Source organism: Sphingomonas parva (ex Maeng et al. 2020) (genome assembly GCF_004564275.1).
GTDB classification, from domain to species: domain Bacteria; phylum Pseudomonadota; class Alphaproteobacteria; order Sphingomonadales; family Sphingomonadaceae; genus Allosphingosinicella; species Allosphingosinicella parva.
On the sequence record NZ_SPDV01000007.1, the window covers coordinates 56,160 to 113,830 of the forward strand.

General features: G+C 69.2%; 49 protein-coding genes and 1 riboswitch (2 of these 50 cut by a window edge). Of the genes, 20 read left to right on the forward strand and 29 right to left on the reverse strand.

Annotated features, from left to right (window positions below; all coding sequences use genetic code 11):
* The 4 genes from E2493_RS04310 to E2493_RS04325 form a co-directional block, all read right to left on the reverse strand.
* Positions 1-145, reverse strand: partial view of a GIN domain-containing protein gene (locus tag E2493_RS04310; RefSeq protein WP_135084078.1) — the 5' portion only. The gene continues 413 nt to the left of window position 1, outside the view; 145 of the gene's 558 nt are visible here — the first part of the coding sequence; its start codon is at positions 143-145; its stop codon lies beyond the left edge, outside the window.
* Positions 146-166: 21 nt separating this feature from the next.
* Positions 167-847, reverse strand: coding sequence for an ABC transporter ATP-binding protein (locus E2493_RS04315; RefSeq protein WP_135084080.1), 681 nt, complete (start codon positions 845-847; stop codon positions 167-169).
* A gap of 17 nt (positions 848-864) precedes the next feature.
* Positions 865-2,175 carry an efflux RND transporter periplasmic adaptor subunit gene (locus tag E2493_RS04320; RefSeq protein ID WP_135084354.1) on the reverse strand — a complete coding sequence of 437 codons (1,311 nt, stop codon included), beginning with the start codon at positions 2,173-2,175 and terminating at the stop codon, positions 865-867.
* A gap of 135 nt (positions 2,176-2,310) precedes the next feature.
* On the reverse strand, positions 2,311-2,493 hold the full coding sequence (locus tag E2493_RS04325) for a hypothetical protein (protein ID WP_135084082.1): 183 nt from the start codon (positions 2,491-2,493) through the stop codon (positions 2,311-2,313).
* Positions 2,494-2,718: 225 nt separating this feature from the next.
* On the opposite strand from E2493_RS04325, the gene E2493_RS04330 reads away from it, so the two are divergent.
* Together E2493_RS04330 and E2493_RS04335 are read left to right on the forward strand one after the other, a co-directional pair.
* Positions 2,719-4,119 carry a sigma-54-dependent transcriptional regulator gene (locus E2493_RS04330; protein WP_225421139.1) on the forward strand — a complete coding sequence of 467 codons (1,401 nt, stop codon included), beginning with the start codon at positions 2,719-2,721 and terminating at the stop codon, positions 4,117-4,119.
* Positions 4,120-4,196: 77 nt separating this feature from the next.
* The gene (locus tag E2493_RS04335) at positions 4,197-5,537 is read left to right on the forward strand and encodes a sensor histidine kinase (protein WP_135084086.1); all 1,341 of its coding nucleotides are present in this window, start codon (positions 4,197-4,199) and stop codon (positions 5,535-5,537) included.
* A 9-nt stretch (positions 5,538-5,546) separates the two neighbouring features.
* Here the strand turns inward: E2493_RS04335 and E2493_RS04340 are convergent, their stop codons facing one another.
* The 14 genes from E2493_RS04340 to ilvC all read right to left on the reverse strand — a co-directional run bounded on the left by E2493_RS04340 (position 5,547) and on the right by ilvC (position 27,081).
* Complete coding sequence (locus tag E2493_RS04340) at positions 5,547-6,023, reverse strand: RrF2 family transcriptional regulator (protein WP_135084088.1); 477 nt, start codon at positions 6,021-6,023, stop codon at positions 5,547-5,549.
* A 91-nt stretch (positions 6,024-6,114) separates the two neighbouring features.
* Positions 6,115-7,419: an HlyD family type I secretion periplasmic adaptor subunit gene (locus tag E2493_RS04345; protein ID WP_225421140.1), complete on the reverse strand. Its 1,305-nt coding sequence runs from the start codon at positions 7,417-7,419 to the stop codon at positions 6,115-6,117.
* 1 nt (position 7,420) lies between these two features.
* A complete protein-coding gene (locus tag E2493_RS04350; protein WP_225421141.1) occupies positions 7,421-9,148 on the reverse strand; it encodes a type I secretion system permease/ATPase in 1,728 nt (575 codons plus the stop codon).
* Positions 9,145-10,560, reverse strand: coding sequence for a TolC family protein (locus E2493_RS04355; protein WP_135084090.1), 1,416 nt, complete (start codon positions 10,558-10,560; stop codon positions 9,145-9,147). Before E2493_RS04355 ends, E2493_RS04350 begins: the two co-directional genes overlap by 4 nt.
* 96 nt (positions 10,561-10,656) lie before the next feature.
* Entirely contained in the window at positions 10,657-13,338 is a 2,682-nt protein-coding gene (gene ppc, locus E2493_RS04360; RefSeq protein ID WP_135084092.1) for a phosphoenolpyruvate carboxylase, read from the reverse strand.
* Between the two features lie 28 nt (positions 13,339-13,366).
* Entirely contained in the window at positions 13,367-14,818 is a 1,452-nt protein-coding gene (locus E2493_RS04365) for a glutamate synthase subunit beta (RefSeq protein WP_135084094.1), read from the reverse strand.
* Between the two features lie 13 nt (positions 14,819-14,831).
* Positions 14,832-19,448 (reverse strand): glutamate synthase large subunit, encoded by a 4,617-nt coding sequence (gene gltB / locus E2493_RS04370; RefSeq protein ID WP_404828292.1) that lies wholly within the window; start codon positions 19,446-19,448, stop codon positions 14,832-14,834.
* A gap of 2 nt (positions 19,449-19,450) precedes the next feature.
* Positions 19,451-20,014 (reverse strand): 3-isopropylmalate dehydratase small subunit, encoded by a 564-nt coding sequence (gene leuD / locus E2493_RS04375; RefSeq protein ID WP_135084099.1) that lies wholly within the window; start codon positions 20,012-20,014, stop codon positions 19,451-19,453.
* Positions 20,011-21,441, reverse strand: coding sequence for a 3-isopropylmalate dehydratase large subunit (leuC, locus tag E2493_RS04380; RefSeq protein WP_135084101.1), 1,431 nt, complete (start codon positions 21,439-21,441; stop codon positions 20,011-20,013). The genes leuD and leuC overlap by 4 nt, the downstream gene beginning before the upstream one ends.
* On the reverse strand, positions 21,438-22,538 hold the full coding sequence (gene leuB, locus E2493_RS04385; protein WP_135084103.1) for a 3-isopropylmalate dehydrogenase: 1,101 nt from the start codon (positions 22,536-22,538) through the stop codon (positions 21,438-21,440). Before leuB ends, leuC begins: the two co-directional genes overlap by 4 nt.
* Before the next feature lie 15 nt (positions 22,539-22,553).
* On the reverse strand, positions 22,554-24,134 hold the full coding sequence (locus E2493_RS04390) for a 2-isopropylmalate synthase (RefSeq protein ID WP_135084105.1): 1,581 nt from the start codon (positions 24,132-24,134) through the stop codon (positions 22,554-22,556).
* On the reverse strand, positions 24,131-24,379 hold the full coding sequence (locus E2493_RS21060; RefSeq protein ID WP_167737381.1) for an ACT domain-containing protein: 249 nt from the start codon (positions 24,377-24,379) through the stop codon (positions 24,131-24,133). The genes E2493_RS04390 and E2493_RS21060 overlap by 4 nt, the downstream gene beginning before the upstream one ends.
* Entirely contained in the window at positions 24,376-26,067 is a 1,692-nt protein-coding gene (gene ilvG, locus E2493_RS04400; protein WP_135084109.1) for an acetolactate synthase 2 catalytic subunit, read from the reverse strand. The genes E2493_RS21060 and ilvG overlap by 4 nt, the downstream gene beginning before the upstream one ends.
* Positions 26,068-26,070: 3 nt before the next feature.
* A complete protein-coding gene (ilvC, locus tag E2493_RS04405) occupies positions 26,071-27,081 on the reverse strand; it encodes a ketol-acid reductoisomerase (protein WP_135084111.1) in 1,011 nt (336 codons plus the stop codon).
* A gap of 379 nt (positions 27,082-27,460) precedes the next feature.
* Between ilvC and ilvD the strand changes: the two genes are divergently transcribed.
* Complete coding sequence (ilvD, locus tag E2493_RS04410) at positions 27,461-29,125, forward strand: dihydroxy-acid dehydratase (protein WP_135084113.1); 1,665 nt, start codon at positions 27,461-27,463, stop codon at positions 29,123-29,125.
* Between the two features lie 50 nt (positions 29,126-29,175).
* Here the strand turns inward: ilvD and E2493_RS04415 are convergent, their stop codons facing one another.
* On the reverse strand, positions 29,176-29,463 hold the full coding sequence (locus E2493_RS04415; protein ID WP_135084115.1) for a hypothetical protein: 288 nt from the start codon (positions 29,461-29,463) through the stop codon (positions 29,176-29,178).
* Between the two features lie 168 nt (positions 29,464-29,631).
* Here E2493_RS04415 and E2493_RS04420 point away from each other — a divergent pair, with 168 nt between their 5' ends.
* The gene (locus E2493_RS04420; protein WP_135084117.1) at positions 29,632-31,698 is read left to right on the forward strand and encodes a M13 family metallopeptidase; all 2,067 of its coding nucleotides are present in this window, start codon (positions 29,632-29,634) and stop codon (positions 31,696-31,698) included.
* 147 nt (positions 31,699-31,845) lie between these two features.
* Positions 31,846-32,025, forward strand: coding sequence for a hypothetical protein (locus E2493_RS04425; RefSeq protein ID WP_135084119.1), 180 nt, complete (start codon positions 31,846-31,848; stop codon positions 32,023-32,025).
* Between the two features lie 88 nt (positions 32,026-32,113).
* Here E2493_RS04425 and E2493_RS21065 read toward each other — a convergent pair whose 3' ends face one another.
* A complete protein-coding gene (locus E2493_RS21065) occupies positions 32,114-32,485 on the reverse strand; it encodes a UrcA family protein (RefSeq protein WP_167737382.1) in 372 nt (123 codons plus the stop codon).
* Between the two features lie 266 nt (positions 32,486-32,751).
* On the opposite strand from E2493_RS21065, the gene E2493_RS04435 reads away from it, so the two are divergent.
* Together E2493_RS04435 and E2493_RS04440 are read left to right on the forward strand one after the other, a co-directional pair.
* Complete coding sequence (locus tag E2493_RS04435) at positions 32,752-33,492, forward strand: hypothetical protein (RefSeq protein ID WP_135084123.1); 741 nt, start codon at positions 32,752-32,754, stop codon at positions 33,490-33,492.
* A gap of 73 nt (positions 33,493-33,565) precedes the next feature.
* Positions 33,566-34,054: a VTT domain-containing protein gene (locus E2493_RS04440; RefSeq protein ID WP_135084125.1), complete on the forward strand. Its 489-nt coding sequence runs from the start codon at positions 33,566-33,568 to the stop codon at positions 34,052-34,054.
* A gap of 10 nt (positions 34,055-34,064) precedes the next feature.
* On the opposite strand, the gene thrC is transcribed toward E2493_RS04440, so the two are convergent.
* The 5 genes from thrC to proB all read right to left on the reverse strand — a co-directional run bounded on the left by thrC (position 34,065) and on the right by proB (position 40,819).
* Positions 34,065-35,369 carry a threonine synthase gene (gene thrC, locus E2493_RS04445; RefSeq protein WP_135084127.1) on the reverse strand — a complete coding sequence of 435 codons (1,305 nt, stop codon included), beginning with the start codon at positions 35,367-35,369 and terminating at the stop codon, positions 34,065-34,067.
* Positions 35,366-36,307, reverse strand: coding sequence for a homoserine kinase (locus E2493_RS04450; RefSeq protein ID WP_135084129.1), 942 nt, complete (start codon positions 36,305-36,307; stop codon positions 35,366-35,368). The genes thrC and E2493_RS04450 overlap by 4 nt, the downstream gene beginning before the upstream one ends.
* 11 nt (positions 36,308-36,318) lie before the next feature.
* Positions 36,319-38,052: a homoserine dehydrogenase gene (locus E2493_RS04455; protein WP_135084132.1), complete on the reverse strand. Its 1,734-nt coding sequence runs from the start codon at positions 38,050-38,052 to the stop codon at positions 36,319-36,321.
* Between the two features lie 398 nt (positions 38,053-38,450).
* Positions 38,451-39,668, reverse strand: a complete 1,218-nt coding sequence (locus tag E2493_RS04460; RefSeq protein ID WP_225421142.1) for a glutamate-5-semialdehyde dehydrogenase — start codon at positions 39,666-39,668, stop codon at positions 38,451-38,453.
* A gap of 8 nt (positions 39,669-39,676) precedes the next feature.
* The gene (proB, locus tag E2493_RS04465; protein WP_225421143.1) at positions 39,677-40,819 is read right to left on the reverse strand and encodes a glutamate 5-kinase; all 1,143 of its coding nucleotides are present in this window, start codon (positions 40,817-40,819) and stop codon (positions 39,677-39,679) included.
* A gap of 134 nt (positions 40,820-40,953) precedes the next feature.
* On the opposite strand from proB, the gene E2493_RS04470 reads away from it, so the two are divergent.
* The 8 genes from E2493_RS04470 to E2493_RS04505 all read left to right on the forward strand — a co-directional run bounded on the left by E2493_RS04470 (position 40,954) and on the right by E2493_RS04505 (position 50,766).
* Positions 40,954-41,640 carry a GntR family transcriptional regulator gene (locus E2493_RS04470; protein ID WP_135084134.1) on the forward strand — a complete coding sequence of 229 codons (687 nt, stop codon included), beginning with the start codon at positions 40,954-40,956 and terminating at the stop codon, positions 41,638-41,640.
* A 115-nt stretch (positions 41,641-41,755) separates the two neighbouring features.
* Positions 41,756-41,864, forward strand: a riboswitch (SAM-I-IV-variant riboswitch).
* A gap of 30 nt (positions 41,865-41,894) precedes the next feature.
* Positions 41,895-42,947 carry a homoserine O-succinyltransferase MetX gene (metX, locus tag E2493_RS04475; protein WP_135084136.1) on the forward strand — a complete coding sequence of 351 codons (1,053 nt, stop codon included), beginning with the start codon at positions 41,895-41,897 and terminating at the stop codon, positions 42,945-42,947.
* Position 42,948: 1 nt separating this feature from the next.
* Complete coding sequence (locus tag E2493_RS04480; protein WP_135084138.1) at positions 42,949-44,094, forward strand: trans-sulfuration enzyme family protein; 1,146 nt, start codon at positions 42,949-42,951, stop codon at positions 44,092-44,094.
* A gap of 324 nt (positions 44,095-44,418) precedes the next feature.
* Positions 44,419-45,693, forward strand: a complete 1,275-nt coding sequence (locus tag E2493_RS04485) for a hypothetical protein (RefSeq protein ID WP_135084140.1) — start codon at positions 44,419-44,421, stop codon at positions 45,691-45,693.
* 466 nt (positions 45,694-46,159) lie between these two features.
* Complete coding sequence (gene acnA / locus E2493_RS04490; protein WP_135084142.1) at positions 46,160-48,838, forward strand: aconitate hydratase AcnA; 2,679 nt, start codon at positions 46,160-46,162, stop codon at positions 48,836-48,838.
* Between the two features lie 17 nt (positions 48,839-48,855).
* Positions 48,856-49,116, forward strand: coding sequence for a CBU_0592 family membrane protein (locus tag E2493_RS04495; RefSeq protein ID WP_450097532.1), 261 nt, complete (start codon positions 48,856-48,858; stop codon positions 49,114-49,116).
* Between the two features lie 71 nt (positions 49,117-49,187).
* Positions 49,188-50,222 (forward strand): aspartyl protease family protein, encoded by a 1,035-nt coding sequence (locus E2493_RS04500; RefSeq protein ID WP_135084146.1) that lies wholly within the window; start codon positions 49,188-49,190, stop codon positions 50,220-50,222.
* 10 nt (positions 50,223-50,232) lie between these two features.
* Positions 50,233-50,766 carry a hypothetical protein gene (locus E2493_RS04505; RefSeq protein ID WP_135084148.1) on the forward strand — a complete coding sequence of 178 codons (534 nt, stop codon included), beginning with the start codon at positions 50,233-50,235 and terminating at the stop codon, positions 50,764-50,766.
* 7 nt (positions 50,767-50,773) lie between these two features.
* Here the strand turns inward: E2493_RS04505 and E2493_RS04510 are convergent, their stop codons facing one another.
* Positions 50,774-51,277: an META domain-containing protein gene (locus E2493_RS04510; protein ID WP_135084150.1), complete on the reverse strand. Its 504-nt coding sequence runs from the start codon at positions 51,275-51,277 to the stop codon at positions 50,774-50,776.
* Between the two features lie 5 nt (positions 51,278-51,282).
* Positions 51,283-52,365 carry a DUF5700 domain-containing putative Zn-dependent protease gene (locus E2493_RS04515; protein WP_135084152.1) on the reverse strand — a complete coding sequence of 361 codons (1,083 nt, stop codon included), beginning with the start codon at positions 52,363-52,365 and terminating at the stop codon, positions 51,283-51,285.
* A 161-nt stretch (positions 52,366-52,526) separates the two neighbouring features.
* Here E2493_RS04515 and E2493_RS04520 point away from each other — a divergent pair, with 161 nt between their 5' ends.
* Entirely contained in the window at positions 52,527-53,414 is an 888-nt protein-coding gene (locus tag E2493_RS04520; protein ID WP_135084154.1) for an alpha/beta hydrolase, read from the forward strand.
* Positions 53,415-53,419: 5 nt separating this feature from the next.
* Here the strand turns inward: E2493_RS04520 and E2493_RS04525 are convergent, their stop codons facing one another.
* A complete protein-coding gene (locus tag E2493_RS04525) occupies positions 53,420-53,833 on the reverse strand; it encodes a DUF4345 domain-containing protein (RefSeq protein ID WP_135084156.1) in 414 nt (137 codons plus the stop codon).
* Between the two features lie 91 nt (positions 53,834-53,924).
* Here E2493_RS04525 and E2493_RS04530 point away from each other — a divergent pair, with 91 nt between their 5' ends.
* Positions 53,925-54,140 (forward strand): hypothetical protein, encoded by a 216-nt coding sequence (locus E2493_RS04530; protein WP_135084158.1) that lies wholly within the window; start codon positions 53,925-53,927, stop codon positions 54,138-54,140.
* A gap of 58 nt (positions 54,141-54,198) precedes the next feature.
* On the opposite strand, the gene E2493_RS04535 is transcribed toward E2493_RS04530, so the two are convergent.
* Positions 54,199-55,854: a S41 family peptidase gene (locus E2493_RS04535; RefSeq protein WP_135084160.1), complete on the reverse strand. Its 1,656-nt coding sequence runs from the start codon at positions 55,852-55,854 to the stop codon at positions 54,199-54,201.
* Between the two features lie 182 nt (positions 55,855-56,036).
* Between E2493_RS04535 and E2493_RS04540 the strand changes: the two genes are divergently transcribed.
* From E2493_RS04540 to E2493_RS04550, 3 genes are all read left to right on the forward strand, one after another.
* Positions 56,037-56,870, forward strand: a complete 834-nt coding sequence (locus tag E2493_RS04540) for an SDR family oxidoreductase (RefSeq protein ID WP_135084162.1) — start codon at positions 56,037-56,039, stop codon at positions 56,868-56,870.
* Positions 56,871-56,944: 74 nt separating this feature from the next.
* Positions 56,945-57,361, forward strand: a complete 417-nt coding sequence (locus E2493_RS04545) for a hypothetical protein (protein ID WP_135084164.1) — start codon at positions 56,945-56,947, stop codon at positions 57,359-57,361.
* A protein-coding gene (locus E2493_RS04550; protein WP_225421144.1) for a DUF962 domain-containing protein crosses the window boundary here: on the forward strand, positions 57,358-57,671 show its 5' portion. 70 nt of this gene lie beyond the right edge of the window; 314 of the gene's 384 nt are visible here — the first part of the coding sequence; its start codon is at positions 57,358-57,360; its stop codon lies off the right edge, out of view. The genes E2493_RS04545 and E2493_RS04550 overlap by 4 nt, the downstream gene beginning before the upstream one ends.

Sequence of the window (57,671 nt, forward strand, 5' to 3'; positions counted from 1 at the left end):
TCTGCGCCGCGCCGTGACGGATGCGCACCTCGCCGCCGCCGGTCAGCGCGACGGCGTCGAACCTGGCGACCGGTACGACCGTTTCGGCCGAGGCGGGCACTGCGACGGACAGGAACAGCAGGGCTGCGGCGGGCCGGATGCGCATCGTCTTCCTCCCTGGACCCGATCAGGCCGCGCGGCGCCGCTCGATCAGGATCTTCCCGTCGAGCATGTTGACGACGCGGCCGGCGTAATCGGCGTGCGACGGCGAATGGGTGACCATGACGATGGTCGAGCCCTCGCGGTTGAGCTGCTGCAGCATCTTCATGACCTCCTCGCCATGCTGGGTGTCGAGGTTGCCGGTCGGCTCGTCGGCGAGGATCAGCTTGGGGTTGCCGACCAACGCGCGGGCGACGGCGACGCGCTGCTGCTGGCCGCCCGAGAGCTGGCTCGGCCGGTGCCGTGCGCGGTGGGCGATGCCGACCTTGTCCATCACTTCCTCGACGCGGCGGCGGCGCTCGGCCGAGGCGACGTCGTGATAGAGAAGGGCGAGCTCGATGTTCTCGCGCACCGAGAGCTCGTCGACCAGATTGAAGCTCTGGAAGATGAAGCCGATGTTCTGCTTGCGGACGTCGGCGAGCTTCGCCTCCGGGAGGCCGGCAACCTCCTGGCCGTCGAACACGTAGGAGCCGCTGGACGGGCTATCGAGCATGCCGACGATGTTCAGCAGGGTCGATTTGCCGCAGCCCGAGGGGCCCATGATCGCGACGAACTCGCCGTCTGCGATCTCGAGGTTGATCGAATCGAGCGCCGTCGTCTCGACGGTGTCGGTGCGGTAGACCCGCGACAGTTCCCGCATGGTCAGCATAGCAAGTGGCTCCTCTCTTAGCTGTCGAGGTCCAGCCGATCGCGATCGGCGAAACCGGTGTAGGGCGAGGTGATGACGCGTTCTCCGGCGTCCAGGCCTTCGAGCACCTCGATGTAATCGGCATTGCGGCGGCCGAGGCGGACGTTGCGCTTGACCGCGCTGCCGCCGCCCGGGGCGACCACAAACACCCAGGCGCCGCCGGTCTCGTTGTAGAAGGCGCCGTTGGGGATCAGCAGGGCGGGCGTCGGATCGCCGAGCGTCAGTCGCACCTGCAGCGTCTGTCCGCGCTGCAGCTCCGGCGGCTCCTGACCGATGAAGTGAAGGTCAACCTCGAACGCGCCGTTGCGCACCTGCGGGTAGATCTTGGCGACCTTCGCCCTGTAGCTCTTGCCGCCGGTATCGACCGTCGCTGTCTGCCCCGCCTCGACCCGGCCGAGATAGAATTCGTCGACGCTGGCGACGAGCTTGTTGCGGCCGGCGCTGTCGATCTGGCCTAGGCGCTCGCCGCGGTTGAGCGACTGGCCGACCTGGATCGAGAAAGCGGTTAGCTGGCCGGAGACCGGCGCGCGCAGATTGAGCGCGTCGAGCGTGGCACGGGCGATATCGAGGCTGCCGCTCAACGAGGCGTTGGAGGCGCGCAGCTGGGCGAGCTGGCTGCCCTGCAGCCGCTGGTTGATGCCCTGCGCCCGGCGCAGCGCGTCGACCCGACGCTGGTTCGAGACATATTCGTCGCGGCTGTCCTGGAAGGTCTTGGCCGGGATGAAGCCTTTCTCCATCAGCGGCTTCTGCAGCTCGTACTGCCGGCGCGCCTTGTCGGCGGCGAGCTGCGCCTCGATGACCGCGCGTTCGTCCTGGATCTGGGTCTGGGCGAGCGCGAGCTCCTGGCTGCGCATCGAGTTGACCTCGCGAGACACGTCCGACTGGCGGGCGAGCAGGTTCAGCTGAAGATCGGAATTGGAGAGGACGGCGAGCAGCTGGCCCTGCTGGACCATGGCGCCGTCCTCGACCAGCACCTTCTCGACCCGGCCGCCTTCGACCGCGTCGAGATAGACGGTGAGCAGCGGCGTCACGCGGGCGCGGAGCGGCAGGAAGTCGTCGAAGCGGCCCTTCTCAACGGTCGAGACGGTCAGTCTGTCCGAGGCGACGTTCTGCGTGTTGGCGCTCGGGGCGAAGACGTAGAAGAGGATCGCCGCGAGCAGCACGGCAGCGGCTGCGATCGCGATCTTAGCGTTCTTCGGCAGGCCCTTGCGGACCACCACTTTGTCCATCGCACCCCCGGTCGGAGGACCGGCTGGCTTGTCGGTCGACTGCATCGATACCACGCTCATCTTCACCTCACGCTCCCGGCGCAGCAATCATCGTGCCAAAAGCCGACACCCGCCGGCGCGAGCCGCAGAATGGCGCCGGCGCCCTTCTCTGTCCGGAAACGGACAGAGACTGTACGGCGCCGGACAGGCTGCAGCTCACAGGCTGCTCGTCTCACAGAGCAGGGACACGCTGGCGGCGTCGTTCGCGCAGGCGGCGGTCGCCGCCTGGGCGAGGCGGTCTTGAGCGTGGAGCTCCACCGGCTCGAGAGCGGCGAACATCATCGTCACCGAAATCGCCATCCACACGGCGCTCCCCAAGATGGTCTCGAACTTCTGCATTGTCAGTCTCCCTGAAAGACCAATCCCCTGTCGAAGGGAGACGGAGCAGGAGGCGTGCCAAGCGGCAGAAATGGCGGATTTCCGCCGTTCCCGCAGACGATGCGAGTGACCGATTGTTCGTTATCGCACAGAAATGACCGCCCGCGGACGCTTCGTGTTCGCCGACGGACGCAAGTGGCACGATTATTGTTTGTCCGATTTCGTTCAGAGGATAGGAGTCGGAACGTGGTACGGGAGGGGAAGCCATTCGCGCGGTGCGTCGTGATCGACGACGATCCGGACATCCTGTTGTCCGCACGGCTGCTGCTGCGCGATCTTTTCCATGAGGTCGCGACCTTTCAGAGTCCAGAAGAGGCGTTGCCCTCGATCGACGGCGAGGGCGCCGACGCGATCCTGCTCGACGCCAATTTCGGCCGCGGCGCGACCAATGCGGCGGAAGGGTTCCACTGGCTGGGCGAGATCCTGAAGAAGGACCCCCAGGCGGTGGTGGTGATGATCACCGCCCATGGGGGCGTGAACATTGCCGTGGAGGCGATGAAGCGGGGCGCGACGGACTTCGTCTCCAAACCCTGGGCGAACGAGCGGCTGCTCGCCACCGTTCGGACGGCGGCGTCGCTGCGCAGCTCCCGGCAGGCCGTCGCGCGGGAGCGCAAGCGTGCCGTCGCCATCGCCGCGCCTGCCGCCGGGGCGGAGACCCCTTTGCTCGGCCACAGCGGCGCGATGCGCCGCGTCTTCTCGTTGATCGAGCGGGCCGGCCCGACCGAGGCGAACGTGCTGATCCTCGGCGAGAATGGCACCGGCAAGGAGCTCGTCGCGCGCGAGCTCCATCGCCGCTCGCGCCGCGCCGACAATGTCATGGTCTCGGTCGATCTCGGCGCGGTGGCCGAGAACCTGTTCGAATCCGAGCTGTTCGGCCATGTGAAGGGCGCCTTCACCGACGCCCGCGGCGACCGGGTGGGCCGGCTGCAGGCAGCGGACGGCGGCACCTTGTTCCTGGACGAAGTCGGCAACCTGCCGCTTCACCTCCAGCCCAAGCTGCTGACCGCGCTCGAGCAGCGCCAGGTGGTGCCGGTCGGCGCCAACCGGCCGGTGCCGATCGACGTCAGGGTCATCGCTGCGACCAACCTGCCGCCGGAGCGGCTGGCCGACGAGGGCCTGTTCAGGCCCGACCTGCTGTTCCGCCTGAACACGGTCGAGATCGAGCTGCCGCCGCTTCGCGAGCGCCGCGAGGACGTACCGGCGCTGATCGAGCATTATGTCGCGCTGTTCTCCAGGAAGTACGGCAAGCCGGTGCGGTTGCTTCCGCCCGACGTGATGGCGGCGCTCCAGGCCTATGACTGGCCGGGCAACGTCCGCGCGCTCCGCCACGCCGCCGAACGGGCGGTGATCCTGGCCGCCGACGAGGTCTTCACGGTCGAGGATTTCTCGCTTTCCCGCTCGCCGGCGCCGCGCGCCGCGGTCGCCGCGCCGCCAGCGCTCGGCGCCGACCTCAACCTAGAGCGCGCCGAAAAGCAGATGGTCGAGCAGGCGCTGAAGAAGCACGCCTACAACATCTCGCTCGCCGCCGCCGAGCTCGGCCTCACCCGCGCCTCGCTCTATCGCCGCATGGACAAGCATGGGCTGTAGAGTGGGAGAGAGCCGGCCGCCGATGCCCCCTCCCCTCCCCCGTAAAGGCGGAGGGAGTCCCACCGGCATGCGGCGCGATGGCGTTTAAGGCGCGCTTCCTCGCCGGGCTGGCATGGCGGGCCCTGCTCTTGCTCGCCACGGCCTTCGCCTTCGTGGCGACGATTGCCATGCCCGGATTCGGCGCGGCGCGGCTGCTCGCCGGCGGGCTTTGCGCCTGGGCATTGTGGGCGTTGTGGCGCTACATCCAGCGCACCAACCTGGAGCTCGCCCGCTACCTCGAGGCCGTGCGCCTCGGCGACCTTTCGCAGAGCTTTTCCCAGCGCACCGGCGGCAGCGGCTTCACCGAGGTCGGCGAGGCACTCGAACAGGGTATCCGGCGGCTGCGGGAGGAGAGGCACCGCCATTGGGACGCCAGCCGCTTCTACGAGGCGGTGCTCGACGATGCCCCCACCGCCCTGCTCACCGTCGATTCCGAAGGCCGGATCGAGCTGGCCAACAAGGCCGCCCGCCGCTTGTTCATCCGGCACCACGGAGTCCGGCTCGAGGATTTCGCCGCTTATGGCGAGACCTTTGCCCAAGCCCTGATCGACGACGCGATCGGCCGCCCGCGGCTGGTACCGCTGATGCTCGACGCGATGCCGCAGACCGCGATGCTCAGCGCCGCTCTGGTCCACCGTCTGGGCGGCACCGTACGAGTCATCGCCGTCCAGCCGATCCAGGGGGAGCTCAACGCCGTCGAGATCGCCGCCCAGTCGGACCTCGTGCGGGTGCTCACCCATGAGATCATGAACTCGATCACCCCCGTGACCTCTCTGGCCCGGACGGCCGCCGATCTGATCGCCGAGATCGATACAGGGAGCGATCCCGCGATTTCCGACGCGCGCGCCGCGGTCGAGACGCTGGCGCGCCGGGCCGACGGCGTGATGCACTTCGTGGAGAGCTACCGGCAGATCAGCCGCACTCCGGAAGTGCGCCGCAGGCTGTTCGCCGCGGCGCCCTGGGCGCGGGAGCTGGAGGCCCTGTTCCGCGCCGGCGACGTCTCGCAAGGCGTTCGCCTCAGCCTCTCGGTCTCGCCGGAGACGCTCAGCATCGACGTCGATCCGGACCTGATGTGCCAGGTGCTGATCAACCTGCTGCGCAACGCCGCCGAAGCCGCGCGCGGCCACAGCGACAGCCCGCACGTCGACCTTTCCTTCTCGCTCATCCCGGGCGGGCGGGTGCAGATCGAAGTCGGCGACAATGGACCGGGTGTCCCCGACAGCCTGGCGCAGGACGTCTTCCTGCCCTTCTTCACCACCAAGGCGAAAGGCACCGGCGTGGGGCTGAGCCTGGCGCGTCAGGTGGTGCTCGCCCACCGCGGATCGATCGGGCTCGATACCAGCCCGAGCGGCGGGGCGCTGTTCCGGATCATCGTCTGAGCAGCCGGCTCAGCCGGCCTCGCTCGCCATCGAAAGCGTCTCGTCCCGCTGCGCCGGATCGTCGGCGAACTGATCTGCGGGAATGGCGTCGGCAAGGGTGAGCCCGTCGAGGATCCGCGCCGTCTCGTCGCGGACCATCAGCATCACGCGATGCAGCCGGCATTTGTCCTCGGTCACGCAATTCTTGCACGGTTCATAAGCGAGGCGGCTGGCGCACGGCAGCAAGCCGAGCGAGCCGCGCGTGAGGCGGACGATTTCGCCATAGCTGATGTCGGAGGCTGGGCGGGCCAGCCAATAGCCGCCTTCTCGGCCGCGACGGCTGGCGACGAGCCCCTCGCGGATCATCTGCGAGAGCATCACCGTCAGGAACTTCGGCGGAATGTTCTGCGCCTCGGCAATCTCGCTGAGCTGCACCGGTCCGGCACCGGTCCGGTCTGCCAGGTGAAGCAAAGCGCGAATTGTATACCGCGTCCGTTGAGAAAGCATGAGACCTCATGAACCCTCACCGCGCGAATCGCAACCGCGCGGGTGTCCTTCCGGCCTCGCCTCTCTTTCCCTGCAGGCGCCTATCGGCAGCCTACTCGCGGAACGCGGTCTCGGTCAGGCGGGTGATCGGCGTCAGGATGTACTGGAGCACGGTGCGCTTGTCGCCGAGCAGGCTGACGTTCGAGACCATGCCCGTGCCGATCGGCAGCGATCGGCCGCTGCGATCCTTGAGCGCATTGGCCGTGGTGCGGACCTGGACGGTGTAGAAGGTCTCGCCGGTCCGCTCGTTCAGCACGGCATCGGGCGAGATCGCCACGACGACGCCGCTGAGCGACCCGTAAACCGAGGGATCGTAGGCGGTGATGTCCACCTTCGCCTTCTGGCCGATCTTGACGAAGGCGATGTCCTGCGGCCGCACGTGCGCCTCGACCAGCAGGCTCTCCTCGGAGGGGACGATCTCGACCAGCGGAGCACCGGGCGCCACGGCGGCGCCGACCGTCGTCACCAGCACGCGGTTGACCCGGCCGGGAAGCGGCGCCTTCACCGTGGTCCGCGCGACCCGCTCGGCCAGCGCCGGCAAGGTGGAGCGGCGGGCCGAGAGCTCGGCCTGGGCCGTGGCGAGCTCGTTGCCGGCGAGGGCGCGCCAATCCTGGCGCTGCTGGTTCAGCGCGGAGACCGCCTCGCTGACCGCGGCACGGGCGCGGGAGATGGTGGCGGCGGAGGCCGAAGCCTCGCTCTGCGCCACGGCATAATTGCTCTCCGCCTGCATCAGCGACAGGCGCGGCTCGATGCCTCGCTCGACCAGCGGCCGCAGGATGCGAACCTCACCGGCGCGCGCGTCGCGGGCCGCGACGCGGGCGGCGTAGGTCGCCTCCGCTTCCTGCACGGCACGCTGCGCCTGCTGGATGCGGGCGTTGCCGGCGTTCACGACGCTCGCCAGCTCCGCCATGCGCGAGGCGTGGAGCGCGCGCTCGATGGTGATCTGGTTCTGGGTGACCGCATCGCGGGCCGGCGGGTACGCGGGCTCGCGCCCGGCGACTTCCGCCTGCAGACGGGCGATCTTCACCGCCAGCGCATTGGCCGAGGCTTCGCCGCTGCCGAGTTCCGAGCCGGTCTGGGTCTGATCGAGGCGGATCAGCTCCTGCCCCGCCTTCACCTGCTGGCCGGTGCGGACGAGGATCGCCTCGACCACGCCGCCCTCCAGGTTCGAGACGGTCTGGAGCTGGGAAGAGGCGATGACGCGGCCGGAGCCGCGAACGGTGCGATCGAGCTCGGTGAACGCCGCCCAGATCACGAAGATCAGGACGAAGGCGAGGATCGCCCAGAGCAGGATGTTCGAGGCGGTACGCGGCCGCAGGCGGTCCGCATAATCCTCGAGGTGGCGCATCTCGTTCATGTCAGGCCGCCTTCGGTCGGGTGATCTGCTTGAGCACGTCGTCGCGCGGTCCGTCCGCCGCCACCCGGCCCTTCTCGATCAGGATGATGCGGCTGACCAGCTGCAGCAGCGGCGGACGGTGCGTGATCAGCAGCGTCGTCCGCCCGGCGAGCTCGGTCTCGAGGCGCTGGATCAGCGCCGTCTCGGTCTGGGCGTCCATGGCGCTCGACGGCTCGTCGAAGACGACGATCGACGGGCGGCCGGCGAGGGCGCGGGCGATGGCGATCGACTGGCGCTGGCCGCCGGACAGCCCCTCGCCGCGATCGGCGAGGCGCAGATCGTAGCCGTTGGCGATCTGCCCCATGAAGCTGTGGGTGCCGGAGAGCTCCGAGGCGCGGAGCATCTCGGCATCATCGACGCCTTCACGGCCGAGCACGATGTTCTCCCGCACCGAGCCGGTGAGGAGCACGCTTTCCTGGAGCGCCACACCGATGTTCGCCCGCAAATCGAGAGGATCGAGCTGGCGTATGTCGCTGCCGTCGATCATCACCAGCCCGTCCTCGGGCGGATAGAGACCGAGGACGAGACGGGCGATCGTCGATTTGCCGGAACCGACCCGTCCGAGCAGCGCGACGTGCTCGCCCGGCTCGATGGTGAAGCTGACCTCGTCGAGCGCCTTCTCGGGCGCGCCGGGATAGCGGAAGCTGACGTTGCGGAACTCGATCCGACCCTTGAGGTCGCGCAGCTTCAGCGCCTCGCCCTGCGGCCCTTCCGGCGGCATCGCCATCAGCTCGTTGAGCTGGCGATAGGCGGTCCGGGTGGAGGTGATGCGCGAGAGCAATTGCGAGATCTGGGCGAGCGGGGCGACCGCGCGGCCAGCGAGGATCGAGCAGGCGATCAGCCCGCCCATCGTCATTTCGAGCGCGGCGATCTTCTCGACGCCGACGATGACGACGCCGGCGTAGGAGACAGTGCCGGCGGTCGTGGCGGTGGTGATGCCGATGCTGGCGATCAGCCGCTGGCGCATCGAGCTGTCCGAATGCTGGACCTGGGCGCGCGACCAACGGTTGGAGAGCAGCGCGCCGGCGCCCGACGCCTTCACCGTCTCGAGTCCGCCGATCGTCTCGACCAGCACCGACTGCTTGGCCAGTCCCTCGCCCATCGCGCGCGAAGAGAGACGGTCCATGGCCGGCTGGGTGAGCAGGCCGACGCCGATCACGATCGGGATGGCGAGCAGCGGCACGAGCACGACCGATCCGCCAATGACCCAGACGACGAGCAGGGTGAGCAGGATGAACGGAAGATCGACCACCGCGGTGAGCGTCGCCGAGGCGAAGAACTCCCGGAGCGCCTCGAGCTCGCGCATCAGCCCGGTGAGCGCGCCGGTCGACCCCTTCTTGAGGTCGAGCCGCAGATTGAGCAGGCGGTGGAACAGGGTCTCGCCAACCTCCTTGTCGATCGCGGCACCGGCCATGTCGACGAAATAGGCGCGCAGCAGCTTCAGCATGAAATCGAAGATGACGACGATGGCGAGGCCTATGGTGAGGCCGATCAGCGATGAGGTGGCGTTGTTGGGCAGCACCCGATCGTAGACGGTCATGCTGAACAGCGCCGTCACCAGGCCGAAGATGTTGATCATCACCGCGGCCAGGGCGACCTTCATGTAGGTGCTGCGGTTGCGGCGCATCGGCTCCATGAGCCAGGGCGCGAACCGCGGCTTTGGAGCGGCGATGTGGAGATCGTTGTTCACTTCTGTCCTCCCACGGTCGCGGGATCGATGGCGAGCGCGTCGAGCAGCCCGCCGGTCCTGGAAAGCAGCACGTAGCGGGCCGCGTCGAGCTCGCTCAGCGCCTGGATGAATGCGGTCGCCGTCTCGAAATAGGCGTCCTCCGCCTGGACGACGTCGAACAGGTCTCCACGCGAGTTGATGAACCGCTCGAGCAGGACGTCGCGCGAGCGGCGGCTGGCGATGTAGCTCGCCTCCAGGGCCTGCAATTGCTCACGCAGCGCCTCGACATCGGACCAGGCGATCGACGCGTCGCGCGCGGCCTCCTCGCGGACGCGGCTGGCGCGGGCATCGGCCTGCTCGACCCGCGCCTCGGCCTGGGCGACGCGCGCCTCGGTGCCGCCGAACAGCCGCTGGCGCATCGTGACGCGGCCGCGGATATCGTAATCGCGATCGTTCTCGAACACGCCGTAGCGACCGGCGTCGATGCCTGCGCTGATCTGCGGCATCCGGTCCGCCTTCACCGCTTTGGCCTCCTTGCGCGAAGCGTCGGCCGCCGCCTGGGCGGCGCGGGCCGCCGGGGTGCTGAGCGCGGCGAGGGCGGCCGCGTCGCGCGTCATCGCCGGCAGCTGGGCCACGGGCGCCCGCTCGAGATCGGGCGGCGGCGGCGCGCCGGTCAGCTCGGTATAGCGCGCCTCGGCATTGGCGAGCAGCCGGCGAAACCGAGCCTGGCGGGTCTGCGCCGAAGCGAGGTAGCTCTCGACCCGGGCGGTATCTCCGGGCGCGGAAACGCCCTGGCGGATCCGCTCCGCGACGGCGTCGCGAAGCTCCTCCTGATTGGCGATGAAGCCATGGGTGACGGCGACCACCGCGCGGGCCGCGAACACGTCGTACCAGGCCCCGACGGCGGCCAGAGCGATACGGTCGGCACCGGCCTCGGCTTCGGCCGCGGCGCTGCGCAGCCGGGCGCCCGCTGCTGCAACCCGCGCGCCGCTGGCGCCGAAATCGAACAGTGTCTGCGAGACGTTGAGGATGGCGTCGGTGCGCTGGTCCGGGCGCGAGCGTTCGATGATGTTGCTTGGGTCGTTGGAAAAGTCGCGTGCGATCACCTTGTAGGAGGACACGCTGACGTCGATCGACGGCAGCCGGCGTTCCTCGGCCTCGGCATAGAGTGCCCGCGCCTCGGCGCTCAGCGCGCGATTCTCCAGCGTTCCCGGGTGGCGCGCGACCGCAGCGCCGATCACCGACCGGAACTCGGCCTCGGGGGCCTGGCTTTGCGCCATCTGCAGGATCGGATCCTGGGCGGGATCGATCGCCAGCGGATCGCTGGTCGGCCCGGGAAGCGTGGCCGGCGGTCGCGGCGACTGCGCAAGGACGGGGGCACCCGCATGAAGCGAGACGATTAGCGCGATCGCCTTAGCGGCCGAAGACCTCATGCCCTATTCCCCCCTGCCGGGGATTAGCCGCGATCGTCGGGCAAGACTAGAAAAACTTCACGGCGGCAAGGGATTGGGCCGGCCCCCGGCCGCACCTCAGCCGGAGTTGCGCAGCGCCGTCGCGACGGCGTTGATCGACAGCTCGATCCCCTCGCGGATCCGGGGATCGCTCTCCCCCGCACGATGTCGCTTCAGGAGCTCGATCTGGAGCAGGTTCAGCGGCTCGATATAAGGCAGGCGGAGCCGGATCGACGCGTCCAGCGCGGGCTTCCTCTCGAGCAGGCGCGACTGGCCGGTGATCGACAGCAGGCAGTCGTGCGTCCGCTGCCAGCCGTCGCGGATGCGGCCGAAGATGCCGGCGCGCAGCGCGTCGTCCCGCACAAGCGCCGAGTAATGCGCGGCGATCGACATGTCGGACTTGGCGAGCACCATCTCGAGATTCTCCAGCGTCGTCCGGAAGAACGGCCAATGCTCGTTCATCTCGCGCAGCAGCTCGACGTCGGCGAAGCCGCTCAGCGCCTCGCCGGTGCCGTACCAGCCCGGGAGCATGACCCGCGCCTGGGCCCAGCTGAACACCCAGGGAATCGCGCGCAGGTCCTCGATCCGACCGGAGGTGGTCCGGCTGGCCGGGCGCGAGCCGATCTTCAGACCGGCGATCTCGCCGATCGGAGTCATTTGCCGGAAGAAATCGGGGAATCCCGCCGTCTCGTAGACGAGGCCGCGATAGCTGCGAAAGGCCGCGCCGGAGATCTCCGCCATCGCCTTGTAGAAGGTCTCGCGGCGGCGCTCGGACCTCTTCTCCAGGCTGGCGAGGATCGTCGCGGAGGCGATCGCCTCGAGATTGGCTGCCGCGCTGTCGCGCGTACCGTATTTGGCGGCGATCACCTCGCCCTGCTCGGTGATCCTGATTCGGCCGCGGACCGTGCCGTTCGGCTGCGCGCGGATCGCCGAGAAGCTCGAGCCGCCGCCGCGCCCCACCGCGCCGCCGCGGCCGTGGAACAGCTGCATCGCGGCGCCCGCCTCCTCGAACACCCCGGCAAGCGCCCGGCTCGCCTGGTGCAGCGACCAGACGGAGGTGAGATAGCCGCCGTCCTTGTTGGAATCGGAATAGCCGAGCATCGTCTCCTGATGGCCGCGCGCGGCGGTCGCGCCGGCCACCTCGGGCAAGGCGAGCCATTCGGCCATGACACCAGGGCCTCGCTCGAGATCGCCGATCGTCTCGAACAGCGGCACCGCCATGATGTCGGCTTGCGCGGGATCGCCCGGATGCCACAGACCGGCTTCCTTGAGGAGGATGTTGACCTCCAGGAGATCCGAGACGCTGTCCGCCTTGGAGATGATGTAGGCCGTAATCGCCGCAGGGCCGTAGAGCTGGTGCGCCTCGGCCGCGGCGCGGACGATGTCCAGTTCCGACCGCGTCTCGTCCGAATAATCCGCGAAGGGGTTGGCGAGCAGCCGGCCGCCGGCAAGCTCGTGGCGAAGCAGCGCGACGCGCTCGATTTCGCCAAGAGCAAGATAATCGGACTCGACACCGGCGACGCGAAGCAATTCGGCGACGACCCGCTCGTGAACGTCGGAGTTCTGACGAAGGTCGAGCGTGGCCAGGTGAAAGCCGAACGTATCGACGGCGCGGATCAGGCGCCCGAGGGCACCGGTGCCGGCGAACAGGCCCGATCCGGTACGCTCGAGCGAATGGGCGATGGCGGCTAGATCGCGACGGAGCTCAGCGGGCTGCCGATAGGGCTCCGCGGCGACGCTCGCGGCGCGGACCGGCTCCCGACCGGCGAGGCTGCGATAGGTCGCGGCAAGCCTGGCGTAGATACCGGTAAGCGCGCGGCGATAGGGTTCGTCGGACCGGGCCTCGGACGGGTCGTGCGAGACGTTGGCCAGCGCGGCGACCTCGGGCGTGACCTCGGCGAGTTCGGTCGACAGCGAAAGTTCGGCGCCGAGGGCGTGAACCTGCTCGAGATAATAAGCCAGCACGGTCTGGCAGGCGCGGCGAAGAGCATCGCGCAGAGATGCCGCGGTGACGAACGGATTGCCGTCGCGATCGCCGCCGATCCAGCTGCCGGGCTTCAGGAAGCTCGGCGGACGGCTGCCGAGCACGCGCTCCCAGCGCGCATAGAGCATCGGCAGCACCGGCACGAAGACGTCTCGCAGATAGGCGAGCGCGGTTTCCACCTCGTCGGCGACATAGAGTTTCTCGCGGCGGAGCGGCCGCGTCTGCCAGAGCAAGGCGATCTGGCGAAGCAGCGCCTCCTCCACCAGCTCGCCGTCCCGCGTCTCCTGTCGACCGGCATCGCGCTCGCTCATCAGCTCGGCGATGCGGTTGCGGTGATCGATCATGCTCTTGCGCCGCACCTCGGTGGGATGGGCGGTGAGCACGGGGACGATCAGCGCCCGTTCGAGCATTGCCGCCACGGCAGCCTCGTCGAACCCTTCGCGTTTGAGGATGGCGAGCGCGTCCTCGACGCTGGCGCCGGGCTCGCGCGTGATGCCCTGGCGATCCTCGGCAAGGTTGGCGAGCATCGAGAAGAGCATGAACCCGCGGACGAAGGCGAGCGTATCGTCGAGGCTCAGATCCTCGAGCCCGAGATCCGCGCCCGGGGCGATACCGCGGTGGCGGTCGACCGAGGCGGAGCGGATATGCTCGATACGCCCGAACAGGACCTCGCCGCCGTATGCACGAATGACGTCGCCGAGCAGCTTCCCGAGATAGCGTATGTCGGGGTTCTGCTCGATCGGCGGAGCTTCGCGAAGCGGCCGGTGCTCGTTCAATCAGCGTCTCCTCGGCCCCATGAACGTCTCAAGCCGCTCGTTGGATCTCGGCGGAGAGGAACGCGTCGACCCTTTCGGCGCATTCCCGGCCCTCGCGGATCGCCCAGACGACGAGCGACTGCCCGCGGCGCATGTCGCCGCAGGCGAAGATGCGCGGGGTCGAAGTCTGGAAGCCGCCGAAATCGGCCCGCACCGCACCCGAAGGGGCGAGATCGACGCCGGAATCGGCGACGACCCCTTCCCTGCGCGCGCCGGTGAAGCCCATCGCGAGCAGCACGAGATCGGCCTTGATCTCGAACTCGCTGCCGGGCACCGGCTGGATGATCGTCCGCCCATCCGGCCCAGGGACCATTTCGGAGCGGGCGCAGCGCACACCGGTCACGCGGCCGTCCTCGCCGACGAATTCGGTGGTGACGACGGAGAAATCGCGCTCGGCCCCTTCCTCCTGGCTGGAGGAGGTGCGCAGCTTGAGCGGCCAGTGGGGCCAGGTCAGCGCCTTGTTCTCGCGCAGCGGCGGCTGCGGCATGATCTCGAACTGGGTGACGGAAAGGGCGCCCTGCCGGTTCGAGGTGCCGATGCAGTCGGATCCGGTGTCGCCGCCGCCGATGACCAGGACGTGCTTGCCCGCGGCCGAGATCGTCCCCTGCGGCGCCGCCCGCTCCTCCGCGTCGCCGGCGTTGCGCTTGTTCTGCTGGGTGAGGAAATCCATTGCGAAATGGACCCCGTCCAGGTCGCGGCCCGGCACCGGCAGGTCGCGCGGCTGCTCGGCGCCGCCGGCAAGGACGAGGACGTCGTAATCGTCCATCAGCCGCTCGACCGAGACGTCGACGCCGACGTTCATGCCGCAGCGGAAGATCACGCCTTCGATCTCCATCTGCTGCATGCGCCGGTCGAGATGGCTCTTGTCGAGCTTGAAATCGGGAATGCCGTAGCGGAGCAGGCCGCCGATCCGGTCGTTCTTCTCGAACACGGTGGGGGCGTGGCCGGCGCGGGCGAGCTGCTGGGCACAGGCGAGCCCGGCAGGGCCGGAGCCGACGATGGCGATGCGCTTGCCGGTACCGCGCCGCGCGGATTGCGGCTTGACCCAGCCCTCGCGCCAGGCGTTGTCGGCGATCTCGCACTCGATCGACTTGATCGTGACCGGTGCGTCGACGAGGTTCAGCGTACAGGCCGCCTCGCACGGCGCCGGGCAGATCCGGCCGGTGAATTCCGGGAAGTTGTTGGTCTGGTGGAGCCGGTCGATCGCGGCCTTCCAGTCCTGCTTGTAGACGAGATCGTTCCAGTCGGGGATGAGGTTGTTGACCGGGCAGCCGCCGTGGCAAAACGGGATTCCGCACTCCATGCAGCGCGACGCCTGCTTGGCGACGACGTCCTTGCCCGGCTCCTCGACGAATTCGTCGAAGTTCCTCAGCCGCTCCTCGGGCGGCACGGCACCGCGGTCTCGGCGGTCGACTTCCAGGAAGCCGGTCGGGTTACCCATCGTGTAGCTCCACTTATTCCGCGGCGACGGCGGTTTCGAGTTCGAGATCGGCGAGGGCGCGGCGATATTCGCTCGGCACCACCTTGACGAAGCGCTCCAGCGCGGCCGGCCAGTCTTCCAGCAGCGCACGTGCACGAGCGCTGCCGGTGGCGAGGTGATGGCGCTCGACCAGGATGCGCAGGCGCTCCGCATCGTAGCGCAGAGGGTGGCCCATGCCGTTGTCGTGTATGTCGACGGCTCGCTGGCGCGGCGCGCCTTCGCCGTAGGACGAGCCAGCGGGCGCGATGCGCTCCAACTCCACGCCGGCCTTGTTGCACTGCGCCTCGAGCGTTCCGTCGGGATCGTAGACATAGGCGATGCCGCCCGACATGCCGGCCGCGAAGTTGCGGCCGACCGGTCCTAGGATCGCGACGATGCCCCCCGTCATATACTCGCAGGCGTGGTCGCCGGCGCCCTCCACCACCGCCACGGCACCGGAATTGCGGACGGCGAAGCGCTCGCCGGCGACGCCGTTGAAATAGGCTTCGCCTGCAATCGCGCCGTAGAGGACGGTGTTGCCGACGATGATGTTGCTCGCGGCATCGCGGGTCGCCTGCGCCGGCTGGCGGATGACGATCCGGCCGCCGGAGAGACCCTTGCCGACATAATCGTTGCCGTCGCCGGTCAGCTCCAGCGTGATGCCATGAGCCAGGAAGGCGGCGAAGCTCTGGCCGCAGGTGCCGGTGAGACGGATGGTGATGGTGTCCGACGCCAGGCCTTCGTGGCCGAGACGCCGGGCGAGCTCGCCGGACAGCATCGTGCCGACGCTGCGATGGATGTTGCGCACCTCGCGCTCGATCAGCACCGGCTCGCCCTTTTCGAGGGCCGGGGCGGCAGCCGCGATCAGGTCGCGGTCGAAAACGCGGTCGAGCCCGTGCATCTGATATTCGCTGTTCCAGCGCGCCGCCTGCGGATCGACCGCGGGGACGTGGAGCAGCGGAGCAAGATCGACGCCCTGCGCCTTCCAATGCTCGAGCGCGGGCCGGGCGTCGAGCAGCTCGGGCCGGCCGATCATTTCCTCCAGCCGGCGAACGCCGAGCGAGGCCATGATCTCGCGCAGCTCCTCGGCGACGAAGAAGAAATAGTTGATCACGTGCTCCGGCTGCCCGGTGAAGCGCCTGCGCAGCAGCGGATCCTGAGTAGCGACGCCGACCGGGCAGGTGTTGAGATGGCATTTGCGCATCATGATGCAGCCGGCGGCGATCAGCGGCGCGGTGGCGAAGCCGAACTCGTCGGCGCCGAGGATCGCGGCGATGGCGACGTCCCGGCCGGTGCGCAGCCCGCCGTCGGCCTGGACCGAGATGCGGCCGCGCAGCCCGTTCAGCACCAGGGTCTGCTGGGTCTCGGCCAGGCCGATCTCCCAGGGAAGGCCGGCATGGGTCAGCGAGGTCAGCGGCGAGGCGCCGGTGCCGCCCTCGAAGCCGGAGATGGTGACGTGATCCGCCATCGCCTTTGCGACGCCGGCGGCGACGGTGCCGACGCCGACTTCGGAAACCAGCTTGACCGAGATTCGCGCCCGCTCGTTGACGTTCTTCAGATCGTGGATCAGCTGCGCCAGATCTTCGATCGAATAGATGTCATGGTGCGGCGGCGGCGAGATCAGCCCGACGCCGGGCGTCGAATGGCGGACCGCGGCGATATGCCGATCGACCTTGTGGCCGGGCAGCTGGCCGCCCTCCCCGGGCTTTGCGCCCTGAGCGATCTTGATCTGCAGATCGTCGGCATTGACCAGATATTCGGTGGTCACTCCGAAGCGACCGGAGGCGATCTGCTTGATCCGGGAGCGCATCGAATCGCCGTTCGGCAGCGGCTTGAAGCGGTCCCGTTCCTCGCCGCCCTCGCCGGTGTTGGAGCGCGCGCCGATCCGGTTCATCGCGACGGCCAGCGTGGTGTGCGCCTCGCGGCTGATCGAGCCGAAGCTCATCGCGCCGGTGGCGAAGCGCTTGACGATCTCGCTCGCCGGCTGGACTTCTTCGAGCGGCACCGGCGCCTGGGCCGGCTTGAGCTCGAGCAGGCCGCGCAGGGTCAGCAGCCGCTTGCTCTGTGCGTTGATCTCGGCGGCGAACGCCCGGTACTTCTCCGGGATCTCGCCCCGGACCGCATGCTGCAGGTTGGCGACGCTCTCCGGCGTCCAGGCATGGTCCTCGCCGCCGGTCCGATAGGTATAGGTACCCGCGATCGGCAGCGCCTCGGCTGTGCGGCGGGCAAAGGCCTCGCGGTGGCGCCGCGCGGCTTCCTCGGCGATCTCGTCGATGCCGGCGCCCTCGATCATCGTCGCGGTCCCGGTGAAGTATTTCTCGACGAAGGCGCTCGACAGGCCCACGGCGTCGAAGATCTGGGCTCCGCAATAGGATTGGAAGGTGGAGATGCCCATCTTGGACATCACCTTCAGCATGCCCTTGCCGGCCGCCTTGACGTAGTTCCGGCGCACCTCCTCGGCGGACAGCGCCACCTCGCCCTTCGCCCGCAGCGCCTCGAGCGTCTCGAACGCGAGATAGGGGTTGATCGCTTCGGCGCCGTAGCCGGCGAGGACGCAGAAATGATGGACCTCGCGGGCCTCGCCGGTCTCGACGACCAGGCCGGTCTGCATGCGCAGGCCCTGGCGGATCAGGTGATGATGGACCGCGCCGGTGGCGAGCGCCGCCGGAATCGGCACCCGGTCCGGGCCCACGCTGCGATCGGACAGGATCAGCACGTTGATGTCGGCCAGCACCGCCTCGGTCGCTTCCCAGCAGAGGCGCTGGACCGCCGCCTCGAGCGCCTTGCCGGTGCCGCCCTCGGGCCAGGTGGCGTCGAGCGTGCGGGTGCGGAACGCGCCGTCGAGCACGTCACGGATCGAGCGGATCTTCTCCAGATCCTCGTTGGCGAGGATAGGCTGCGAGACCTCGAGCCTTTTGTGGGTGCCGGCATGGTGGCCGAGCAGGTTCGGCCGCGGGCCGATCATCGAGACCAATGACATCACCATAGCCTCGCGGATCGGGTCGATCGGCGGGTTGGTGACCTGGGCGAAGTTCTGCTTGAAATATTCGGTGAGCAGCTTCGGCCGTCGCGACAGCACGGCGATCGGCGTATCGGTGCCCATCGATCCGATCGGATCGTCTCCCTGCCGCCCCATCGGCGCGAGGAAGAGCTTCAGATCCTCCTCGCTATAGCCGAACGCCTTCTGCAGTCGGGCGAGCTCGTCGGAATCGTGGCTGGGCGGCGGTGCGTCCTCGCTGGCGGGCAGGTTCTCGAGCCGAAACTGCGTCTCGCGCAGCCAGTCTCCATACGGATGTGCCTTGGCGAGCCGGGCCTTGATCTCCTCGTCCTCGACGATGCGGCCTTCCTCGAGATCGATCAGCAGCATGCGGCCGGGCTGGAGCCGCCACTTGCGCGCGATCCTCTCTTCCGGGATCGGCAGCACCCCGCTCTCCGAGGCCATGATGATCCGGTCGTCGTCGGTGACGGTGAAGCGCGCGGGGCGGAGGCCGTTGCGGTCGAGCGTCGCGCCGATCTGGCGACCGTCGGTGAAGGCGATGGCGGCGGGCCCGTCCCACGGCTCCATCAGAGCCGCATAATATTCGTAGAAGGCGCGCCGCTGCGCATCCATCTGGGCATTGCCGGCCCAGGCTTCCGGGATCAGCATCATCACCGCATGGGGAAGCGAATAGCCGCCGGCGACGAGCAGCTCGAGGGCGTTGTCGAGGCTGGCGGTGTCCGACTGGCCGTGCGGGATCAGCGGCCACATCTTGTCGAGGTCGGCGCCGAGCAGCGGCGATTCGAGCGTGCGGCGGCGCGCGTTCATCCAGTTCACATTGCCGCGCACCGTGTTGATCTCGCCGTTGTGAGCGATGAAGCGGAACGGATGGGCCAGCTTCCACGAGGGGAAGGTGTTGGTCGAGAAACGCTGGTGAACGAGCGCCAGCGCCGATCTGGTCAGCGGATTGACGAGATCCTTGTAGAAACTGCCGACCTGGGTGGCGAGCAGCAGCCCCTTGTAGATGATCGTCCGGCTCGAGAAGCTCGGGATGTAGAAATCGGCGAGGCCGGGTAGATCTCGCTTCTCGGCGAGCTCGGACAGCGGATTCTGGGTCTGCTTTCGGATGGTGAGCAGCTTGCGCTCGAACGCGTCCTGATCCCTCACGCGAGGGCCGCGGGCGACGATCGCCTGGCGGATGACCGGCATCGCCGCCACGATCGTCGGGCTCATCCCCTTCGGGTCGGTCGGCACGTCTCGCCAGCCGAGGAGCACCTGACCCTCGATCTCGATGTAGCGCTCGAGGCGGGCGATCGCCGCTTCCCGGCTCTCCGCATCGCGGGGCAGGAAGCACATGGCGACCGCATAGTCGCCCGGGGCCGGGAGAGCGATGCCCTGGGCCTCGGCCCAGTGGCGGAAAAGATCGTCGGGAATCTGGATCAGGCAGCCCGCGCCGTCGCCGATCAGGGGGTCCGCGCCGACCGCGCCGCGATGGTCGAGATTGGCGAGGATCTGCAGGCCGTCGCGAACGATGTCGTTGCTCTTCTCGCCCTTGATGTTGGCGATGAAGCCGACGCCGCATGCGTCCTTCTCGTTGCGCGGATCGTAGAGCCCCTGCTTTCCCGGCGCCTTCACCATCAGATACCCGTCCGTAGCTCATAGGCCCGGATCGCTGCCTCACTGGCGAGCGTCAGGGCGATTTCATCAAGGCCCCCGAGCAGGCAGTCCCGCCTGAAGGGATCCAATTCGAAGCTGAAGCGGTCCTGGAGCGGCGACGTTACCGTCATCGTCTCCAGATCGACCGTGAGGGGCAGCTCCTTCGCAACGCTCAGAAGCCGGTCCACGGCCGCCTGAGGCAGGACTACCGTCAGGATCCCATTTTTGAAAGCGTTGCCGGAAAAAATATCCGAGAAGCTCGATGCGATCACGGCGCGGACGCCGAGATCGGCCAGCGCCCAGGCGGCATGCTCGCGGCTGGATCCGCACCCGAAATTGTCGCCGGCAATCAGGATAGGCGCCCGCGCAAAGGCAGGATCGTCGAAGACATTGCCAGCCTGGGCCCGGATCGACCCGAAGGCGTGGCGGCCGAGGCCGGAGCGCTCGATCGTCTTCAGATGCTCGGCGCCGATGATGACGTCGGTATCGACATTCGGGCGGCCGAGTGGAATCGCCCGACCCTCGACCCGCGTGAACGGACTCATCGCAGCAGCTCCCGCACGTCGGCGAGGTGGCCGGTCACCGCCGCTGCCGCCGCCATGGCCGGCGAGACCAGATGTGTGCGGGCGCCGGGGCCCTGGCGCCCGACGAAGTTGCGGTTGGAAGTGGATGCGCAGCGCTCGCGGGGCGGTACCTTGTCCGGATTCATCGCCAGACACATCGAGCAACCGGGCTCGCGCCACTCGAATCCCGCCTCCCGGAAGATTCGGTCGAGCCCCTCCGCCTCGGCCTGCCGCTTGACCAGCCCGGAGCCGGGAACGACCAGCGCCTGCTTGATCCGATCGGCGACATGGCGGCCGCGGACCACGTCCGCTGCGGCGCGCAGATCCTCGATCCGGCTGTTGGTGCAGCTGCCGATGAAGATGTGCTCGACCGGCACGTCCTGCAGCGCGGCCCCGGCCGTCAGGCCCATATATTCGAGCGCCTTGCGCGCCGCTTCCTGCCGCGCCGGATCGGCGAAGCTCTCCGGATCCGGTATCGTGCCGGTGATCGGCGCGACGTCGTCGGGGCTGGTGCCCCAGGTGACGGTCGGCGCCACGTCGGCCGCGTCCATGATCAGGGACCGGTCGAACCTGGCGCCCTCGTCGGTGGCCAGCTGCCGCCAGCGCGCGATCGCCGCCTCCCAGGCGGCGCCGCTCGGCGCCATCGGCCGGCCCTTCAAATAGTCGAACGTCTTCTCGTCAGGCGCGAACAGGCCCGACCGCGCGCCGGCCTCGATCGACATGTTGGCGACGGTCAGGCGTCCCTCGACGCTCATCTCCGAGAAGGTCGAGCCGCGATATTCGAGGACGTAGCCCGCACCGCCGGCGGCGCCGAGACGGCCGATGATCGCCAGGATCAGGTCCTTGGGCGAGACGCCGAAGCCGAGCTTGCCGTCGACGCGGATCTCCATCGTCTTCGACGGCTTGAGCAGCAAGGTCTGGGTCGCCAGGACGTGCTCGACCTCGCTGGTGCCGATGCCGAAGGCGAGCGCGCCCATTGCGCCATGGGCGGCGGTGTGGCTGTCCCCGCAGACCACAGTCGTGCCCGGAAGGGTGAAGCCCTGCTCCGGCCCGACGACGTGGACGATGCCCTGCTCGGCTGCGGTCGCCTCGATATAGGGCACGCCGAAATCGGCGACGTTCGCCTCGAGCGCGGCGAGCTGGCCGGCGCTGGCCTGATCGGAGATGGGCAGCCGCATGCCGTCGCCGTCGACGCGCGGGGTCGTCGGCAGATTGTGGTCGGCGACCGCCAGGGTCAGCTCCGGGCGGCGAACCTGGCGGCCGGCGAGACGAAGACCTTCGAACGCCTGGGGCGAGGTGACTTCATGGACGAGGTGCCGATCGATGTAGATCAGGCATGTGCCGTCCTCGCGCCGTTCGACGACGTGCGCGTCCCAGATCTTCTCGTAGAGGGTGCGGGGAGCGGTCACGCGCAGCAGCCCCGGTTGATCGCGAGATGCTCGATCATCGCCTTGTGGCGCGCCAGCCGCGCCTCGAGTCTCTCGCGCACCTGGGCGCCGAAGCCGGAACAGCGCGCATCGCCGCCGAGATCGGCGGTGCGGACGCCGTCGACCAGCACCTGCTCGAGCGCATTGTTCAGCATCGCGGCCTGCTCGGGGAGGCCGAGGCCGAGTTCGAGCAGCATCGCGGCGCTGGCGATCGCTCCGGCCGGATTGGCGATGTCGAGGCCGGCGATGTCGGGCGCCGAGCCGTGGATCGGCTCGAACATCATCGGTCCGTCCTCACCGCGGCTGGCCGAGCCGAGCAGGCCGATCGAGCCGCCGATCACCGAAAGCTGGTCCGACAGGATGTCGCCGAAAAGGTTCTCGGTCAGGATGACGTCGAACCGGCCCGGCGCTGCGACCAGGGCCATGGCCGCGGCATCCACATACATGTGGTCGAGAGCCACGTCGGGATATTGCGCCGCCACGTCTTCGACCACGCGCCGCCACAATTTCGAGGTGGCAAGGACGTTGGCCTTGTCGACCGAGGTGACCTTGCCGCCGCGGCGTCCCGCCTCGCGGAACGCGACATGGGCGATCCGTTCCACCTCTTCCCGGGAGTAGGTGCAGAGATCGGTGGCCACCTCGCCTTCATCCGTCCGCGCTCCGAAATAGAGACCGCCGGTCAGCTCGCGCACCACCAGCACGTCGGCGCCGGCGGCGACCTTCGCCTTCAGCGGGGAGAGGTCCTCGAGGCCTTCGATAACGCGAGCGGGCCGCAGGTTCGCGAACAGGCCCAGCGCGCTCCTGAGGCCGAGCAGGCCGGCCTCAGGGCGCTTCTCGGCCCTGTCCCACTTCGGTCCGCCGACGGCGCCGAGGAAGATCGCGTCGGCGTTGCGGCACGCCTTGAGCGTGCTCTCCGGCAGAGGATCGCCGCACGCGTCGATCGCCGCGCCGCCGAAAGGATGTTCCTCGAAGCGGAAGCCGAGATCGAAATGATCGGAGAGCAGATCGAGGCAGGCGACCGCCTCGCGAGTCACTTCCGGTCCGATGCCGTCCCCCGGCAGGATGATGATCTTGGTCACGTTCTTTCCTTCGGGTCAGGCGGCGCGAGAGCCGGCCGAGAAGCTGCCGCGCACGGCACGGACCGCTTCGGCATTGGAGGCGGCGTCGATGTAGGCGGAGACGCAGCAGGGCAGGATGTCGCGGGCGCGGGCACGGCCGGCGAAGATCTCGCCCTCCACCTCGATCTGGATCTCGACGAGAACGTTCGCGCCCTGGCCGTCGCTCGCCGGCTGCTCGGGATCGGCTGCGATATATTGCATCTCGAGCGCGTGGACTCGTGCCGGCACGCGGATCATCTGGCTGACCGCGGCGAAGGCCGCGTCGAGGGCGCCGGGCGCGCTGGCGATATCAGTGACGCGGCCGCGCTCGCCATGTTCCAGCTCGACCCGTGCGACCGGGTGCGACTTGCTCGAGACGGGCGCGCGGATGTCGACCTTGGAGAGGCTCCACAGCCGCTGCGGCCGGCCGCTTTCCTGCTCCGCGAGCAGCGCGAGCAGACGGGCGGTATCGACGATCCCGACCTCGTCGGCGACGGTGCGGAAAGCGGTGAAGGCGCTCTCCAGCTTCTCCCCGGTCAGGACATAGCCCAGCGCCTGCGCCCGCGCCGCGAGGGCGTGGCGGCCGCTGTGCTTGCCGAGCACGATCGCCTCGGTCGCGAGGCCGATGTCTTCCGGCTTCATGATTTCATAGGTCTCGCGATTCTGCAGGATGCCGTGCTGGTGGATGCCGGATTCATGCGCGAAGGCGTTGGCGCCGACGATCGACTTGTTGCGCGGCGGCGGCGTGTTGGTGATCTGGGCGAGGATACGGCTTGCGGCCATGATCCGCGTGGTGTCGATCGCCGTTTCGGCCTGGAAGAAATCGGCGCGGGTCTTCAGCGCCATCACGATGTCCTCCAGCGCGCAATTGCCGGCGCGTTCGCCGATGCCGTTCATCGCGCATTCGACCTGCCGGGCCCCGCCGCGGATCGCCGCCAGCGAATTGGCCACGGCCATGCCGAGATCGTCGTGATTGTGGGCGGAGAAGATCGTCTCGTCCGAACAATCGACGTTCGCGGTGAGGAAGCGGAACAGATCGTAGATCTCGTCCGGCGTGGTGTAGCCTACCGTGTCGGGCACGTTCAGCGTGGTGGCGCCGGCCTCTGCCGCGGCCGAGAGGCATTCGACCAGATAATCGCGCTCGGTGCGGATCGCGTCCTCGGCCGAGAATTCGACGTCGTCGGTGAAGCCGCGGGCGTAGGCGATGGCGGTGCGGATGTTCTCCAGCACCTTCTCGCGGCTCATGTGCAGCTTGAACTCGCGGTGCAGCGGGCTTGTGCCGATGAAGACGTGGATGCGGCGGCGCGGCGCCGGCGCGAGCGCAGCGCTGGCGGCGAGGATGTCGCCGCGGGTGGCGCGCGCCAGCGAGCAGATCACCGGGCCTTCGACCTGGCGGGCGATCTCCGCGATCGCATCGGCGTCCCGCTGACCCGAGGCAGCGAACCCCGCCTCGATCACGTCGACGTTGAGCGCGGCGAGAGCCTTGGCCATGCGCAGCTTGCCCTCCGGAGTCATCGAGAAACCGGGAGCCTGCTCGCCGTCGCGCAGGGTGGTGTCGAGAATGCGGACCATCGTCATTGGGCTACACCTTGGATGCAGGTTACGTTGCGGACGTCGTGGAGACGCTGGAGCTGGCCGGCGACCGTGTCGAGGCTGCGGCTGGCGTCCCGGGCGCGGACGTCGAGGGCGAGGGCGCCGCGGCCATCCGCCGCCTCCGTCATACGGATGCCGCGGACCTCGAATCCACGCCGCTCGACCAGGCCGAGGACGCGCAGCACGGCGCCCTCGTGCAGATCGAAATCGATGGTGAGCTGCCCGGTCACTTGGCTTTCTCCAGCATCTGAACGTTCGAGCTGTTTGGCGGGACCAACGGCCACACGTTGGCGCGCGGATCGATCCGCACGTGGCAGAGGATCGGACCGTTGGTGGCGAGCAGCCGCTCGATCGCCGCCGGAACTTCGTCGCGATGATCGATGGTGAAGGCCTCGATCCCGAACGCCTGGGCGAGATCGGCGAAGTCCGGATTGTCGCTGAGGTCGATCTCCGAGAAATTCTCCTCGAAGAACAGTTCCTGCCACTGCCGGACCATGCCGAGCTGCGAATTGTCGATCAGCACGATCTTCAGCGGCAGGCGATAGCGCCTGAGCGTCGCCAGCTCCTGGACGTTCATCATGATAGAGCCGTCACCGGAGATTGTGATGACGGTCGCGTCCGGATCGGCGATCAGCGCGCCGATGCCGGCAGGCACGCCGTAGCCCATCGTGCCGAGACCGGCGGAGGTCAGGTGCGCCTGCGGACGCGAGAAGCGGCAATGCTGCGCCACCCACATCTGGTGCTGGCCGACGTCGCAGGTGAAGACCGCGTCGTCGCCCGCCGCCTCGGACAGGTCCTTCAGCAAGGCGGGCGCGTAGATCCCGCTTCCCGGCGCATCGTAGGACATCGCCCACATCGCCTTCTGGCGGCGGCAGAGCGCGGCCCAATGCTCGCTGTGCGCCGGCCTGGCATCGAGCGCGTCGAGGATCTTCGAGATGTCTCCGGAAATGCCGACGGCGGCGCGGCGCAGCTTGCCGATCTCGGCCGGGTCGCCGTCGATGTGGATGACGGTCGCACCGGGCGCGAACGTGTCCAGCTTGCCGGTCGCGCGATCGTCGAAGCGGGCGCCGACGCAGATCAGCAGATCGCATTTGTCGATCGCCATGTTTGCGGCGCGCATGCCGTGCATGCCGAGCATGCCGAGGAAATCGGGATGATCGGTGGGAATGCCGCCAAGGCCCTTCAGCGTCGCGACCGACGGCATGCCGGTGCGCGCCGCGAAGTCGCGCAACGCCCGCTCGGCGCGGGCGATGGCGATACCGCCGCCGAAATAGAGCACCGGGGCCCGCGCCTCGGCGATCAGCGCGTTGGCTGCCGCGATCAGCTGCGGATCGGCCTCGGGATGGGCGAAGCGCTCGACCGAGACCGGGTTCGGCACCGCCGCGCCGACGCCCATGTCTTTCGGCAAATCGATCAGCACCGGACCCGGACGGCCGCTTCTCGCCAGCTCGAATGCCTGGGCGAAGACTTGCGGAATCTCGGCGGTGCTGCGGATCACGAAGCTGTGCTTCACGATCGGCAGGGTGATGCCGAAGATGTCGACTTCCTGGAAGGCGTCGGTGCCGATCAGCGAGGTGGCCACCTGGCCGGTGATCGCGACCATCGGCACGCTGTCCATGTAGGCGTTGGCGATTCCAGTGACGAGATTGGTGGCGCCGGGGCCGGACGTGGCGATGCACACGCCCGGCTCGCCGGTGACCCTGCCGTAGGCGTCGGCGGCGAGCGCCGCCGCCTGCTCGTGGCGGACCAGGATGTGCCTGAGGCCGGAGCCGGTCAGCGCATCGTAGAGCGGCATGATCGCCCCGCCCGGATAGCCGAAGACGGTGCGCACGCCCTCGCGCTCCAGAGCCTCGACGACGAGCCGGGCACCGGAGACCGGAGCCGTATCCGGCACCGTGCTGGGAGCGTGCGCCGCCACGGCTCAGGCCGCCTTGGTGTCGGGCCGGCTCTGCAGCCAGGCCATATGCTGGCGCATCCGCGCCCCCGTCTTCTCGATCGGCAGATCGAGATCGGCGGCGAGCATCGCGTCGTAATTCTGCTTGCCGGCCTCGTTCTCGGCGATCCAATCGAACGCGAACTTGCCGGTGCGGATGTCGCGCAGGACCTCGCGCATCCGCTCGCGGGTCTCGGCATTGATCACCCGCGGACCGGCGACGAAGTCGCCATATTTGGCCGTCTCGGAGATGAACTGGTGCATCTTCGCCAGGCCGCCCTCGTAGAGCAGGTCGACGATCAGCTTCAGCTCGTGGAGACATTCGAAATAGGCGACCTCGGGCTTGTAGCCGGCCTCGACCAGCACCTCGAAGCCCGAGTTGACGAGCTCGCTGACGCCGCCGCAGAGCACGGCCTGCTCGCCGAACAGATCGGTTTCGGTCTCTTCGGGGAAGGTGGTCTCGATCGCTCCGGCGAGGGTGCCGCCGAGGCCCGAGGCATAAGCCAGCGCCTTGGCGCGGGCGCTGCCGGATGCGTCCTGCTGGACGGCGAACAGGCAGGGGACGCCGCGGCCGATCTCGAACTCTCGGCGGACGAGATCGCCCGGGCCCTTGGGCGCGACGAGTACGACGTCGATGTCGCGGCGCGGAACGATCTCGCCGTAATGGACCGAGAAGCCGTGGGCGACGAGCAAAGCGGCGCCGGGGGCGAGGTTCGGCGCGATGTCCTTGGCGTAGACGGCGCGATGGCTCATGTCGGGGGTGAGCAGAGCGACGAGAGAAGCCTCCTTCGCCGCCTCGGCCGGAGAGACGACGCGGAAGCCGTCGTTGCGGGCGCGGCGCTCCGCGGTTCCGCCGGCGCGGGCGCCGACGACCACGTCGAAGCCGCTGTCGCGCAGGTTGCGGGCATGGCTGCGCCCCTGGCTGCCGTAACCGATCACGGCGACGGTGCCGCTCAGTGCGGATCGGTCGGCGTCCTTCTCGGTATAGATCGTCTCCACTGGGATTCTCCTTCGTCGCGCAAAAGAAAACCCCCGCTCCGGCCGGGGAGCGGGGGTCTGGTTTCCGGTCGTATGACCTTTACTCAGAGCCGGCGGCCGCTCCTCTATGTGGGCAAATAAGTACAAGAAGGGTCGTGCGGAGGGTGGCCCCCGTCAGTTCGTCATCGATCAGCGCGCGATTCGGCTGCACGATAGGGCCCTTGCCTAGAGAATCGTCCCGGGAGCACCACTTGGGATCCCGTATGAAGCTCTTCTTGCTGCATCGCGGGATCCAAATCAAGCCAGAATCGTGTTGCAGGGGCTTTTTTGCTGCTTATTGTGCGCCAAACGGTGTCCCAAGCACCGAAGATTGTATCCCATTCAGCCCAGGAACAGACAGATGCCCCGCCTGCCTTCCCGCGATTTGGTCGAAGGGCCCGCCCGTGCGCCCGCACGCGCCATGCTCCACGCCGCCGGCTATGATGAGGAGGCGCTGGCCAAGCCGCTGATCGCGATCGTCAACAGCTGGTCGACGGTGACGCCGTGCAACGTGCACCTGCGCGATCTCGCCGACCACGCCCGCCGCGGCATCGAGGAAGCCGGCGGCACGGCGATCGACTTTAACACCATTGTCGTCACCGACGGCATCTCGATGGGCACGCCCGGCATGCGCGCCAGCCTGATGTCGCGCGAGGCGATCGCCGATTCGGCGGAGCTCGCGGTGCGCGGCCACTCGCTCGATGCGGTGCTGTTCCTGGTCGGCTGCGACAAGACCAGTCCCGCCGCGGCGATGGCGGCCGCGCGGCTCGATCTCCCCAGCGTCGTCCTCTACGGCGGATCGATCATGCCGGGCCGCCTGCGCGACAAGGCGCTGACCATCCAGGACGTGTTCGAGGCGGTCGGCGCGCACAGCAGCGGCACGATCGACGACGGCGAACTGAGGGCGGTCGAGAAAGCCGCCTGCCCCGGTGCCGGCGCCTGTGGCGGCCAGTTTACCGCCAACACGATGGCGCTGGCGCTGAGCTTCCTCGGCCTCTCGCCGATGGGCCTCAACGACGTTCCTGCCGTCCATCCCGACAAGCCCGGCGCCGCCTACGAGGCCGGATGGGCGGTCGTCGATGCGGTGCGCGCTGGCCGCAACGCGCGCAGCCTGATCACGCCGGAGAGCCTGCGCAACGCCGCCGTCGCCGGCACCGCGACCGCGGGATCGACCAACCTCGTGCTCCACCTGCTCGCGATCGCGCGCGAGGCCGGTATCGGCGCGGACCAATTCGGCATCGACCTGTTCGACGAGGTCTCCCGAGCGACTCCGGTGATCGCAGACCTCAAGCCGGGCGGCCGCTTCATGGCGCCGGACTTGGCGGCGGCGGGAGGCACGCCGCTGCTCGGACGCCGGCTGATGGACGCGGGGCTGATCACCGACACGCCGACCGTCACCGGGCAGTCGCTCTTCTCCTATTTCGCCGATGCCCAGGAGGCGGAGGGCCAGGAGGTGATCGTGACCGCGGCGGCGCCGATCAAGGCCCGCGGCGGCTTCGGCATCCTCTACGGCAACATCGCGCCGGACGGCTGCGTCGTGAAGCTCGCCGGCCACGGCAAGCTCCGCTTCGACGGACCAGCCAAGGTGTTCGACGGCGAGGAAGCCTGCTTCGAGGCGCTCACCCACGGCGGCATCGAGGCCGGCGACATCGTCGTCATCCGCTACGAAGGTCCGGTCGGCGGGCCAGGCATGCGGGAGATGCTGGCGATCACCGCGGCGATCCAGGGGCGCGGCCTCGGCAACGACGTCGCGCTGGTCACCGACGGCCGCTTTTCCGGAGCGACCTACGGCTTCATGGTCGGCCATGTGACTCCCGAGGCCGCCAAAGGCGGCCCGATCGCGCTGCTGCGCAGCGGCGATCGCATCGTCATCGATGTCGAGCAACGAGTGATCCAGACCGACGCCGATCTCGACGCGCGTACCGCTCCGGAGTGGCGGCCGTCACGCGAGGCGACCGGCGCCTATCGCAAATACGCCCGCCTGGTCGGCTCGGCGAGCGACGGAGCGATCACCAGCGGGATGTAGCCGAGAGGTAGCGGAACCCGACGGCTCGGAGCAGCCGCGTTCGGTGCTGCTCAGGATCGAGACGCGCGGGCGCGGCGTCCCTCGCCGAGCCGCACGAGGATGCTCATCACCGCCATGCCGAGCAGCAGCGCGCCGAAGAACGGCAGGACCTCGGCGGCCGCTACGCCGGCGTGGCGCTCGCCGACCTGTATCGAAGCGATGCCGCCGATCATCAGCGGCAGGGTGAACCGGCTCCAGTTGCGCCGGTCGGCCGCGCCGCGGGCAAAGACCACGTCGTAGACGGCGAGAAGGAAGATGGCGGCGTCCACCGCCAGCATGAGGATCAGGATCGGCTTCATCGCTCGCTCCGTTCAGGACGGGTGGACTGTCTCACACCGCAGGTTCGCGCCGCAACCGCCTTCGAAGCGGCCAAACGCGCAAGATTCGTCAAGCCGGCGCCGCTACGGCTGTTGACCGGCAGCCCGTCATCCTAGCCAAATGCGCAGAGCCAATCTGGGGAGGATGTGATGCGCAAGTCGTTCCTGATCTTGTCGGCGTTCCTGCTGACCGGTGCCGCGACGCCGGCCCTGGCCGACGCGGCGGCCCAGAGCCCGGCCACCGCAATGCCGCAAGCCGCAAAGGCCCGCTACGGGACATGGGGCGCCGACCTCGGGGCCATGGACAGGAGCGTGAAGCCGGGCGACGACTTCTGGCGCTACGTGAACGGCAATTGGGACAAGAGCACGCAGATCGCGGCCGACCGTACCAGCGCCGGCGTCGGCGTGCTGCTCGTCGACCAGGCCGAGGCGCAGGTGAAGGCGATTGTCGAGGACCTCGCCCGCGACCCCGCGAAGTCCGGCCAGATCGGCCGGCAGCTCGGCGACTTCTACGCGAGCTGGATGGACGAGGCGGCGATCGAGGCGCGCGGCATTGCGCCGCTGAAGCCTTACCTGGCGCGGATCGATGCGGTGCGCAGCCGCAGCGACCTGATCAAGCTGTTCGCACGGCCCGGGTACATGAGCCCGATCGGCATCGGCATCCTCCCCGATCCGGCCGATCCCACCCGCTACATCGCGGCCGCCGGTCAGGGCGGCCTGGGCCTGCCGAACCGCGACTATTATTTGCTCGAGGGTGCGAAATACGACGCGATCCGCAAGGGCTATCGCGACTATATCGTGAAGATCCACCAGCTCGCCGGCCTGCCCGACGGAGAGACGAAGGCCGACAGGATCATCGCGCTTGAGACCGCGCTCGCCAGGGTCCACTGGGACCCGGCGCGTCAACGCGACATCAAGCAGATCTACAACCCGATGAACCGGGCCCAGCTGACCGAGCTCGCCCCGCAGCTCGAATGGCCGGCCTTCCTCGAGGCGTCAGGCCTCGCTGGCGTCGACACTGTCATCGCCGCCGAGAAGAGCGCCATCACCGAAACGGGCAAGCTGCTCGACACCATCCCGCTGCAGACCTGGAAGGACTATTCGACCTTCCACTTCATCAGCGCCAACGCGCCGTATCTGCCCAAAGCGTTCGACCAGGCGAATTTCGACTTCTATTCGAAGACGTTGCGCGGCGTGCCGCAGCAGCGAGAGCGCTGGAAGCGCGGTGTCCAGCAGCTCAACACCTTTCTCGGAGAGGGTGTCGGCCGGGTCTATGTCGAGCGGCATTATCCGGCCGAGAGCAACCGGCAGATGACCGAGCTGATCGCCAACCTGCGTGCCGGGCTGGAGACGCGGCTCGCCGCCTCGACCTGGATGGACGAATCGACGAAGGCGCAGGCACGCGCCAAGCTCGCGGCGTTCGATCCCCGGATCGGCCATCCGGCGAAATGGATCGATTACAGCAGCCTGAAGGTCGATCGGAACGACCTGCTCGGCAATGCCATCCGGGGCAACGAGTTCGCTTGGAACCTGCAGCTCTCGCGGCTCGGCAAGCCGGTCGATCGTGCGCTCTGGGACATGAACCCGCAGGAGGTGAACGCTTATTACAACCCCCTGATGAATCAGATCACCGTCCCCGCGGCCATCCTGCAGGCGCCCTATTTCGATCCGGCGGCGGATCCGGCGGTGAACTACGGCGGGATCGGCGCGATCATCGGCCATGAGATCGGCCACGGCTTCGACGATCAGGGCCGCCAGTTCGACGCCAGCGGCAAGATCCGTGACTGGTGGACGGCGACGTCGGGAGAGCAGTTCACCGCCCGCGCGGCGAAGCTCGGCGCCCAATATGACCAGTACGAGGCGATCCCCGGCACGAGGATCAACGGCAAGCTCACCATGGGCGAGAATATCGGCGATCTCGGCGGGCTCGAGATGGCCTACGCCGCGTACCGCCGGCACGTCGCCCAGCATGGCGAGCCGCCGGTGATCGACGGCATGACCGGCGATCAGCGCTTCTTCATCGCCTACGCACAGGCGTGGCGCTCGAAGATCCGGGAGGATGCGCTGCGCGAGCGGCTGCTCACCGATCCGCACAGTCCGCCTTATTATCGGGTCAACGGCATCGTCCGGAACGTCGACGCCTGGTACAAGGCGTTCGACGTCAAGCCGGGCGACAAGATGTACCTGCCGCCCGAGCAGAGGGTCAGCATCTGGTGAGCGGGAGGGGGAGCCGCGGCTCCCCTTTCCATTTTACGAAGCGACGAGCGAGAGCCGCGCTGGATGGCCGGCGGAGCTGCTTGTGCGCTGCAGCAAAATACCGTATAAATACGTACGACTCAACGATATCTCGCGACGGGGACAGGCATGCGACTCTACGCGTTCCGTTACGGGCAGCGCGACAATGCGCGCACCGAAGAGCTCTACTTCCGCGACGACCGCTCGGCGCTCGATTATGCGATGCCGGCGGCTGCCGGCGGCGGCGTCGAGATCTGGCAGGACGAGACGTTGCTCGTCTGCATGGAGAAATGGGGCGACGCAGCCTGAGCGGTCTTTGCGCCCGCCATTCCCCGGGATTCACCAATTATCGTCTCGCACTCCGTCCCCTCCCGCAGGAGGGGACCGAAGCCGCCAGTCAGCGCGCCGGCGCGGAGATCGTCAGGCTGCTCAGCGTGGCGCTTGCCAGCGTCGGATTGGTCCGGGACTGATCCAGCGCCAGCTCGATCTGCGGCCGAGCGCCTTTCCAGGCGTAGGTGTGGCAGGACGCTTCCTGGACATAATCGCCGGCAGCGCTGCAGACGAAGCGGACCGCACCGGATACCCGCCGCATCAGCGCCTTTTCTCCGGCAGGCGTCGCAAGGTCGAGGTCGTTGAAGGCGACCACGCGGGTCGCGCGGCCCTCGTGATCCGCCGCGGGGCGCTGCCCGGTCACCACCGGCTCGGCAAAGGCCGGGGAGATCGCGAGCGTGAGAAGGGCGGCGGCGCAAAGGGGAGATGTGCTCTTCATCGCTTTTCTCCTGGGCCGGGAACGGGCCCGAGTTCCTGTCTCCCCGATCCTGGAAGCGCCCGCACGCGCGTTGCGACATGGGTCAGGCCAGCGACGATCAAGCGCGAAAATCTCGACGAAGGTCCTGATGGCGTCGACGAACGGCGGAAGGCTTGCGTCGCTTCGCATGCATGCAGGTGCCCGACTCGCATGGTCGGCGTTTCGACTGCCCGTTGCGGTTTCGCGACATTTGCCGATCGGCATGCGACGCAATAGGCACTCTCCGGATGTTCGCAGCCCCGCCCGATCCGCACCGACACCGCCGCCGGCTGGCTTCGATGCTGCTCGTGGGCGTGCTGCACGCGGGTCTCCTGTTCCTGCTGTGGGCGCTGGCTCCGTCGCCGATGCGGCTGCTCGAGCCGAAACGCGGTGCGACCCTGATCACGCTGGTGCCCGAGGCGGAGTCCGAGGCGCCCGCGCCCACGCCGCAAGCGGACCGCAGGCAAGCCCCGGCGTCGGCTCAGGCCGCCTCGGCGCGCGCCGAGGCAGCGCCCCCGCCACCGAGGGTGCAGCTGCCGGCTGCCGCGACCCAAGGCTGGTCTTTCGAGCTGATGCCAGGAATGGAGAAGTTCGACCTGGCATCGCTACCGCGGGCCGCAGCACCTCCGGGAGGCGGCGCGGGGGCCGGGGAAAGTGCCGCTGCGGACATCGGCGGCAAGGTGCCCGGACGGGATCGGCTGTTCCCGGCCCAGTGGCAGCGCAAGCCGAGCCGCGCCGAGCTCGCCGCCTATCTTCCGCCCGGCCTCCGCCAGACCGGCTTCGGCATCATTGCCTGCCGAACGGTCGAGAACTTCCGGGTCGAGGATTGCGAGGAGCTCGACCAGTCGCCCGGCTCCGGTCTCGCCGGCGCCGTCCGCCAGGCGGCGTGGCAGTTCCGCGTCCTGCCGCCGCGCGTCGGAGGCCGCTCGCTGGTCGGCGCCTGGGTGAGGATCCGCATCGACTATAGCGAAGGCCAGCCCGAAGCCTGACGTCCGGCTCGCCGCCGGCACGGCGCGTCGACGGTGCCGGAACCGTGGCCGCGCGCAAGGCGCTGATGGCGGCATGGAAATCGCCGGTTTCGACTGGACTGCAATCGAAAGCCTCGGCGCGGCTCTGGCCTTCGCGGAAAGCGAGGCCGCCGTGGCCGGCGCCTTCTTCCTGGGAACCACGGCGCTCGTCGCCTGCTGCGTACCGGGCGGCATCGCCGCGATGGCGATCTCCGCCGCAGCCTTGCTCGAGACCTGGCTGGCGATCCCGGCGGTCGCTTTGGGCGCCCTCGCCGCCAGCCAGATCCTGTTCCTGGGGATACGCCGCATCGACGGCGGTCGAACCCGGGCGAGGCTCGGCGCGCGGCTGCAGACGTTCGAGCAGCGCTTCGCCCGCTACGGCCCCTGGTACATCGTCGGACTTCGCATGTTCGGCGCACCGCATTTCCTGGTCACTGCGGCGAGTGCCCTCCTGCCGCTGCGCGCGGGCGTGTTCGCCGCCGCCACGATCGCCGGCTTCCTGCCGGGGATCACGCTCGCCGCGGCGGCGGGATCGGCGCTGTAGCCGATGCCGGTCAGGCGGCGGCGCGGCTCTCCCCGTCCAGAGCCTCGGCCAGAGCCGCCAGCTCCGCCGGGACGGTGGACTTGCGCGCGACGCGGCCGAGGATTGCCGCCAGGGCGGGCGGCGCCTCGACCGGCGCGCCGATCAGCGGCTCTATGGCCTCGGCGAACTTGAACGGATGGGCGGTGGCGGCGGCGATCCACGGACGCGCCGCCTGTTCCTCGGACGACAGCCGCGACCAGGCCTCGGCCGCCGTCGCCGAATGCGGGCACCAGACGTAGCCGGTCCTGTCGAACTCGGTCTTCACCCGCGACCGGATCGCCGAATCGGTGACGAGATCGACGCGGATGTCCGAAGCCTCGGGCGACAACGCGCTCAGCCGCTCGAAATTGCTCGGCGTGCCGACGTCCATGGCGTTGGCGATGGTGGCGATCGAGGCGCGGGGCACATAGGCTCCGCTCGCCCACCAGTCCGCCAGGGTTCGGTTGGCGTTGGTGACGAGCAGCACCGGGCCGATCGGCAGGCCGAGCGCACGGGCATAGAACGTGGCGAAGCCGTGGCCGAGGTTGCCGGTCGGAACGACGAAGCCAGGCTTCTCCCCCGTCTCCGCGAACAGGCGGAGAGCGGCATGGCCGACATAGGCCATCTGCGGCAACAGCCGGCCGATGTTGATCGAGTTGGCCGAGGTCAGGCGGTGGCGATCGCTCAGACCGCGGTCGGCAAAGGCGGCCTTCACCAGCCGCTGGCAATCGTCGAAATCGCCCTCCACCTCGAGAGCGCGCACCGGCGCACCCCAGCAGGTGAGCTGCAGCTCCTGGAAGGGCGACACGCGGCCTTTGGGAAAGAGGATCAGGGCGCGCACCGCCGCACGACCTTCCGCAGCGCAGCCGACCGCACCACCGGTGTCCCCGGAGGTCGCGGCGAGAACCGTCAGCGGATCCGCCGGATCGCCGATCCGATCGAAGCAGGCCATCAGGAAGCGCGCGCCGAAATCCTTGAAGGCGCCGGTCGGGCCGTGGAAGAGCTCCAGGGCGCGCAGGCTCGGCCGCGCCGCGTCGGGAGTCACCAGCGGCACCGGAAAGTCGAACGCCTCCGCACAGATCCGCGGCAGCTCGGGCTCGAGCGGGTCTCCCTCGAAGAACGGGGCGAGCATCGCGGCGGCGAAGCCGGCGAGATCCATGCCGGGATCGAGCCGGGTCACGTCGAGCGCCGGCAGCGTCTCGGGCATGTAGAGGCCACCGTCCGGCGCGGCGCCGTTGCGGATCGCCTGGCTGAGCGAGACGGCGGGGGAGCTCCGGCGTGTGCTGACGAACCTCACGCCACTTCCTCGCTGACCCGTTCGACGCGAACGCCCTGGGAGGCGACCGGCGCACGATAGGCCCGGGCGGCGATGCCCGCCTCTACGAAGCTCCAGGACATCGCATCCTCGACCGCATCGGCGTCCTTCTCCAAGGCCCAGGCGAAGACCGACGGACCCGAGCCGGAGAAGGAGCAGCCCAAGGCGCCCGCCGCCAGCGCCGCTCCCTTGAGCTCGGGCAGAACGGGGAGGAGATGCTGCCGCTGCGGCTCGACCAGCACGTCCTCGAGTCCGGCGCGGATCAGGCCGAGATCACCGGCCGCGCAGCCGGCGACGAAGGCGGCGACCCGCCGGCTGTGCTCGACGACCAGCGGCATCGGCACCTCCTTGCGAAGAATGCCGCGCGCCATCCTGGTCTCCACCTTCACGGCGGGGTGCAGGACGATCGACACCACGCCCTTAGGCACCGGCAGCCTCTGGACCAGAGGCGGATCCTCGCTGGCGGCGAGCACCAGTCCGCCGAGCAGGCTCGCCATGACATTGTCCCAATGCGGCGGATCGGACGCGATCCGCTCCCCCTCGAGCGCGAAGGGAAGCAGCTGCGCGACCGAAAACGGCTCGCCGAGCAGGGCGTTGGCGGCGGCGGCGCCGGCGACGGCGGAGGCCGCCGAGCCGCCCATTCCGGCGGCGAGCGGCACGCCCTTGTCGATGTCCAGCCGCATGCCGTGCGGCGCCCCGGCGGCATCGAGCACCGCCTGGGCGGCGGCAAGAGCGGTGTTGCTGGAGGGGCTCGGGGGAAGGCTCGCGACCAAGCCCGAGACGGAACCGAGGCGGACGCCCGGCGCATCCTCGCGCACCGCCGTCACCCGGTCGCGCGCGGCGTCGAAGGCCTGGCCGAGGATGTCGAAGCCGACCCCGACATTGCCGATGCTGGCGGGTGCGCTCGCAGAAGCCTGCATCACCGATCCCTTCAGGCCAGGAGCTTCAGCGACACCGGGGCGGGGAGATCCGCCGGCACCCGGCCGAGCAGCGCCCGCTGCGCGTCCATCACGTCTGCGAACACCGCCGTTGCCGTCGGCCATCTGCCGGCTCCCTTGCCGAATACCTGATGCACCATGCCGCTGCCATCGGTAACGAGGAAGCGGTTTTCCTCGTTGCGGGCGCCGGCGAGCGGATGCGCCACCGGCAGCGCGACGACGCGCACCTCGGCCTCGATGCTGCCGTCGGGAAGGCGGCGGCATCGGCCGACCTGCTTCAGCACCTCGCCGCGGGCGAGCGCCGCCTGCGCCGCCTCCGGCGTCACGTCGCGCAGGCTCTCCTTGGCGATGCGGTCGGGCAACAGCGCCACGCCGAATGCTTCGCGGATCAGGATCGAGAGCTTGTCGGCGGCATCGTGGCTGTCGACGTCCGCGGCGGGATCGGCCTCGGCATAGCCGAGCTCCTGCGCCTGAGCGACGGCATCGTCGAAGCTCCAGCCTTCACCGAGGCGGCTGAGCAGATAATTGCACGTGCCGTTCATCACGCCTTCCAGCGCGACGACGTCGCCGTCAAGCCGCTTCAACGTCTCGAGGATCGGGGCGCCGCCGCCGACCGCGGCAGAATAGCGGATGGCGCCGCCGCCCGCCTCGGCACAGGCGTGGAGCGGATCGTAATATTTGGCGACCGCCGCCTTGTTGGCCGTGACCACCTGCGCGCCGTGGTGGAGTGCCGAGAGCATCAGCTCGGCCGGACGGTCGGCGCCGCCGAGCAGCTCGATGACCAGATCGGGATTCCCTGCCAGCGCCTCCGAGAGCTGGGCGGTATAGCGGCCGGGATCGCCATATTTGGCGGGGCGGCGGACCAGCACCGGATTGACCTCGAAGAGGTCCGGCCGCGACTGGAGATAGGCGAGAACCCCGGCGCCGACGGCGCCGCAGCCGAGCAGCGCGACGCGGAGCCGCTCCGGCTTCGGCGGCCGCGCCTTTCTTGCGGGCACATGGGCGATCGTCGTTGCCTCGGCCGAGCCCAGCGCCGCCACCTCGATCAACACGTCCTCCTTCTCCGCCGCCCGGATCGCCTTTGGCTGGATCAGCCCGGCGCTGGCGGCCTCGGCCTCGGCATAGCGCATCTGCGAGAACCGCTCGGCGGCGGGATTCCTGGCAGGATCCTCGGCATAGACGCCGTCAACGTCCTTGATCAGCCTCACCCGGTGGGCATCGAGCCGCGCCGCGAAGAACACCGCGCTGAGGTCGGTGCCGCCACGGCCGAGGGTCACCACGCCATGCTCGGCGTGGCGGGCCGTGAAGCCGGGCACGACGACCACGTCGTGCGCGGCGAGCTTCGCCCGGACCGCCTCGGCGTCGAGGCCGACGAGGTTGGCGTCGAGCGCTTCCCCCTCGGCGACCAGCCCCATCTCCTCCGGATCCATGGTACAGGCCCGCACGCCCACCTTGGCGAGCGCGAGCGCCATCAGCGCGGCGGAATGGAGCTCGCCGCAACGGGCGACCCGGGCGACGAGGGTATCGGGACCGCCGCTGCCGACGCGCTCCGCCTGGTCGAGCAGCGCGTCGGTCTCGCCGGCGAGCGCGGAGACGACCGCCACGACTTTCTCTCCGTCGCGCACGTGCCGGTAAATCTCGAGGGCGACCGCCGGATAGTCGGCCTCGGTGCAGAGCACCGAACTTCCGAATTTCAGGACGCAGAGACGCTGGTTGTCGTCGGTCATCGAAATCGCCTTCAGATCTGATGTGGAACGGGACATTGGGATAAAAAAAACCCGCTCACCTTGGGGGGGAGCGGGTTGAAAGCTCGGATCTCTCGGATCGTCAGCCGCTCGCCCCCCGGAACCGGGTGGTGATGGTGATAATCGTCGTCATCATCGAGCACGCAGCACCGCCCGCCGTGCCTGGGGCACGCGTGAGAAACGGGTTGGCGCTGCGAAGGGACAATGCACGATACCTCGGTTTGGGATCCCATATGTGCCGGGCAGAAGCCGAGTCGTCAACCGCAAAAAGGGCGCCTTCGTAGAATTGCGATCGAAACGTATGATTTGGGATACAATCTACCTCGCGTAGCCTCTCCCCCTTTCGAAGAAGGCGCGAGCGACGGAACGCGGGCCTCTTGCTACGGCCGGGTCTGGCCGGTGCCGCGAACGACATATTTGAAGCTGGTGAGCTGCTCCGGTCCGACCGGTCCGCGGGCGTGGAGCTTGCCGGTGGCGATCCCGATTTCCGCACCGAAGCCGAACTCGCCGCCGTCGGCGAACTGAGTCGAGGCGTTCCAGATCACGATGGCGCTGTCGACGCGGTCGAGGAAAGCCTCGGCCGCAACCGGATCCTCCGCCACGATCGCTTCGGTGTGGCCGGTGCCGTAGCGGGCGATATGGGCGACGGCCCCGGCGACTCCGTCGACGAGCCGGACGGCGAGGATCGGCGCGAGATATTCGGTCGCCCAGTCCGCCTCGGCGGCGGCGGCCATAGGTACGATCGCGCGGGCGCCCGCGTCGCCGCGCAGCTCGCATCCTTGGAGCGCCTCGGCGAGGCGCGGCAGCAGCACGGGCGCGGCGGCGCGGTCGACGAGCAGGGTCTCGGTCGCGCCGCACACCGAGACGCGACGCAGCTTGGCGTTCGCGACGATCTCGGCGGCCATTACGGGGTCCGCCGATTCGTGGACATAGGTGTGGCAGACACCCTCGAGATGGCCGAGCGTCGGCACCCTGGCGTCGCGGCTCACCCGCTCGACCAGGGCCTTGCCGCCGCGCGGGATGATCAGATCGATCGCGCCGGACAGGCCCTCGAGCATCATGCCTACGGCCGCACGATCGGCGGTGGCGACGATCTGGACCGCGCCGGCGGGAATGCCGGTCTCGGCGAGACCCGCCGCCAGCGCGCGATGGAGGGCGAGCGCGCTGCGCAGCGCCTCGCTCCCCGAGCGCAGGATGATGGCGTTGCCCGAGCGCAGGCAGATCGCCGCCGCATCGGCGGTGACGTTGGGCCGGCTTTCGTAGATCATGCCGATCACGCCGATCGGCGTGCGCACGCGGGCGATGTCGAGGCCGTTCGGCCGCTGCCAGCGCGCGATCTCGGCGCCGACCGGATCCGGCAGATCGGCCACTGCCTCGACCGCGGCGGCGATCCCCTCCAGCCGCGCGTCGTTCAGAAGGAGGCGGTCGACCATGGCCGTGGCCGCGCCGACGTCCGCGGCATTGGCGGCGAGGATGGCGCCGGCCTCGGCCCGGATGTGGCGGGCCATCGCCCGAATCGCCTCGGAGCGCGCCTCGGCCGACAGGCTGCGCAGCACGTCCGCCGCCAGCCGTGCCTGACGGCCCATTTGGTTCATCATGTCCTGCATCAGACCAGCACCAGATCGTCCCTGTGAATCAGCTCGTCCGGGCCACTATAGCCCAGCCGCTCCGCGATGGCCGCGCTGACGCAGCCGGCGATCGCCTGCGCCTCGGCCGAGGTATAGGCGCTGAGGCCGCGTGCGACCTCGCGCCCCGCCGGATCGAGCACGCGCAGGCAAACTCCGCGTTCGAACACGCCGCCCACCGCGCGAACGCCGGCCGGCAGCAGGCTCTTGCCGCCCGCCAGGGCCCGAACCGCGCCCTCGTCGATCGTGACCGAGCCCGCCGGCTCCAGCGTTCCCGCGATCCACTGCTTGTACGCCCCGGCGGGCGAACCGGAGGCCGCGATCACGGTGGCGCGGGCGCCGTGCTGAAGCGCGCGGAGCGGATTGGCCGCATGGCCGTGCGCGATGATCGTGGCGCAGCCGAAGCCGCGCGCGATCCGCGCCGCGGCGATCTTGGTGCGCATGCCCCCGGTCCCGACCCCGGCGCTCCCCGCCCCGCCGGCGAAACCCTCGATCGTCTCGTCGATCGCATCGAGGAAGGGGAGATGCTCGGCACCGGGCTCCCGAGACGGATCGGCGGTGTAGAGGCCGTCGACGTCGGACAGGAGGATGAGGACGTCGCTGCGGATCATCTGGGCGACCCGGGCCGAGAGCCGATCGTTGTCGCCGTAGCGCAGCTCCTCGGTCGCGACGCTGTCGTTCTCGTTGACCACCGGCAGGGCACCCTCGCGCAGCAGCACTTCCATGGTCGCCCTGGCATTGAGCCAGCGGCGGCGCGATTCGGTGTCCTCGACGGTGAGCAGCAGCTGCGCCGTCGGGATCCCGGCACGGGCCATCGCCGCCTCCCAGGCCGCCATCAGCCGGGGCTGCCCGGCCGCCGCGGCCGCCTGCTTGAGATCGAGCCGGGCCGACCGCTTGAGGCCGAGCTTGCCGCGTCCGAGCGCGACCGCGCCCGACGAGACGACGACGGTGTGCTTGCCCGCAGCGCGAAGGGCGGCGAGGTCCTCGGCGACGCTGTCCAGCCAGGCACGGCGAACATCCTCGCCCTCGATCAGCAGCGAGGAGCCGATCTTCACGGTGACGCGCCGCGCCGCGGCGATACGCCCCGCCGCGTCGTTCATCCCGCGCTGTTCGACTCCGCTCATGCGCGCGAGCCTAGGAAGCGCTGTTGCGCCGCACAACAAAGATTGTATCCCGAGTTGTGGACGGGGACCCTGCCTCCCAGCTATGAGGCTGCGCGAGAGAGCGGGACAACCCCCCGTTCGGGACCGGAGAGAGCGTGGAAAGCCCCGTAGCGCAGCGTATTCGTGAACTGATCGTCGAGGGCACGCTTGCCCCCGGCACCCGTGTCGCCGAAGCGGCGATCGCCGAGCGGCTCGGAGTCTCCCGCACGCCGGTGCGCAACGCGCTCCCCGCTCTCGCGATGGAAGGCCTGCTCGAGCCCGCCGGCAAGCGCGGCTGGGCTGTCCGCGGCTTCAGCGTCGAGGACAGCTTCCGAGGCACCGAGATTCGCTGCCTGCTCGAAGGCTATGCGGCGCGCGAGCTTGCCGCCCGTCCCGACCGCGGTCCGGTCGTCGCCGAGCTGCGCGACTGCCTTGCCGAAGGCGACGCGATCTTCGCCAAGGGCCATGTCGTCAAGGAAGACGAGGAGGCCTATGGCCGGATGAACCGCCGCTTCCACGACACGATCAACAGCGGCGCGCGCGATCCCCTGCTCTCCGATCTCATCCACCGCGTTTACGCGGTGCCGTTCGTCGCACCGGCCGTGGTCGCGTTCAACCGCGTGCCGCTCGAGGAGATCTTCCCGATCCTCGTCTCCGGCCATCACCAGCACCACGCCATCGTCGACGCCATCGAAGCCGGCCAGCCCGACGTCGCCGAGACGCTGATGCGCGGCCACAGCTCGCCGGCGCGCCGCAGCCTGGGACTCGACAAGCTCCCCGAGATCGCCTTGCCCGACGTCTGACATCGGATGCGAAGAGGCCCCGGCAGCCTCGACCCGGGCGCGACGCTCTTGCGGAGAGCCCGTACTTGACCTGTTAAGCCCGCGCGCCGTAAGGAGGGGCATCGGACGCCCAGCGTCCGTGCATCAAGAGTGGGTCATCTCGACCCACGCCAACCTGCCCAGCCCGGGCAAGGTGGCGGTCCCAGCGGGACGATGCGGCCGAGACGGCAACGAACCGGGTCTCTCAGCCACATCTCCCGAGCGAAGGTAGGAAGATGGAACTGAGTCTCGATCCCGTCCCCGGCATCGTCCCCGCGCCCGCTGCGCGTGCGATGGCGCGGCCGAAGCTCGGCCTTGCATTCGGTGGACGAGCCGAGGAGGTGGGCGGCGGCACGGAGCCCCTGTTCCTCGACGTCGAGGTCCCGCTTCCCGCCGCCCTCGCCCATCTCGGCGGCAGCACGCGGGCCACCGCGACCGGCAACCCGAAAGGCAAGACGGTGGTCGTCCTCGGCGGCATCTCCGGCAACCGTTTCGTCGCCGGCTCCGGCGACGGCGCGCCGGGCTGGTGGCCCGGTCTGGTCGGCAGCGGGCGCGCCGTCGATCCCGCGCGCCACCTGATCGTCGGCCTCGATTTCGCCGCGGATTCCGCCGGCCGCGTCGCGCCGACCACCGCAGAGCAGGCGCAGGTGCTGCTCGCCGCGCTCGACCGGCTCGGCCGCGCGCGGGCCGACGTGGTGATCGGCGCCTCCTACGGCGGCATGGTCGCGCTCGCCCTGGCGGAGATCGCCCCCGCGCGGGTCGGCAGCCTGATCGTGATCTCCGCCGGCGGAGAGCCGCATCCGCTCTCGACGGCCAATCGCGAGCTCCAGCGCCGCGTCGTCGCGCTCGGCATCGAAAGCGGCAAGGCCGACGAGGCTCTCGCCATCGCCCGCGGCATGGCGATGCTGACCTACCGCACGCCGGACGAATTCGCCGGGCGGTTCGAGGGCGGGATCGATGCCTGTTGTCCCCATACGGCATCGGCTCCGGGCGCCTATCTGCGCGCCCGCGGCAGCGCTTTCCGGGCGGTGATGTCGCCCGAGCGCTTCCTCAGCCTCTCCGGATCGATCGACCGCCACCGGGTCGATCCGTCGCGCATCGCCTGCCCCGTGCTGCTGATCGGCGCCGACAGCGATCAATTGGTCCCGCCGGACCAGATGCGCGCGCTGGCCGGACGCCTCGCCGGGCCTTCCGAGCTCCACCTCCTGCCTTGCCTCTACGGCCATGACATGTTCCTGAAGGAGGCCGAGGCGGTCGGGCGGATCATCGCTCCCTTCCTGGCGCGCTGAGATGGGCGAGACCCGCAAGCCGGCGACCATCGTCGCCGCCGCGCATGTTGCGCGCGACCCGGGCTTTCGCGGCGTCGTCCCCCCGGTCGTCGTCTCCGACACCTATCAATGGGAGGATTCGGACACCAAGCCGGACTATGATTACTCCCGCACCGTCAGCCCCAATCGCGATCTGGTGATCGACGCGCTGGCGGCGCTCGAGGGCGCGGCCGGCGGAGTCGTCACCGGCAGCGGCCAATCGGCCGCGCTCCTCGCCCTGCTGATCCTGCCGGCCGGCGCCCATGTCGTCGCGCCCCACGATTGCTACGGCGGGACCTATCGGCTGATTAAAGGTCTGGAGGACCAGGGCAAGCTGCGGGCCAGCTTCGTCGACATGGCCGATCCGGCCGCGCTCGCCGACGTGCTCGACGGCGGCGCGGACCTGCTGTGGATCGAGACCCCCAGCAATCCTTTGCTCCGGGTGACCGACATCGCCCGGGTGGCGGCGGCCGGACGCTCGGCAGGCGCGCTGGTCTGCGCCGACAACACGCTCGCCACGCCGCTGCGCCAGAGACCGCTGGCGCTCGGCTGCGACCTCGTCATGCATTCGACGACCAAGGCGCTGAACGGCCATTCGGACCTGTTCGGCGGCGCGCTGCTCGCCGGCGATCCCGCACTGGTCGAGCAGCTCCAATGGTGGTCGAACGCCGCCGGGCTCAACGCCTCGGCCCAGGACAGCGCGCAATTGCTGCGCGGGCTGCGCACCCTCAATCTGCGGCTCGACCGGCAGGAAGCGAGTGCGCGGCGAGTCGCCGAGTGGCTCGCGGCCCATCCCAAGGTGCAGGGGGTGAACTATCCCGGTCTGGCGGATCATCCCGGCCATGAGGTCGCCGCTGCCCAGCAGGACGGGCCGGGCTTCATGATCAGCTTCCGGGTGCGCGGCGACGCTCCGGCGTTCCTCGCCGCGCTCGAGCTCGTCACCCTCGCCTCCTCGCTGGGCAGCTTCGCGACCTTGATCTGCAAGCCCGCGACGATGACCCACCGCGGCATGCCGCCCGAGGCACAGGCCGAGGCTGGAATCGCGCCCGACCTCCTCCGCCTCTCGGTCGGCCTCGAGGATGCCGACGACCTGATCGCGGACCTGGAGCGCGGCTTCTCCCGCCTCTGAGCCGTCGAGTTTCCTGCGCCGGGCTCGCCACCTGAGGCGCCGAAGACACTCGAGCGGACGCACAGGACGGTCCCGTGTCGAAACGGGCGGCAGCGTGAACCGGACGCTGCTCACCAAGATCACCGGCTGCGGTGGCAAGTCGGCGCGTTGCCGGTGGATAGATCGTGGCATACACTCCCGAAGATCGGCCAGGCGATTCGACGACGCGAGATCGTGCGGCCGGATGTGCGCGTTCGTTTTCGCGCGGGACCGAAGGCTTCGAATACATCTCGTCTTCCGCGGCGGGCGCTGATTGCTTCAACCGACTCTTCGAGGAGGCGAGCCATGGCCACGCAGGAGCGAGCGCGCAACGTCGCCGACATCCGCTGCGAGAAGGATGCCAACGGCAGGAAGATCCCCACCTTCGATGCCAATGGCGACGTCATCCACGAAATCTACGGGCGCAAGCCGCCGGAATATGCCGTTTATCGTGCCTGCGGGCGGGTGATGGTCCATTTCGCGGACGCCGACACGGCCGCCGTGCGCCAGCGGCGCCACCTCGCCTCGCTGGCGCAGCTCCGCGACGAGATCGAGGGGCTGGTCGCCAGCTGGCGCAACAGCGATCGCGGCTTCTTCGGCCTCACCAATCCGGACCGGCTGAAGGCCAAGGCGGAATGCCAGGACCGCCGCGTCGGCGGCGCGCTGATCCAGGCGCTCGAGGACCGGCTGCCCTGCGCGCAGGCGGTACTGGAAAAGGTGAAGACCGACCTGCTCAACGAGCGGATCGCCTGGGCGCGGTTCGAATATCTGCTGACCGCCTTCGCGACCTTCCTGGCCCTGATGTTCGTCGGCTGGCTGCTGACCCTGATCCTGCCGGGAACCGAGGGCATCGCCGGCATGGAGAGCCGGATCCGGACGGCCGGCGTCATCCTGCTCCTGCTCTGCGGCACCGGCGCGGCGGCGATCGCCACCGCCGAGCACCCCAAGCCCGCGATGCGCGCCGGCCTGCTGTTGCTTGCCGCCGCGATACCGATCGGGGCGGTGCTGATCTCGCCGCGGATGTCGATGGCGCCGGTGGACCCGCTCTACGAGCCCGCGCTGCACGTCGCCCGCGGCGCGATTGCCGGGGCGCTCGGCGCCTTCTTCTCGATCTCGCTCGCCATCCGCAAGCGCACCATCCTCCCCGACCTGCTGCGCACCTCGAACATGATGGATGCCGTGCTGAGGGTGACGATCGGCTTCATCGCCGGCGCGGTGCTCACCGTGCTGGTCAAGTCCGAGATGATCCAGTTCAGCTTCGGTCCGCAGGGCACCAAGGAAGGCGTCCTGTTCGTGCTGACCCTCGGCTTCGTCGCCGGCTTCGCCGAGCGGCTGGTGCCCGACCTGCTCGAGAAAGCGAACGCCAAGCCGCTCGACCCGAGCGCAACGCTGATCGCGGTCTCGACCGACGCCACGCGCGACACGCGGGGCACGGACCATCGCCCCGCGAAGGCCCAGGAGCGGCCCGCCGAGGCGGCGAACGGCGAGGCGAACGGCAAGCGCCGGCGCCCGCACGCTCCGGCCGGCGCCGCCGAGCTCCCCGCCTCGCTGCGCCCGAAGCCGGAGCCGAGCGACTCCTGACGCACACGCGGACGAGCGGCCCGCAGCTTGCGCAACGGGTCGCTCGTTCCCTGGTGTCTGGCGCCTTTCGCTCCTCGCGGAGCCCGGCGGCGGACCGGGATCAGCCGTGCGGGGTCGCTACACCCGAACGGGCGGAGAGGCGGCGCCTCTCCCGCGGATCATCGACAATGTGGAAGCTTGTCGGCAGCCTCAGTCTCGCGCGGACCGTTGGCAAAGCGCTCCGGCTGGAGACGGACGATGGCGCCCCCGGCGCCCTGTTCCCCCATGAGACTGAAGTAGGCCATTACACTGCCTCCTGTCGTTCAGGTTGAACAAGGAACGTCCGCGCAAAGGATGGGGTTCCGTAACGAGCAGCGGGAGCAGTCCACGCCCGTCCCCCGCCGCCCGCAAAGCGCTAAGGCGCGCGCAAACCGCGCCGGCGGCGTCCTGCTTTCGGCGCAAAGTACCACTTTGCGACGAGGCACTTATGACCGCTGTCGGCCACGACACCCTTCAGACCCGCACCTCCCTCAACGTCGGCGGCAAGAGCTACGCTTATTACTCGCTGGCCAAGGCCGCGGCGCAGCTCGGCGACGTCTCGCGCCTGCCCTTCTCGATGAAGGTGCTGCTCGAGAACCTGCTCCGCTTCGAGGACGGCGTCACGGTGTCGCGCGACGACGTGCAGGCGCTGGTCGACTGGCAGAAGGAGCGGGCCTCGACTCGCGAGATCCAGTACCGCCCGGCGCGCGTGCTGATGCAGGATTTCACCGGCGTGCCGGCGGTGGTCGATCTCGCCGCGATGCGCGACGGCATCGCCAAGCTCGGCGGCAATCCGGAGCTGATCAACCCGCTGGTGCCCGTGCACCTCGTCATCGACCATTCGGTGATGGTCGACGAGTTCGGCACGCCCAAGGCGTTCGAGCAGAACGTCGCGCTCGAGTATGAGCGCAACATGGAGCGCTACCAGTTCCTCAAGTGGGGATCGTCGGCCTTCAACAACTTCAAGGTGGTGCCGCCGGGCACCGGCATCTGCCACCAGGTGAACCTCGAATACATCGCCCGCGCCGTATGGTCCTCGGCCGACCAGAAAGGCGAGGAGGTCGCCTATCCGGACACGCTCGTCGGCACCGACAGCCACACGACGATGGTGAACGGCCTTGGCGTGCTCGGCTGGGGCGTCGGCGGCATCGAGGCCGAGGCCGCGATGCTCGGCCAGCCGGTGTCGATGCTGATCCCCGAGGTCGTCGGCTTCCATCTCTCGGGCAACCTCAAGGAAGGCATCACCGCCACCGACCTGGTGCTGACCGTCACCCAGATGCTCAGGAAGAAGGGCGTGGTCGGCCGCTTCGTCGAATTCTACGGCCCCGGCGTTTCCGAGCTCTCGGTCGCCGATCGCGCGACGATCGCCAACATGGCGCCGGAATATGGCGCGACCTGCGGCTTCTTCCCGGTCGACGCCAAGACCCTGGACTATATGCGCCTGACCGGCCGCTCCGAGGAGCAGATCGCGCTCACCGAGGCCTATTGCAAGGCGCAGGGCCTGTGGCTCGATCCGTCGATCGAGCCGGTGTTCACCGACACGCTCAGCCTCGACATGGCCAGCGTCGAGCCGTCGCTCGCCGGCCCGAAGCGCCCGCAGGACAAGGTGACGCTGGCCAAGGTGGACGAGGAGTTCATCGCCAATTTCACCAAGGAGTACGGCCATGACGCCGCGACCCTGGGCAACCGCGTCCCCGCGGACGGCCACGACCTCGGCCATGGCGACGTCGTCATCGCCGCGATCACCAGTTGCACCAACACCTCGAACCCGGCGGTGCTGGTCGCGGCCGGCCTCGTCGCCCGCAAGGCGCGCGAGAAGGGCCTGACCCGCAAGCCCTGGGTGAAGAGCTCGCTGGCGCCGGGATCGCAGGTGGTGACCGACTATCTGGTCGCCGCCGGCCTGCAGGAGGACCTCGACGCGATCGGCTTCAACCTCACCGGCTATGGCTGCACGACCTGCATCGGCAATTCGGGACCGCTCCCCGAGCATATCTCGAAGGCGATCAACGAGAACGATCTGGTCGCCGCCTCGGTGCTCTCGGGCAACCGCAATTTCGAGGGCCGCGTCTCGCCGGACGTGCGCGCCAACTTCCTCGCCTCGCCGCCCCTGGTCGTCGCTTATGCGCTGAAGGGCACGGTGACGAGCGACATGATCGAGGAGCCGATCGGCAAGGGCAAGGACGGCAGCGACGTCTATCTTCGCGACATCTGGCCGAGCAACGCCGAGGTCCGCGACCTGATCGACCGCTTCGTCACCGGCGAGATGTTCCGCACCCGTTATGCCGACGTCTACAAGGGCGATGCGCGCTGGAGCGGCATCCCGGTCACCGGCGGCGACACCTATGCCTGGTCGGCCGGTTCGACCTACATCCAGAACCCGCCCTATTTCGAGGGCATGTCGATGACCCCGACGCCTCCGGGCGACGTCGTCGGCGCGCGGCCGCTCGCCATCTTCGGCGATTCGATCACCACCGACCACATCTCGCCCGCGGGCGCGATCAAGGTCGACAGCCCGGCCGGCCGCTACCTCAACGAGCACCAGGTCGCCCGCCCGGACTTCAACAGCTACGGCGCGCGCCGCGGCAACCATGAAGTGATGATGCGCGGCACCTTCGCCAACATCCGCATCAAGAACCGCATGACTCCGGGGATCGAGGGCGGCGTCACCAAGCACATCCCGACCGGCGAGGTGATGGCGATCTACGACGCGGCGATGCGCTACAAGGAGGCGGGCACGCCTTTGGTCGTCATCGCCGGCAAGGAATATGGCACCGGCTCGTCGCGCGACTGGGCAGCGAAGGGCACCAACCTGCTCGGCGTGCGCGCCGTGATCGCCGAGACCTACGAGCGCATCCACCGCTCCAACCTGGTCGGCATGGGCGTGCTGCCGCTGCAGTTCATCGGCGACGTCCCGGCGTTCGACGGCACCGAGATGTTCAGCGTCACCAACATCGCCGACCTGAAGCCCCGCCAGGACGTGGAGGTCGTGGTCAGCAAGCCGGACGGATCGTCCTTCACCTTCACCGCGCGCTGCCGGATCGATACGCTCAACGAGCTCGAATATTTCCGCCACGGCGGCATCCTGCACTTCGTGCTGCGCGGCCTCGCCCGGGGCAAGGCGGCCTGACCGCCACGGAGCTCCTGATCGAGGTTGCCGGCTGGTCCGGCGCCCTGCTGATCCTGGCCGCTTACCTGCTCCTCTCCTTGGGGCGGGTGAGCGGCCAGTCCGCTTCCTATCAGTGGATGAACGTCGCCGGCGCGAGCGGCTTCGTGGTCAACGGATGGTGGCACGGCGCCATCCCGTCGGCGACCCTCAACGTCATCTGGCTGGCGATCGGCGCAGTGGCGCTGTGGCGCATCGACCGGCGCAAGAGGACGCCGGAGCCGCGGCCGGCGGCGGACTGAGCGCCCGCGTTTGACAGCGACCCGCCGGCCCCTAATCTGGGCCCGGGGAGGGCCGAATTCTGCCGTTCACGATGCTGTTGATCGCCGCGGCGCTCGCCGCCGGAAGCGCCGCACCGGACCAGGCAAGGGCGAGCGCGCCGCCCGCCGCCGCAAAGGCCCCCGTGCGACGCGTGCTGCCGCCGCCCGTACAGGTGGGCGGTCCCAAGACGAGCGCTCCCGGCCGGGTCTATCGCGGCCGGCTTCGGCAGCCGGCCGAGCGGACGCCGCTTCGCTACGAGACGGCGAGCGGCCACATCTTCTTCAGGGTCGCAGCCAACGGGCAGGAGACCTGGGCGCTGCTCGACAGCGGGGCCGGAATGGCCCTGATCGACCTTGGCTTCGCGAGGTCGATCGGCGCCGCGCTCGAGGCCGCGCCAAGCGTCTCGCAGACCGCGTCCGACGGCACGGTCCTTCCTGGTACGCTGGCGCCGGACGTCGAGATCGTCGCGCCGCACCAGTTCGAGACCCGAATGCCGCTGGTCGCGCTCGACCTTACCGACGCCTCGCGCGCGCTCGGCCGCCCGATCGGGATTGTCATCGGCGCCTCGCTTCTGAACCACCTCGGCGTCCACATCGATCCGGTGCGCCGGGAGCTCGGCTTCACCCGGAAGGGAACGAAGCTGGGCAGCGACTTCACCCCTTTGCCCCTCCACGAAGGACGATTCGTCGAGATGACGATCGGCAAGACGGGCGTGCGGCTGGCGGTCGACACCGGCTCGGACGGTGCGATCAGCCTGACGCGCGCCGCCTGGGCGCGAAGCGGCGAAACGGCGCCGGCGCTGGGGACGACCACCGCCCGCGGCGCCGGGGCGGGCGCGCTTCGCGGCGTCTACACCTTCGTGCCGCAGGTGACGATCGGTCCCTTCACCGAACGCGCGGTGAAGGTCGACATCGGCGACTGGCCGACGGCGGCGCAGGACGGCGCCCTCGGCATGGGCTTCCTCGGCCGCTTCACAATCGTGCTCGATATCGGCGGCGGCACCCTGTGGCTGAAGCCGAACGGCAGCGGCGCGGCGCCGGCGGCGGCGGAGGCGGGTGCCTCCTCACCCGACGCGGCGGCGCGCTGAAGGCCGGACAATGGGATTGATCGTCCAGCACATCTGGATGCGCTGGACCAAGCGCTCGCGCGGCGCGAATGCCCCGCTGACGCGGCCGCGGCTGCAGGAGGCCTATCGGCTGCCGGCCGACCAGGCAGGGGCGCTCGCGGCGGGCGTGGCGTGGGTGCACGAGATCAAGGCGGTGGAAGCCGACGGCTTTGAGATCCGGGAGACTTTCCGCGCGGGCAGCGACAAGCCCGGCGTGGTCGATCTGGGCGTGCTCAAGGCGACGCCCGGGATCGATTATTGGGTGAGCCTCCACGATCCGAGCCCGTACCGCCGCCGGACGAAGTGGCCGGCCAAGCTGCCGTCTCCTCTGTTCGAGCTGCGGCGCGGCCACGTCGCGCGTATCGACTGGAACGGGCGGTTCCGCATGTCCACGATGGGATCGAACCTTTCCTATTATTTCGAGCAGCACATTTACTGGCTGAAGATCGTGGGCGCGCCGGAGCACGATCCGTTCACCGGCGTGGTGCCGTGGAAGCACGTCGACCTGCGCACCGAGATCTATTGACGGTGGATCAGACCGGGGCGCAAACGCGCGTCTCCGAATGCCGGGTCTCATTATGGATCCGCTCCGTCCGCCACGCGCAGCGGCGGAACAGGGCCTGGTGGCCGTCCCCCGCGAGGCGCAGCCGCCCGTCCCCCCGGAGGGCGACGTGCCCCTCCTGCACCAGGCGCCAGTAGCTCTCGCGCAGCGGATCGTCCTCCGGGCAGGCGACCAAAATGGTGTCGATCGTCCGGCCCCCGCTCGGATCGGGGGCGGCAAAGGCCCAGTCGTTGCATCCGTCGCGGCCGCCGGCGACTCTCCCGCCGGTGATCGAGACCCGAAAACCTTCGGCCGGGCGGCCGTCGATCGTGACGGCAAGCCAGCTCCCGTCCTCCTCCGGCGCGAGCAGGGCGATCCAGGGACGCCAGCGGCCGGAGGGATCGGTGAGACCGAGCAGGGAAAGGAGCAAGGCTCCGAGCAGCAGGGCGGCGACGAAAACGATCCGCCAGTTCCGTCCGCCCTCTCGACCGGCCATCGCGTTCAGCCGCAGGCAGCGAGCGCGCGGGCGCGTTCGAGCGTGGCCTTGTCGAGCGCGGGCGCGTCCTTGCCGCCATAGGCCTTGAGCGCCGCGTAGCGCGTCACGAACTCGGCGCCCGGCCGGTCGATCAGCTCGGCAAGCGCCGCGTCGCCGCCCTCCGCGACGATCGCCCGCGCCATCACATAGCCGAGCGGGTAGAGGATCTCGTCCCCGTAGAAGCCGAGGCCGTAGATCGCGTCGTAATCGGCCTCGGGATCGGTGGCGAGGGCATGGGTGGAGAGGCGGAGCAGGGTGACGCTGCGGCCGATCATGTTGACGCCGCGCTGGCTGCGCTTGCGCGCCTCCTCGACGGGCGCGTCGCCGGCGGGCAGAGCGAGGACGTCGCCGACGTAGCTGGCCGCCCCCTCCTGGAGCAAGGAGTCGAACAGCCGGGCAAGGTTGGCCCCGCCGGGAAGCTTCGCGCGGCAGGCGGCCGCACCGGCGGCGGGCTTGCGCGAAGCGGCGGCGAGCTGCTGGACCCCGTGATAGAGCTCGTGCGCCAGGATCGTGCGGGCGAGCGGCGCCGAAGGGAACATCGCCACGTTCAGGTAGAATTTCGGCTCGTCGAACGCGAAGCCGCCCGACGTGCCGCCCGCGATCAGATAGCCGCCGACCTCGCCGCGAACCCGCGCCGGCGTGAAGGCGAGGATGCGGGTGCGAACGTCGGCGAGTATCGCGGGATCGGCGAGATAGTCGAGCGTCTCGCCGATCGCCGCCGCATTGTCGCGCACGCCGACGAAACGGTAATTGGCATCGACGTCGCCGCCGCTGCCGCCCTTTGCCGCGGCGAGCAGGGCGTCGGCGAGCTTCGCTTCGTCAGCCGGGCGATCGTAGCTCAGCACCTTGCGGATCAGCCCGGCGTTGCCCGGCAGCCGGGCGAGCGCGAGCGCCTCCTCGCGGGTGAGCGCCGGGTTGGCGAGCGCCTTCAGCACGCCCCTGGCGCTCTCCGCGTCGAGCGTCACCCGGAGCGGCGCGGCGGGCGCGGCGGGCGCCGCGGCAGCGGGTGCAGCGAGCGCCAGCATGGCGGCGACAATCAGCTTCATCATGATTCCTCCCCTTCCCTCTGCTCTAGCAGCAGTGGACCGGCGGCGCACAAGCGCCGTTTCCGCGTGATCGCGCCGCAGGCCCGAGCCACGGCGACGCCTCCAGGCCGGCGCGCTTGCGCTCGCCGCGATCCTCGGCTCTTCTCGAGCGCAGGAGGATTGGCATGATCCGAGCTTTGCTGTTCGCCCTAGCACTGGCCGGGGGAGCCCCTGCGCTCGCCCAGCCCGCCGCACCGAAGACGGTCCCGCTCTGGACCGTGGGGGCGCCGGGCTCCGAGGCGCGGCGTTCGGAACCCGAGCAGGCGCAGGATTATTGGGTGAAGAACGTTCACAATCCTTCGCTCACGATCTTCCCGGCCGATCCCGCCCATGCCAACGGCGCCTCGGTGATCGTTATCCCGGGCGGCGGCCACCGCCTGATCGTGTGGACGACCGAAGGACTGAACGTCGCGCGCGCCCTGAACCGGATGGGGATCACCGTCTTCGTGCTGAAATACCGCCTCGCCGGTGAGGAGGGCAGCCGCTACACGGTCGAGGGCGATGCCGCGGACGACGCGCGGCGAGCGGTACGCTGGGTGCGGGCGCATTCGGGCGATTACGGCCTCGATCCTGCCAGGATCGGCGTGATGGGCTTCTCCGCCGGGGGCGAGATCGTCTCGCTGATCGCCGACAGCCCCGAACCCGGCCACGCCAGGGCGCACGATGCCATCGACCGGGTGAGCGCCCGTCCCGACTTCCAGATCCTCGTCTTCCCCGGACCGCGTGCGGCCGAGGCGCGGGCGCCGGCCGCCGCCCCGCCGGCCTTTCTCGTCGCCGGCTCCCGCGACGAATGCTGCGCGGCGCCCACGGTCGCGCTGTACGAGCAGCTCCGCAAGGCCGGGATCTCGGCCGAGCTCCACATGTATGCAGACTCCGGCCACGCCTTCAATCTCGACGAATCGAACCGGATCTCGATCGTCCACTGGCCCGATCGGCTCCACGACTGGCTCGCCGACGGTGGCTGGCTCGACGACCGCAGCCGGAGGACGGCGCCCACGACCCGGTCGCGGTAACCCGTTCAGCCCGCCGCCGCGCGGCTGCGCCGGGCGACGCGGGTCTGCCAGATCGCAAGCGCGGGGACCACGCCGAGCTCCATCGCCAGTCCGAACAGATGTCCCGCGCCCGGCGGTCCCGAGGCGAGCAGGGAGAGCAGCCGGGCGAGGCCGCCGGCAACCACGACGACGGTGAGTCCGCGGAACAGCAGGCCCATGGCCTCGATCCGGGGCACGCAGGCGGCGAAGGCGATGCCGATCCCGAACAGCAGGCCGGAGAGATAGCGGAAGTGGCTGTCGAGGTCCGGTGTCCAGGGCGGGCCGACATCCTTCAGCATCGCGGTGCTGAGCACCACCCCGGCACCGCCCGCGGCGAACGGCACGAGGCAGGCGATCGCCACGGCGATCTGCAGGAGGCGGCCTTCGCGTTCGGGAGTCATCGGGTCTCCATGGCAGATCGTCGCGCATCAGGCGTTCTTCCCGGAACCCGCTCGCAGGGCCGCCGGTTTCCTCGAGCAAAGGAGATCAGCCATGAGCAAGAACCTGCACAATGCCGATTCGACCGACCGGGCGCTGAACCAGAACAACCAGATGTCGGACGATCCGGGCGACGGCAGCCGCAATTCGTTCATCCTCGGCAAGGACGGCAACACGCCGGTCGAGAAGGCGCCCGAGCAGGACCAGCAGGACCAGTCGACGATCGAGGCGTTCGGCGAGGAAGGCGCCGGAGTCGCGCCGAAGGAGTAATATCCCCGGGGGCGCCGCAGGACCACGCCCCCGTTCTTCCGCGGCCTTTCGGCAGCGGTCACGGATTTCCCGCGCTCTTCCGGAGCCTCTCAGCGATCGCGCTGATCGCCGGATCGCGACCGGCCGCATAATCGGCGAAGCTCGTTGTCGCGAGGACGTGCGGATCGAGCCCGTCGATGCTGCGGTCGAGGCACCAGATGCCTTGGGGGCAGGGCGCCGGCGAATAGGAATGGAAGCCGTTGGCGAAATGGGCGTCGTAGCCGGAGTAGGGCAGCGGGATGTTGCCGCCCTCGGCCCAGAAATCGAGCCGCTCGGCGATAGGTTCCCCAACGAAGGTGACGCCGGGCCTGCGCCAGGGCAAGGCCGCCGACATCCCGGCCGAGAAAGTGGCGCGGCCGACGATCACGAAGCGTTGCAGCCCCTCGGTGCGGCGGACCAGAGCCTCCATCAGCGCCTCGGCATAATGCATGCTGCCGCCGGTGTTGAAGCGAAGGTCGAGGACGAAGGCCCGGGGCCTGCGGCGCTCGAGCGCGTCGAGCAGGCGCTTGCCGAACGCCTCGGTGGTCTCCCCCTCCGCCTGCTCGGAACGGTTGCACTGCAGGTAGAGGATGCCGTCCGTCTCGTCGAACCAGTAATTCGCTTCGTTGCGCAGGTAGAGCGGAAGCGCCGCTGCTTGCGCATCGAGAACGTGCGCCCAATCGGTGCCCGGCGCACGGAAGCGCGGGGAGAGATCCCACCAGGCCTCGACCGGCGCACGCGACCGGGCCAGCGGCAGCGGCGCGAGCGTGCGGACGCCGGCCGCGGGGCAGCCGGCGAAGCGGAAGGCGATCCGCTCCATGTCCGGGGCCAGTCCGATACCGTGGAGGGTCTCCGGGCTGGTGAGCGAATAGACCGTCTTGTAGTCGATCCAGCCGCTGGTGCCGGCGAACAGCGGCGCGGCGCGATCGCGGGCGTTGCGCGCCGGAAGTCCCTCGATCGCCTCGACACGGCAGCCGAGCAGGTCCTTCTGCGCGGCCGCGGCGCGGACGACGAAGAGGCCGTCGCTGAACCACCACAAGCGGATCGGCAGGCGGCGCAGCTCCTGGCGGTTGCGGAGCAGATAGAGGCGGGTGTGGCCGTTGCCGGCGAGGGCGACGGCAGCCGCCATCCGCGTGGTGATCTCGGCGTCGTCGAGCCGCGGCAGATCCTGCCGGATCGCGTCGAGCGCTTCCCGGAAGAGCATCGCCTCGCCCGGCGAGAAGCTGCGGTCGGCAGCGAGGAAGCGCGTCGCGAGCGTATCGAGATCCTGCCGCCAGCCCTCGAGGCGGTCTCGAGGAGGAGGCAGTTGCGGCACTGGCCGGAGCCGGAGCGGCCAGGAGACTCCGTCGACCACCGCTTCTCCGACCAGCGCCTGCCCTTCGAAGCGAGCGCGGACGACGATCGGATCGGCACCGGCGGTCGCCACCTCGATCCCGCTCGCGCTGCGCGAGGCGCGGGCGAGATCCAGCCGCCGGCCGAGCAACGAGAGCCGGCCGGCCAGACGCCCAGCCCTCTCTTCGACCCGCAGGTTGAGGAACAGCGGCCATCCGCGGGGCTGATCGGCCTCGCCTTCCCACTCGCCGACGAGGCGCGGCGTCGCCTCGCCCGCGGCCGGGGGCTGCGGCGCGCGGGACGCGGCAAGGGCGGGGGGCGCGAGGCCGAGCAGGGCCGCGGCCAGAAGCTGGCGTGTCTTCATCCATTGTCTCCGATCCCGCGGGTGAGGAACCCGCCGAGCCAATGCTGCTACAAATGTAGCAGGTACGCAATCGGTGCGGCCGGGATGCGCAATAGCGGGCAACCTTTCGCCCGTAGCCGCGCGCCCGATCCTCGGAACAGGAGCGATCGGAGGTGGTTGGTCGCGACGAAAAGGAGACCAGGATGAGCGACACCGAGACGATCGACATGATCCATGAGGACGCGCTGCCCGGACACGAAAGCCGGATGCGCGACAAGCCGGACTGGGAGCCGCGCTACCCCGGCTCCGGACGGCTTCAGGGCAAGGTGGCGCTGATCACCGGCGCCGACAGCGGCATCGGCCGCGAAGGCGCCGACGTGGCGATTCTCTATCTGTGCGAGCATGACGATGCTGCGGAGACCAAGCGGATCGTCGAGGCGGAAGGGCGGCGGGCGCTGACCGTCGCCGGCGACGTCGGCGACAAGGCGTTCTGCGAACGCGCCGTGGCCGAGACGGTGAAGGCGCTCGGCCGGCTCGACGTGCTGGTCAACAACGCCGGCGAGCAGCATCCCGACAAGGACATTCGCGACGTCACCGAAGAGCAATTGAAGCGGACGTTCCAGACCAATTTCTTCGGCTATTTCTTCATGGTCCAGGCTGCGCGCCCGCACCTCAAGGCCGGCGCGGCAATCGTCAACTGCACCTCGGTGACGATGTACCAGGGATCGAGCGAGCTGCTCGATTATTCGTCGACCAAGGGCGCCATCACCGCGTTTACCCGCTCGCTTTCCGAGAACCTCGTCGGTGACGGTATCCGGGTCAACGCCGTCGCCCCGGGGCCGATCTGGACGCCGCTCAACCCGTTCGGCGGCTCGACGCCGGAGAAGATGGAGACGTTCGGCGAGAACACGCCGATGGGGCGGCCCGGTCAGCCGAACGAGGTGGCGCCGAGCTTCCTGTTCCTGGCCTGCGAGGATTCGAGCTACATGTCCGGACAGGTCCTTCACCCGAACGGCGGGACGATCGTCAACGGCTGAGGCCGCGCCTGCCCCTTCTGGCGAGGCTGCGGCTTTGCTATGCTGCCCGAAAGACAGAACAGGGGGCAGGAATGGTGCGTATCATCGGTGGTCTGGTTGCAGGATTCGTCATCGCCCTGGTGGCGATCTTCGGCGTCAGCTGGGTCAACCAGCTCCTCTATCCGGCGCTCGGCACCGTCTCGATGGCGGATCGGAACAATTTCGGCGCGATCATCGAATCCTCCGGGGTCGGCGCCCAGCTGATCTTCGCCATCTCCTGGTTCGCCGGCGCCTTCGTCGGCGGCTGGGTGGCCGGGGCGATCAGCGGCCGGCGCTGGGCGCTGTGGACGATCGCCGGACTGATCCTGCTGAACGCCGCCGCCAGCGCGCTGCTCGGCCGCTATCCGCCCCTGCTCCAGGTTTCCGCCATCATCGCGCCGCTGCTCGGCGGGTGGCTGGCCGGCGCGCTGCTCCGCCGCACGCCGTCGGCGGGGATGGGCGCGCCGGCGTGAGCCGGCCCGCGCAGGAGGCGCCGGTGCGGCTCCGGCGCTTTGCGGACTTCTGGCCGCATTACCTGCGCGAGCATGCCCGGCCCGGAACCCGGGCGCTCCATTATGCGGGCACCGCGTTGGTGATCCTGCTCGCGGTCGGCGCAGTGGCGAGCGGCGACCTGCGGCTGATGGCGGCCGTGCCGATCGCCGGCTACGGCTTCGCCTGGGCCAGCCATCTGCTGGTCGAACGCAACCGGCCGGCGACCTTCACTCATCCCCTCTGGTCGCTCGGCGCCGATTTCCGGATGTTCTTCCTCTGGCTGAGCGGCCG

Coding starts and splice junctions, on each gene's coding strand:
- E2493_RS21065 (WP_167737382.1), bottom strand. CDS start 32,485: ATGAAGAGCACATCTCCCCTTTGCGCCGCCGCCCTTCTCACGCTCGCG.
- E2493_RS04520 (WP_135084154.1), top strand. CDS start 52,527: ATGATCCGAGCTTTGCTGTTCGCCCTAGCACTGGCCGGGGGAGCCCCT.
- E2493_RS04450 (WP_135084129.1), bottom strand. CDS start 36,307: ATGCAGGCTTCTGCGAGCGCACCCGCCAGCATCGGCAATGTCGGGGTC.
- E2493_RS04540 (WP_135084162.1), top strand. CDS start 56,037: ATGAGCGACACCGAGACGATCGACATGATCCATGAGGACGCGCTGCCC.
- E2493_RS04355 (WP_135084090.1), bottom strand. CDS start 10,560: ATGAGGTCTTCGGCCGCTAAGGCGATCGCGCTAATCGTCTCGCTTCAT.
- E2493_RS04325 (WP_135084082.1), bottom strand. CDS start 2,493: ATGCAGAAGTTCGAGACCATCTTGGGGAGCGCCGTGTGGATGGCGATT.
- E2493_RS04485 (WP_135084140.1), top strand. CDS start 44,419: ATGGCCACGCAGGAGCGAGCGCGCAACGTCGCCGACATCCGCTGCGAG.
- E2493_RS04505 (WP_135084148.1), top strand. CDS start 50,233: ATGGGATTGATCGTCCAGCACATCTGGATGCGCTGGACCAAGCGCTCG.
- E2493_RS04365 (WP_135084094.1), bottom strand. CDS start 14,818: ATGGGTAACCCGACCGGCTTCCTGGAAGTCGACCGCCGAGACCGCGGT.
- E2493_RS04515 (WP_135084152.1), bottom strand. CDS start 52,365: ATGATGAAGCTGATTGTCGCCGCCATGCTGGCGCTCGCTGCACCCGCT.
- E2493_RS04320 (WP_135084354.1), bottom strand. CDS start 2,175: ATGAGCGTGGTATCGATGCAGTCGACCGACAAGCCAGCCGGTCCTCCG.
- E2493_RS04480 (WP_135084138.1), top strand. CDS start 42,949: ATGGGCGAGACCCGCAAGCCGGCGACCATCGTCGCCGCCGCGCATGTT.
- E2493_RS04420 (WP_135084117.1), top strand. CDS start 29,632: ATGCGCAAGTCGTTCCTGATCTTGTCGGCGTTCCTGCTGACCGGTGCC.
- E2493_RS04510 (WP_135084150.1), bottom strand. CDS start 51,277: ATGGCCGGTCGAGAGGGCGGACGGAACTGGCGGATCGTTTTCGTCGCC.
- E2493_RS04530 (WP_135084158.1), top strand. CDS start 53,925: ATGAGCAAGAACCTGCACAATGCCGATTCGACCGACCGGGCGCTGAAC.
- E2493_RS04315 (WP_135084080.1), bottom strand. CDS start 847: ATGCTGACCATGCGGGAACTGTCGCGGGTCTACCGCACCGACACCGTC.
- E2493_RS04460 (WP_225421142.1), bottom strand. CDS start 39,668: ATGATGAACCAAATGGGCCGTCAGGCACGGCTGGCGGCGGACGTGCTG.
- E2493_RS04335 (WP_135084086.1), top strand. CDS start 4,197: ATGGCGTTTAAGGCGCGCTTCCTCGCCGGGCTGGCATGGCGGGCCCTG.
- E2493_RS04415 (WP_135084115.1), bottom strand. CDS start 29,463: ATGAAGCCGATCCTGATCCTCATGCTGGCGGTGGACGCCGCCATCTTC.
- E2493_RS04525 (WP_135084156.1), bottom strand. CDS start 53,833: ATGACTCCCGAACGCGAAGGCCGCCTCCTGCAGATCGCCGTGGCGATC.
- E2493_RS04340 (WP_135084088.1), bottom strand. CDS start 6,023: ATGCTTTCTCAACGGACGCGGTATACAATTCGCGCTTTGCTTCACCTG.
- E2493_RS04345 (WP_225421140.1), bottom strand. CDS start 7,419: ATGAACGAGATGCGCCACCTCGAGGATTATGCGGACCGCCTGCGGCCG.
- E2493_RS04455 (WP_135084132.1), bottom strand. CDS start 38,052: ATGACCGACGACAACCAGCGTCTCTGCGTCCTGAAATTCGGAAGTTCG.
- leuD (WP_135084099.1), bottom strand. CDS start 20,014: ATGAGTCCGTTCACGCGGGTCGAGGGTCGGGCGATTCCACTCGGCCGC.
- metX (WP_135084136.1), top strand. CDS start 41,895: ATGGAACTGAGTCTCGATCCCGTCCCCGGCATCGTCCCCGCGCCCGCT.
- E2493_RS04435 (WP_135084123.1), top strand. CDS start 32,752: ATGTTCGCAGCCCCGCCCGATCCGCACCGACACCGCCGCCGGCTGGCT.
- acnA (WP_135084142.1), top strand. CDS start 46,160: ATGACCGCTGTCGGCCACGACACCCTTCAGACCCGCACCTCCCTCAAC.
- ilvD (WP_135084113.1), top strand. CDS start 27,461: ATGCCCCGCCTGCCTTCCCGCGATTTGGTCGAAGGGCCCGCCCGTGCG.
- E2493_RS04390 (WP_135084105.1), bottom strand. CDS start 24,134: ATGACGATGGTCCGCATTCTCGACACCACCCTGCGCGACGGCGAGCAG.
- E2493_RS04535 (WP_135084160.1), bottom strand. CDS start 55,854: ATGAAGACACGCCAGCTTCTGGCCGCGGCCCTGCTCGGCCTCGCGCCC.
- E2493_RS04425 (WP_135084119.1), top strand. CDS start 31,846: ATGCGACTCTACGCGTTCCGTTACGGGCAGCGCGACAATGCGCGCACC.
- E2493_RS04440 (WP_135084125.1), top strand. CDS start 33,566: ATGGAAATCGCCGGTTTCGACTGGACTGCAATCGAAAGCCTCGGCGCG.
- proB (WP_225421143.1), bottom strand. CDS start 40,819: ATGAGCGGAGTCGAACAGCGCGGGATGAACGACGCGGCGGGGCGTATC.
- E2493_RS04500 (WP_135084146.1), top strand. CDS start 49,188: ATGCTGTTGATCGCCGCGGCGCTCGCCGCCGGAAGCGCCGCACCGGAC.